This is a genomic window from Sinomonas mesophila (genome assembly GCF_001999765.1).
GTDB lineage: Bacteria > Actinomycetota > Actinomycetes > Actinomycetales > Micrococcaceae > Sinomonas > Sinomonas mesophila.
Genome location: NZ_KV908323.1, coordinates 4,585 through 62,255, shown reverse-complemented (window position 1 = coordinate 62,255; position 57,671 = coordinate 4,585). Strand labels below are relative to the sequence as shown.

The following is a 57,671-nucleotide window of genomic DNA, read 5'->3' as shown; positions in this document are numbered from 1 at the left end:
CGCTCGTGGCCATCAAGGGCCGCAGCGCTGCCGACGAGGTCCAGAAGGCGACCAAGGCGCTCAAGAAGTACAAGGGGCATTCCGCCGAGGTGCACACGGTCGGCGACGGGCTCCTGGACGAGCCGACGACGGTTGTCCGCGTCGCCGTCGGACCGGCCTAGGCTCCCCGGAGGGGGCGGCGTCAGCCGGTAGTCTAGAGGGAGGCATCCGACGCAAGGCGAGAGTGAGTGAACAGTGAGCAATGGCGAGACGCCAGCCCAGAGGATTCCCCCATTTCTGACACTCGGCTCTGCGCGCTCGGCGGTCTTCGGGGGCGCCGGTCTGGGTGCTCAACCTTCCGCGATTGATCAGGCTGGTTCCGTTTCACGTGAAACAACCAATCCGAGGGGAGTCACGGTGCTCGACGCGATGGATGACGGCAGCCCGATCGCGAGCCAGCTCGCAAACGAGGCACGGCGGCGCGAGCGTCTCCGCGACCGCGAGCTTCCCCGGCCCGAGGAGACCCGGGTGTTCACGGTCTCCAACCAGAAGGGCGGCGTGGGCAAGACGACGACAACCGTCAACATCGCCGCGGCCCTGGCCTCCGCGGGCCTCAACGTGCTCGTCATCGACATCGACCCGCAGGGCAATGCTTCTACGGCCCTGGGCATCGAGCACCACGCGGATGTCGAGAGCATCTACGACGTGCTCATCAACGACGTCGCCCTGGCTGACGTTGTGGGGCCGTGCCCCGATGTGGCCAATCTCGAGTGCGCTCCCGCGACCATCCACCTTGCGGGCGCGGAGATCGAGCTGGTCTCTCTCGTGGCCCGCGAGCAGCGTCTGCGCCGGGCCATCGAAAACTACGCAAAGAAGCGCGAGGCCGAGGGCCAGCCGCGCCTCGACTACATCTTCATCGACTGCCCGCCCAGCCTGGGGCTGCTCACGGTCAACGCGTTCTGCGCGGCGACCGAGGTCCTAATACCGATCCAGTGCGAGTACTACGCGCTCGAGGGGCTGAGCCAGCTGCTGAAGAACATCGAGATGATCCAGAAGCACCTCAACTCGGATCTGCGTGTCTCGACGATCCTCCTGACGATGTACGACGGCCGGACCAACCTCGCGGCGCAGGTCGCTGCCGAGGTACGGGAGCACTTCCCGCAGCAGGTCCTCGAGGCGGTGGTTCCCCGGTCTGTGAGGATCTCGGAGGCGCCGAGCTACCAGCAGACCGTCATGACCTACGATCCGTCGTCGACGGGCGCGCTCTCATACCTCGAGGCCGCGGCGGAGATCGCAGAGCGCTGACGGAGTCCAACCCCGGCCGTCGAAGCCACACGCATAGAGTCACAATGCCCGCGCAGCTCGCGGGTCTTAAGGGAGGATAAGCGCCATGAGCGAGAAGCGCCGAGGACTGGGGCGGGGGCTGGGCGCCCTCATCCCCAGCACTGCTCCGGCAGCAGGCAGCACCGCGACCTCGTCGCGCCCCGTGGATCTCTTCTTCCCTGACTCCGGCCAGCGCGGGACGCAGGATGCGCCGAATGCGTCCGCTGGGGAGGCGGCGGAGTCTCAGTCCACCGCGGCAGCGGTGGTCGGTGCCGGCGCCGAGGCTCCCGCCAGGCCGGCGACCGATGCCCCCGAGACTGGTGCCGTCTCCGAGGACACTCCGGTGGGCGAGGAGGAGTCCACGGGGGGCGACGCCGGGGGCCAGCCGGCACCCGCCAAGAGGAAGCCTGCTGCAGCCAAGAGCCGTTCGGCCGCCCCCGCGGTTGACGGCGACAACCTCGACCTGGTCGAGGTGCCGGGCGCTCAGTTCGCGGAGCTGAGCGTCGCCGACATCCACCCCAACCGCCGCCAGCCGCGCTCCGTCTTCGACGAGGAGGAGATGGCGGAGCTCGTCCACTCCGTGCGCGAGATTGGCGTTCTCCAGCCGATCGTCGTCCGCAAGTCAACGGAATCCGGTAGCGAGCCATACGAGCTCGTGATGGGTGAGCGCCGCTGGCGGGCTACTCGCGAGGCCGGCCTGGAGACCATCCCAGCGATCATCAGGGACACCGGAGACGACGCGCTCCTGCGCGACGCTCTGCTCGAGAACCTGCACCGCAGCCAGCTGAACCCGCTGGAAGAGGCGGCTGCCTATCAGCAGCTGCTCGAGGATTTCGGTGCGACCCACGAGGAGCTCGCGGACAGGATCGGACGGTCGCGTCCGCAGGTCTCGAACACGATCCGCCTCCTGCGGCTGCCTCCGCTCGTGCAGCGCCGCGTGGCGGCAGGCGTCATCACTGCGGGCCACGCCCGGGCGCTCCTGTCTCTCCCGGACGACGCCGCCATCGAGCGCATGGCGCAGAAGATCATCGCCGAGGGGCTGTCCGTGCGCGGCACGGAGGAGGCCGTCGCGCTGTATCAGGAGCCGCAGGAGCCGCGTCGGAACGCTCCCCGGCCCAATGCGCGGCACGAGCGACTGGATTTCCTGGCGTCGAGCCTCGCCGACCGCCTCGACACGAACGTCAAGATCACGCTTGGTGCGCGCAAGGGAAAGGTCAGCATCGAGTTCGCCTCGGTCGAGGATCTCAACCGCATCATGTCGCTCATCAGCCCCGACGAGGAGTAGATCGCTCGATTCGTGGGGTGACGCGACATCGCGCATGAGCGCATCCGGCGGGCATCGTTTCACGTGAAACGATGCCCGCATTTTTTCTTGGGCTGCGCCTTCTGGGACTGCGTCCAAACGCATCACGTCGCTTACAGACGAGCGTGAAGGCAGCGAATCTCCTTCACCGATCGCATTGATTCTCCTGGCGATGCTGAGTTCCACCGCGTCCGACCATGGAGAAACGTCTCCGCAGGAGACGTCGGCGTAAGGACGCGCATGACTTCAACCGCTCCAAGGTCCCATTCCGCCCGGAGCCGTTTGCCGTTTTTGAGTCTCTGGTCTGAGTCCACCTCTCCTGGCCCGAGTCCTTCGTTCCGGTCTCAGCCCCTCGGGTGCCGGATCCCTCGTGCGAGGCGCGGTGAGGATGGCAATCGCAGATCATGAACTGCACTTGATTGGGTCCCCTTTGCGGCACGGACCCGGAAACTCGACTCACAGCGTGTTACGCCGCCGACCGACCGTTGGCCTGGTGAACCACCGCCACTTTGCGGCGCGACCAACACCGCGTGCCGTGGAAAGGCCACAGGTGCTCGCGGTCCGGTCGAATTGCGACTCGCCTACGTGCAGGGTGGATGATTGTTCCTGATGAATGCCGCGAAGCATGGCGGCAAGGCGAGTTTCGCTGGTCCGGGAACGCCTGCTGACGCCCAGCCGCCTTGACTGCCGAGCAAAAGTCGGCTTGCAGTCAGCATTCGGGGGCGCTGATCGATCGTCTGAGCCGTGTGGGGCGGGATCTCGATCTTGCAGCTTGTGTCTTGGCGGCAAGAATCAGTCCTGAAGGGGGACTGCGGACGCCTTGGCCGGCGGCTATGGTTCTTTGTCGTTACTCGCTTCCGACATGGTCCGGATCGATTGGCGATGATGAGATTCTGGAATGGCAGGGATTTTGACTGCCGAAGTCAAAGTGGATCACTCGGCATGGCCTGGCATTGGACCTGGGACGCTGTTTCACGTGAAACAGACTCTCTTAGAATGGGCGCATGCCGGGTGCAGCCCGCAGGCGAAAGTCATGAACCACGGGAGCTGCTGAGGACATTGATTGAGCTGTGGCATTGCTTCCCTAGTGCCAGGCTCGACGCTCCCTGGTGGCAGGTCGACGTGACGACAGTGAGCCGCTGGGCATCCTGCTCCTCCGCGGCTTCTTCACCGGGGCATCCCAACCCTTCTCCAGGTTCGAGCCATCAGGCAGAGGCAGCGCGCACGACTATGGGTGTGGTGCCCCGCGCTGATCGTCCCCCACGTGGCTTCTCAGGCCCAGGCTGCCGCCATGCAGGATGGCGCAATAGGGGCGGCGAGGCCAACCCATGGCACTGGCTGAACGGTGCTTGTCCCAACGGCGCGGGCCATATGCGATGCACACGAGATTGATGGAACGACGCCACTTCTTTCAGGGACCGCGTCTCGGCCAATCGTTCGATGACACCTTCTTCGATGACAGCTTCTTCGAGGACACCTACCTGATCTCCAATCGATGACAACTCCCTTGGTGCCGGCGGGACCCCCGGCGGTAAATTGGCGGGCACACAGGCATCTGGGCACACGATGTACGATGAACGTCGCGACATCCACGCGCGGGCAGTAGTGCCATGGGCAGTGCAAATGGTTCGAAGCATGGCGGGTCTCCCGTCGCCCCTCCAGACCAGATCATTTCCGGGCCCGCATTGTGGCATGATCCTGCCTACTGTGCGGTGACCCGGAAGCGATGGGGCTGCAGCCGAATCAGCTGGCTGATCTACTGCCGCCAAAGATATGGCGGCCTGGAATTCGTGCCTCCTAGGCCTCGGCCGCCGACGCCCTGGCCCGCTGCCTCGACGGCACGGACGCCTGCAGAGTCAGTTCGTTGGCAAGAGCCCTCTGTCTCGACCAAGCCCGTTCCAGCGCTGGCCCACTGGGGGCACCCACTCCGCTCGAATGTCGTGGCGATGGTCAACTTGTTTGGGGGACACGTTCGTGCGCAACGAGCCGCTGGGCTCTTTGGTGCTCAACGAGCCGCTGGGCTCTTTGTATGAGGGGAGGAAGGGCAGATTGTAGCTGGGTGGCAGCGCCCTCCCTGCAGATGACTTGGGGGCGAGCGATGACTGCAGGATCGCAGAGGATCCGGTGGCTTCGAGTCGCGGTGTTTCACGTGAAACACGACCCGGAGAGGGTCTCCCAGAGGCCAAGGGAATGAGCGTCGCAACCAAGGGACATGTCCAAGCGCTGAACCCCATGAGGCGCTCGGTGGGCGAGTGGACTGGGGCGTAAGCCAAATTCAATGTGGGAACCCTGTGGGCCAAGTGCCCGCCACGGACGGTGCGACGATCGGCCCGAGACGACAAGTGGTGGAGAGTGATGCCTAGGTGACTTCCTGGTCCGACCCGACAGATGCAGGAAGGCTACCTCACCATGGCTGTGGGAAGGCGGCGCAAGGCGATGTCAGTGGCAGTGCCGCGCTTGTTCCTATGCGTTGGGTGGGGTCCGCCGGCCTGCCAACCCACCCCCGCGGTGGACGGATTGAATGCAGCTGCACATCCCCAGCTCCCAATGGTGCCTGTGGATAACGCTGTGTATAGATAACAGCCCGTCGCTCGCTGTCCTGTGGATAACCGTGTGGATAGAGGAAGTGCCCCGGACTTGGGCGAGCGACCCTAGGACGCTCCGGAGCGACTTCGGGCGACTGCCCATCGTGGCGCCCCGTCGGCGCACCGCCTGGGCGCCTTCGGACACCGCCCAGCATTGTGACCATCTGCGAGTTGCGTGACGAACCTAACAGTCTCCAATCACCAGATTTCGGTCAACATACGATCTGCGGAAGCTCTCGGTCTGCGCTGGATGGTGGTCAGCGGGATCTAAACATGGGTGCGAGCGGCGCTGCAGGCGCGACCCGCACCACAAATTGCGTCCTGACGGTGAGGCCCGGCCGGCCACCTGCGAGGGAAAAACTCTCAACCGGCGCCCTGACGACTGTGGGAAGAGTGTGGATAAGTCCTGTGGATACTCCTGTGGACAAAGGCTGGTCCAGGCGCCCCAAGACCGATCCTGCCCCGTCTCGCGGAGAGTCAGCGGCGGCGCGGGAAGTGGCGTTGGAGGTAACCGGACCACTGCAAGCGCCCGGCATTTGGCGACGAACATGACTCCGGCCGTACCATGCCGACGACGCCGAAGCCCTGACGGGAGGTGCATGCCCATGAGGACGATCCAGCGAGACTGTCCGGCGACCGTGCCATGCCTCGGCGCTAGATGGCTGGCGTAGGACGCGCTCTCTCATCTGGCCTGAGCGCGATTATGGCTTCCCGCATCTGGCTGCCGGTCGGACTTGATCCCCAAGGTCGAGCACTCGCGCGATTGACGAGCAACGTCCTTGAGGAGCAACGTCCGACTGACGTGCGCAGCGCCCTAGATGCCGCCGCGTCGACCCACGGGAATGCGACTCGACGCTAGGGGGAACCAGTCCCATGGCAGCCGTGTCCAGGCTTGGAGGTCCGGTTCACTAGAAGGCCGTTCGGTGCTGCCGTCGACGAGCATCATGCAGGGTTCGGCGCCCAGAGGTACGCGCTCGGACTTCCGCGGCGACTCCAATCCATGTCTTCAAGGTGGAACCCCGGAGTCCCCTCCAAGCAATGCCATGAGAACTGGAGAGTCTCTACTGTCACGGCCACTGGGCTGGCCTCCGAGAGGCGACTCACCATGGAACGGCATCTTTTCACGTGAAACACGGTCGATGGTGTTTCACGTGAAACATGTCCACTGGATCTCGCCAAGGGACCCGTCGTGGAGACCATGCCCTTCCCTTCCGACTCTTCGGGGATGCCCCCGGCGCTCTTCGAGCTCCCGGACCGACTCATGGATCATGCGCAGCGCCGCCAATTCAGCCAGCCCCGACGCGCGTTCTCGGGGTTAGCGACTAGATGGTCAGAACCCCGGTCGTCGACCGTGGGGCGGGGGTCCGGGGTCGGCATTGACGGTGCGCCAATTCCGAGCGGGCACGCGTTCTTCGGACGTAGTCGCGTTTACCGCGCGTCGACCGGCGAGGGTGGCACCGTGTGTGGGCATCGGACCAGCGGTCAAGAAAGACGAGCTAGTGAGTCGAGGTTCTGGACGCAGGAGCTTCTCTGGCCAACGAAGTGAAGCGCGTAGCCTGGGGGCCTGCCGGTCCAGGGAGCATGGACGCGCGGCGGGTAAAACATCCCGGAAGACGACGAGATGGGTTGCCGCGTCGCAGGGGGCAGGCCATTGCGACGAGAGTTCTTGCATCGTCCTGAGGCCCGACATGCCGGGTGCACGGCCGAAGCTCCCTGAGCGCTTGGCCCGAGCGTGTCGAGGAATGAGGTGTCGAGGAACTGCGTGGGACGGGCTCAATGAACTGTGGATAATCTGCCTGGGTGCTGGCTACCTGCGGGTGATAGCTCATCGCCCGGTGCAGCTTGTGGCCGCCATGCAAATCGGTCTGGAGGGCGGCTGGGCTCCAGTTGATTCTGTCCGGTCGCAACGTGGTATCAGGCTTCGAAATATGCATTTGGGGTTGGAAGAGCGTGGCCTGATCCGTTGGTTCAGGATTGTTTCCGGTGCTGCGGCGCAGCGCGGCGATGAGGCCCGCAGCATCCGACGGTCTCTGATGAAGGTCCCTTGTGGCCGATCGGGGACGCTCCGCGCCGATCCCGAGCAGAGGCGAAATTCCAACGAACCATGGGTACGGGGACGAATGCCGTCAGCTCTCTGCCGAACGTCCTCACCATTGTCCGTTCTGGCTTCGTGGGAGTTTGTCTTTCGGAATGCGAGTCCGCGAACTTCGCGCTTCCTGGGCACATGAGGGCGGATGGCGCGGGGGTTCACGGTGGTTCACGGAGGCGGGCTTCGCAGATTATGTGAAAGCCGCCGGGCCCTGTGGGAGCAGAGACGGAGCCCCCCTCGCGTTTCGAGTGACTGTGGCATCTAGTGGGAGGCGTGCGGCGGGGTCGAGAGAAATCTAGCGCACCGATGCAGTGGCGCGCCCGGTTGGCGGGCTCCTTGATATCTGGCGATTCTCAGGGTCGCTAGGGTGTCCGTGTTCGCGAAGCCGATACTGGAAATGGAGAGAAGCCAAGTTTTTCAGCCCGCAAATGTGTTTCACGTGAAACATCGGATCGGATCACGCTGCCTGGCCTCCCGGAGCAATAGCGATAGGGGTCCTCCCTCCGGGAGCCAAGATAGGCATAATGTGTTGCCTGGCGTCCGCATACCAAGTGTGCTCTGTTGCACTGCCGATTGAACAAGGCATGTCCTGGCGCCCAGGGCCCCAGCCATCACAAGGCAATTTCTGGATATATAGGAATGCACTCCAAATCACTTGCCTTCAGGGACGCTCGAATCCTGTTTCACATGAAACAACCCGAAAACGAATGCTGCGAGGCGGAGGGGAATCTGGGAGGACACAAAAGGAGGGGAGCGGCCTGAGCCGCTCCCCTCCTGCAACGAGACCGAAAGTCAGTCGCGCATGGCTACTTCGAGAGAACCTCGCTCCACTCCTTCTCGAAGTACTGCTTCGGGCGTGCGCCAATGACCGTGCCAGTGACCTTGCCCTTTTCGAACAAATAGATCGCCGGAATCGACGTGATCCCGTACTCGGCGGCAATGTTCGGGTTGTTGTCGACGTCGACCTTGACGACCTCGACCTGGTCCGCGTACTCAACCGAAATGTCATCGAGAATGGGCCCGACTTTGCGGCACGGGCCGCACCACTCGGCCCAGAAGTCCACGATGACCGGCTTCTCGGCGAGAAGCACCTTGTCAGTGAACTCGGCGTCTGTGACGTTCTTGGCGTTGCTCATCTCTGAATTCCGATCTGTAGGGTGGCTCAGGCCCGGGCAGCGAGGGCGTGCGCCTCGACGTTGGCGAGGTAGTGCTCGACGTCGAGGGCGGCAACGCAACCGGATCCGGCTGCGGTGATGGCCTGACGATAGGTGGGGTCCACGACGTCGCCAGCTGCGAAGACGCCGGGGATCGTGGTCTTGGACGTGCGGCCCTCAACGGCAATGGTGCCCTCAGAGGTGATCTCCAAGACGTCCTTGACGAGCTCGGTACGGGGATCGTTGCCGATGGCCACAAACACACCGGTGACGTCGAGGGAGGACATCGTGCCATCGAGCGTGCTGCGAAGGGTCAGGCCCGTGACCTTGTCCCCGCCGACGACGTCGGCGACCTCGGTGTTCCAGATGAAGCGGATCTTGTCGTGTGCGAGTGCGCGATCCGCCATGATCTTCGAGGCGCGAAGGGTGTCGCGGCGGTGGACCACCGTGACGGTGCGGGCGAACTTGGTGAGGAAGAGGGCCTCTTCCATCGCCGAGTCGCCGCCGCCGATGACGGCGATGTCCTGGTCCTTGAAGAAGAAGCCATCGCAGGTCGCACACCAGCTCACGCCGTGTCCGGAAAGGCGCTTCTCGTTCGGGAGGCCAAGCTCGCGGTATGCAGACCCGGTCGAGATGATGACGGCGCGGGCCTGGTAGGCGTCGCCGTTGGCGAGGGTGACCGTCTTGATCTCGCCCGTGAGGTCTGCAGACTCGACGTCCTCGAACTCGATCTGGGCACCGAACTTTGCGGCTTGCTGCTCGAGCTTGTCCATGAGCTCGGGGCCCTGGACGCCTTCGGGGAAGCCGGGGAAGTTCTCGACCTCGGTCGTGTTCATCAGCTCGCCGCCGGCGGTGACGGAACCCGCGAAGATCAACGGCTTGAGGTTGGCTCGCGCCGTGTAGATGGCGGCGGTGTAACCGGCCGGTCCCGAACCGACGATAATCACGTCGCGAATGTCTGCGGCAGTGCTCACAGGCTGTCCCTCTTCCTCGTCAATCTTTTTCGGCCGTTGAAGCCACAACGCATCGCTGCGCGGTGCTATTCCACGGCACAGTCTTGTTCAAGGGTACCGAAGGCCCGGGGAACTGATATCGAGAACGACATGAAGCGGGCCCCCGGAGAGTCCGGGGGCCCGCTCGCGGCGATGGATCCGTCGGCTACTGCACCTTGATCTCGGCGAGCCGAAGACCGAAGCCGAACTGGGTCTTGGGTGCCGACAGGCGAGGCAGCGAGTTGATCTGGACAATCACGTACTCTGCCGTGGGGGCGTTGGCCACCGGCACGGACACCTGCGGCCCAGTGAAGGACGTCGTTCCGGCGAGCGTGGCGCCGCTCAGGTTGGGCGAGCTGTTGGTGTAGACGCTGATGTTGCCGCCGGAACCGCCCGACTGCAGGAGCGTGACCTGATCGATCTCGGCGGCATCCTTGAGCTTGACCACCAGCGAGACGCTCCTGACGAAGCCGCCCCAGTCTTCTCGTGCGAACTCCATCTCGGACCAGTAGGTCGCCGTGTTGCCGTCGAAGGTCGTCGGAAGCTTGCTGTCGAACTCGTTGGCGAAGCCAAGCTCAGACGGGTTGAGGCGCGTGACCGAGTCGATGGCCGGAGGGCCGGAGGGCGCCGTGCTCGCCGACGGGCTCGACGTCGCTCCACCTGTGGCCTGCGGGGACTGCCCATTGTTCTGCTGGGACTGCGGGCCGGTGCCCTCGGGCTGGAACAGGGATCCGAGGGTCGTGAACGCGAAGATGAGCGCGGCGATGAGAACGACGGCGAGTACCCCGCCGACGAGCCACGGCACCGAGCGGGGACGCGACTCCTCGTCGTCCTCGAGGTCCTCGTCCCTGGACGATCCGGGGCCGGGAGGCAGCGGGAAGACTGAGGATGGCCGGCGTGCGGGCTGGACAGGCTCGCGGCGGTCTGCGGACCGACCGCCGGGTACCCCCGTGCGGCCTGGTGAAGGCTGGACCGGTGCGGCGGCAGTCGGCACAGGCTCGGCGGCTGCTGCTCCTTGGCCTTCGGCCGAGGGCCATGGGGTGACCTTGGGGCTCGCGGCGGCCGCGGCCGCCCCCGCAGCAGCGGCGCTGTCGCCATGGCCACCCGACCACGTTTGGTCGGCCCCGGAAGACCCACCCGCGGCGCGGCGCGCGGGTTGGGCTTGGGTCGGCTGGCCCGGGTACGCGGGCTGGGCCTGGGTCGGCTGGCCCGGGTACGCGGGCTGGGCCTGGGTCGGCTGGCCTGGGTACGCGGGCTGGGCTTGGGTCGGCTGGCCTGGGTACGCAGGTTGAGCCTGGGTCGCTCGGCCCTGGGCTGCGCTCTGCCCGGGACCGCCGCCGGCGGAGCGGGGCGGCGCCGGGGGCTGCGGGGGAATGGCTCCGCCTGCACCCGAACCGGGCCCGTGCGCGGCGGCCGCCGCGGCGCCAGCCGCCGCGCCGCCAGCCGTTCCAGCCGCACCGGCGGCACCCGCTCCCCGGCGCGAATCGCCGTCGTCATGCCGGTACTCGTCGTAGCGGATGTAGTCACGCGGGTGGCCGGCGTCGACGTGACCGTCATAGGTCTCGGGCTCGCGCGAGCGCTCCTCGCCGAAGATCTCGCTGCCGAGCGTGTCGGTGAAGAACGGCTCAATGTAGGGCGTCTCCTGCGGGACGATGAGGTCGAGCAGGTCGGTCGGCGTGGTGTGGTTCGTAATGAGGTAGGTCGAGCCGTGGCTGGAGCCGAGGTCGAGCACCTGCACTGCGCCGTGGCGCTCTCCCATCGCGACCTCGCGGGCGCTCTGAACCAGCTGGTCCGCGTTGGACGGCCCGGAGACGAGGATGCTCACGGGGCGGTTCAGCACTTGGTCCACGCCATCGAGGACCAGATCGCCGTCCTGGGACGCCACGATCGAGGACGTGACTTTGTACCGCCCCCCGAGCACGGTGCCGACGTCGATGGACTGGGACACGGAAACCTCCTGGTCGCTGGCCCGGGCGGGCCTCCGGCCGCGCCCTGTGCTGCTAGTGATCCTAGCGGAAAGGGCTGGGCGGGCCCTGAGGAACAGGCCCGTCAGCCCTCGGGGAAGTGCGGATTCTGCCCCGGCGGGCCCTGGAAGGTGCGCCGGCCGGGCAGCCTCTCGGGCCGCGTGTTCGAGGGGCGGGCCCGGTACATGCTCGGGTCGAACTGCCCGGAGATCCGGGGGATGATGCCCGTGTCGTCCGAGAGGGTGTTGATCGGCGCAGTCATCGGGGCTACGGGTTCCTTCGCGCCGGCGGCAGGCGCGGCTGCCTTCCCGGTGGCGGCAGCACCGGCGTCGTGCGCGGGCGACGGCGCGGCCGCACCGCGCGCGCCGAGCCGGCCGAGGAGGGGCCGCGCCAGGTCGCGAACCTCGGTCACGCGGAACGCGCGCAGGAGCACGATGTAGACGAGGAGCATCGGCACGCCGATGACGGCCACGGCCACGAGCGCGGCCCCGCTCGAGGTCCAGATGAAGCCCTCGGGGTTGTAGCCGCCGAGGAGCGCGACCGCGGCGGCCCCGACGAGCGCCGAGCCCGCCGCGGCGTACCCCATCCGGATGTAGGAGCGGGCAACGTGCGCGCCGTCGAGGTGGCCGAGCAGGCGCCGGAGGTAGTGGCTGCTGATGACGACGGAGAGGATGTTGCCCACGGTGTAGAGGGCGGCGATCGCGAAGATCACGTACCTCGGCGGCAGGTACTGGATGCCGAACGCGCCGGCCACGTTGAGAGCGGCGAGCCACAGCTGGATCCTGAAGGGCGTGCGGGCGTCCTCGTTCGCGTAGAAGACACGCGCCATCATGAAGTTCGCGCTCATGAACGGTGTGCTCAGCGCAAGGATGCTGAGCGTCTGGGCCAGCATTACGCCGTCGGACGCCTTGCCGCCCGAGAAGAACATGCCCAGCGGCGCGGCGAGGGCGAAGAGCGCAAGGGCGCTGAACACGGTCGCGACCGCCATCGTCCGCAGGCCGTGGGACAGCGCCTCCCGGACGCCAGCGCGGTCGTGGGCCTGGGAGGCCTGCGTCATGCGGTTGAACAGGACCGTCGCGAGGGACAGCGCGATGATCGAGTGCGGCAGGAGGTACAGCTGCGAGGCGATCTCGAGGACGGTGTTGCCGGGGATCCGCTGCCACAGCGGGTCGCCGGCTTCGCGCAGCCGCTCGCGCTCCGCGCCCGGGAGAGATGCGACCTTCATGACGTAGAGGAAGGTCAGCTGCCCCACGGCCGCCGTCGCGAGCGTCCACGCGCCGAGCCTGGCCGCGTGCCCGAGGCCCACGCCACGCCACCCGAACCTGGGCCGCAGCCCGAGCCGCAGCTGCCTGACGGGCACGAGCAGGAGGGCCGTCTGGACCACGACGCCGAGCGTCGAGAACCCGGCCACGAGCACCGTGTGCATGGGGTTCCACGAGTCGAGGCTGTGCGGGTTCACCGCGTTCGTGCCGAAGATCCACGCAAACAGGCCGAGGCCCGCGATGGCCACGACGTTGTTGATGATCGGGGCCCACATCGCGGGCCCGAAGGCCCCGTGGGCGTTGAGCACCTGAGTCAGGAGGGCGTAGAGCCCATAGAAGAAGATCTGCGGGAGGCACCAGAACGCGAACACCGTCGCGAGGGCCAGTTGCTGCTCGCTGTACCCGGACGTCGTCAGCTGCATGACGAGCGGCGCGGCGAGGGTCACGGCGGCCGTGAGGCCGAGCATGACGAGCACCCCCAGGGTCAGGAGCCGCGAGATGTAGTCAGCGCCGCCGTCGGGCGCCCCGCTCGCCTTGATGATCTGCGGGACGAGGACGGCGTTGAACACGCCGCCGGCGACGAGCAGGAAGATGAGGTTCGGCAGGTTGTTGGCGTTGACGAAGGTGTCCGCGACCGTCGATCCGAGGCCCAAGGCGAGGATGAGCATCCACGAGCGCACGAACCCCAGCGCCCTCGAGATGAGCGTGCCGGCGGCCATGATCGCGCTCGAGCGGGCCTCGGATGCGGGGGCGGGCGTGGACGCCATGGTCAGCGCCTCACGAGAGCAGGTGCTCCGGAAGGACCTCGCGGGCCAGGTCCGCGATCCGGCGCTCGTTCGGGAAGGACAGCCGCCGTGTGAGCTCGGAGATGGGGATCCACGCGACGTCGACGGCCTCGTGGTCCGGGTCGTTCTCGATCGTGAGCTCGCCGGCGACCGCGCGGAGAAGGTAGTGGTGCACCGTCTTGTGGACGCGGTGCCCCGTGACCGTGAACCAGTAGTCGATGCTCCCGAGCGGGGCGAGGATCTCGCCGTGGATCCCCGTCTCCTCGCTGATCTCGCGGATCGCGGCGTGCTCGTTCGACTCGCGGCCCTCGGGGTGGCCCTTGGGCAGGCACCACTCGAGGCGGCCGCCGCGGTTGAGGCGCGCGATGATCGCAACGGGCAGGTTCGGGTCCGAGGTGTCGACGACGACGCCGCCGGCCGAGACCTCCTCGACCGTCGGGAGGGAGGAGGGGTAGCCGTGCCCGACCGGCGCGATGTGCGGCCCGATCGCCGAGGGCAGGGGCGCACTCCTCCTCTTCTGAGGATCGCTCGGCAACGGGATGACCATGCACTCCACTCTAGCCAACGCTTCCGTCCTGAGGGCCGACGCCGGGACTGTGGAGGGCGGGCGCGCCGGGATCTGCAAAGATTTAAGGACTATGGCAGCAGATGAGACGGCACCCCAGGGGACCCAGCAGGCAGCGGTGCAGCTCGAGGTCGACCCGGTGGTACTCGAGCTCGGGGCGCGCTTCGCGGACGCCGGATTCGAGCTCTCCCTCGTGGGCGGGCCCGTGCGGGACCTCTTCCTCGGCCGCATCTCCCCGGACCTGGACTTCACGACCGACGCTACGCCGGACCAGACGGTCTCGGTGGTCCGCGGCTGGGCCGACGCGCACTGGGACATCGGCCGCGAGTTCGGCACCATCGGCCTGCGCCGGGGCCGGCACCAGATCGAGGTGACCACGTACCGGGCCGAGGCGTACGACCCAGACTCGCGCAAGCCCGTCGTCGCCTTCGGCCGGAACCTCGTGGACGACCTCGAGCGTCGCGACTTCAGCATGAACGCCATGGCGCTGCGCCTGCCCTCGCTCGAGCTCGTCGACCCCTTCGGCGGAGTCCGCGATCTCCACGCCGGAATCCTCCGCACGCCAGGTGCGCCCGAGCTCTCCTTCTCCGACGACCCGCTGCGCATGATGCGCGCGGCGCGCTTCGCCTCCCAGCTCGGCGTCGACGTCGCCCCCGAGGTCAGGTCGGCGATGACGGCGATGGCTGGGCGAATCGAGATCATCTCGGCCGAGCGGGTGCGCGACGAGCTCGTCAAGCTCATCAACGGTGCGGCGCCGCGGGCCGGCATCGACCTCCTCGTCGAGACGGGGCTCGCCGAGCGCGTCCTGCCCGAGGTCCCCGCGCTCCGGCTCGAGGCCGACGAGCACCACCGCCACAAGGACGTCTACCACCACTCGCTCACGGTCCTCGAGCAGGCCGTGTCCCTCGAGACGGACGCCGACGGCCCCGTGCCCGGCCCGGACTTCGTGCTGCGGTTCGCCGCGCTCATGCACGACGTCGGGAAGCCGGCGACGCGCCGCTTCGAACCGGGCGGCGCGGTGAGCTTCCGGCACCACGACGTCGTGGGGGCCAAGCTCGTGAAGAAGCGCATGAAGGCGCTGCGCTTCGACAACGACTCGATCGCCGCCGTCGCGCGGCTCGTCGAGCTCCACATGCGCTTCTACGGCTACGGCGAGGCCGGGTGGACCGACTCCGCCGTGCGCCGCTACGTGACCGACGCCGGGCCGCTGCTCGAGCGCCTCCACCGGCTCACGCGCTCCGACGTCACGACCCGCAACCAACGCAAGGCCGAGCGCCTCGCCTTCGCCTACGACGACCTCGAGCAGCGCATCGCCGAGCTCGCCGAGCGGGAGGAGCTCGCGGCGATCCGCCCGGACCTCGACGGCGAGCAGATCATGGCCCTTCTCGGGATCCGGCCCGGCCCCGTCGTGGGCCGCGCCTACCGCTTCCTGCTCGAGGAGCGCATGGAGCACGGCCCGCTCGGCGAGGAGGAGGCACGACGCCGGCTGCTCGCCTGGTGGGCGGAGCAGCCAGACGCTGCGGGCCAGCAGGAGAACGTGAAGAACACCAAGGACGGGGACAGCGAATGAGCGGCATGGGGCTTCCGGGCGCCGAGGACTACGGGTTCACGCGCCTCTGGCTCCTGCGCCACGGCGAGACCGAGTGGTCTCGCAGCGGCCAGTACACGGGCCTCACGGACCTCACGCTCACCCCTGCCGGCGAGGACCAGGCGCGTGCCGCGCGGGCGACGCTCGACGGCGTCGACTTCGGTCTCGTGCTGACCTCGCCGCTGCAGCGGGCCCGGCGCACGGCTGAGCTCGTCGGGTTCCCCGACGCCGAGGTCGAGCCGAACGCCGTCGAATGGGACTACGGCGACTACGAGGGCATCAAGTCCGCCGACATCCGGCTCAAGAACCCGGGCTACCTCATCTGGACCCACGGCGTCCCGAACGGCGAGGCGATTGCTGCGGTCGGGGAGCGCGCGGACCGGATCGTCGAGCGCGTGCGGGCCTCGGGGGTCGCGAACGCCCTCGTCGTGGCGCACGGGCACTTCTGCCGTATCCTCGCCGCACGCTGGCTCGACCTCGACCCCGTGGAGGGCCGGCACTTCATCCTCGGCACGGCCAAGGCCTGCCGGCTCGGATGGGACAAGAAGACGCCGGCCATCGAGGCCTGGGGACTCTGAGCTGCGCCGACATGCGGGATATGGAATTTCCTCGCCTGCGCTTGCGCATTATCCGAAATGTGCATTAGCTTTGACGTGCGCCTCCGCTCGGGGGCGAAAAGCTAGCAGCAAAAGGAGGCTGGGACGATGATGATCACCGCGTACATCACCCGTGGTCGGATCGGCACTGACCGTCGCGAGCTGGCTGCTGGCATTCTCGGCGCATAAGGCGCCTCGGCTAGCCGCCGCGCGCTTCCCTTCACCACGCCCGCCTGGATGATTCCGGGCACTCCCGTGGGCGCCCTGCGCCGCCGGGGAAAGGCGTTGCCGCTAAACAGGGAACCGCGATCTTCCCCGACGACCAGTCCCGGCGGGGTCGAATTCGCGGCCGCTTTCACGTGCCGTGCTGCGACGGATTCTGACCCTTCCGGTATTTCCGCAGGTGTTCTTTTGTCGAGGATGCGAATGCCGTCCTGATTTCTGCACACATTTCCGCTGAATTCTGCCTGTCTGAATTCAGCATGCCCGCTGTCGGCCACCCCCAGGAGCCTTCCGTGCCTTCCACTCAGCATCCCGTCTCCGCCGCCCCGACCCGCGCGGGAGCGGCGGCCGCAGGCGTGCGGCGCGTCATCGCCGTCGTACGCCGCTGCCTCTCACGCCTGCCCCAGCCGGACGACGAGCGGATCGCGCAGCACCGCGACACCGTCTACCGCCGGGTGCAGCGCCTGCCGCTCGCGTAGCCCCGGCACATCGGCTGCGCGAAGTCTGGTCAGCGCCCCCGAGTGTGTGAAGAATGTCCTTCACACACTCGGGGGAGAGGAACTCAGTCATGCGCACGAAGATCGTCGCTGCCTTCGCGGCCCTGGCAACGGCGCTCGGGCTCGCCGTCTCGGCGGGTCCCGCCGCCGCCAGCACAGGGGGGACGCCGGACGGCGACCTGCACCCGAACGTGGGGCTCATCCTGTTCTATGACGCGTCTGGGGGCAGGTTCCGCTGCTCCGCGACGCTCGTGACGCCGACCGTGCTCCTCACGGCCGCGCACTGCACGGACGGCACCGTGGGCAAGACCATGGTCACGTTCGAGTCGGTCATCGCCGAGGAGCCGCCCTCTGGCCTCCCGGCCGCCTCCGACTCCTCGGTCGGGTTCACGGCCCGGGACCTGAAGGGCTACTCCTACGGCACGGCACACACGCACCCGCAGTACTCGGGCTTCACGGACATGGAGAACTGGAACGACGTCGGCGTCGTCGTGCTCGAGAAGGCCGTCTCGCTCCCACCCGGGCAGGTCGCGCCCGCGGGGACGCTCGGCGCGATCCCGACGAGCGAGCTGCGCAGCACGATCTTCCGCGCCGTCGGCTACGGCACCGAGGTGCGCAAGGCCGAGGAGGGCCCGCAGAACCCGCAGCCCATGACCTACCCGCTCATGCGCCGCTACGTCGACATGCCGGGGCAGAAGCTCACCCCGCAGATCCTGCAGACCAACGGCAACGAGAACGACACGTTCGGCACCGGCGGGACGTGCTTCGGCGACTCCGGCGGGCCGCTCTACCTCGGGGACAGGATCGTGGGCGTGACGAGCTTCGGCTACACCTCCACCTGCCGTTACCTCGACGGCTACCAGCGCGTGGACATCCCGGTGGTCCAGGACTGGCTCAGGACGTTCCACGTCCCGGTCTGACGTTCCCGTGCGATGGCGAGCAGGGCCCCGGCTTCCCGCCGGGGCCGTGCCCATCTCCGGGGCGCCGGTAAGCTCGGGGCCATGGAGTCGACGCAGGACGGCAGGGCCCCCCAGCACCACGCAGTGATCTCGCCGACCCGCAACGATCCCCTCCTGCGCACCCTCTCGGAGTCCGTCGGCGGCCCGCTCGGGGACCACGCCGCCCCGGGGGTCGTGGGCAGTGGTCTCTGGACCCCCGAGCGCGTGCTCATCGTCCTGACGACGCTCGCGGCCGTGCTCGGCGTCGTCCTCAAGGGCTATTGCCGCGTCAACGGGTGGACCACTCCGCAGCACTTCTACGCGACGTGCTACTCCGACCTGCCCACGCTCTTCGGGGAGCGCGGCCTCGCCGAGGGCGTGCTGCCGTTCTTCACCCAGGACGCCCTCTTCGAGTACCCCGTGGTCATGGGGCTCATCGCCGGGGCGACCGCCCTCCTCGTGCCGGGCAGCGGCGTCAGCCAGGCCCGGGCGACGGCGTACTTCGACATCAACGCCGTGCTCGTCGCGATCATGTGGCTCGTCGCCGTGGTGGCGACGGCGCGCTCGAACCGCCGCCGCCCGTGGGACGCCGCGATGCTCGCCATCGCGCCCGGCGCGATCCTCTCGGGCTTCATCAACTGGGACATGTGGGCCGTGGCGCTCCTGGCCCTCGGCATGCTCGCCTTCGCGCGGAACCGGCCCGTGTGGGCCGGCGTGTTCATCGGCCTCGGCACGGCGACCAAGCTGTACCCGATCGTCGTGTTCGGCGCCGTCCTGGTCCTCGCCGTCCGCACCGGCAGGTATCGACCCCTCCTGCTCACGCTCGCCGGCGCCGCGGGCTCGTGGCTCGCGGTCAACGTGCCGATCATGCTCATGAATCCCGCGGGCTGGGCGTACTTCCTCGAGTTCACCCGCGAACGCCCGGCCGGGTTCTCCTCGATCTACTTCGCGTGGAACCTCATGGCCGAGCGGCTGCACTGGATCCTGCTCGACGCCCCGGGGATCAACGCGATGGCCACCGGGTCGTTCGCGCTCGCCTGCGCCGCCGTCGCCGTCGTCGGCCTCCACGCGCCCCGCCGGCCGCGGCTCGCGCAGCTTGCGTTCCTCATCGTCGCGGCGTTCGTGCTGACCAATAAGGTCTACTCGCCGCAGTTCGTCGTATGGCTCATCCCGCTCCTCGCGCTCGCCCGGCCGCGCTGGCGCGACTTCCTCCTCTGGATGGCCGTCGAGGCCGCGCACTGGGCGGCTGTGTGGATGTACCTCGGGCAATGGACGAGTGGCGGCTCGCCGCAGAACAACATCGACTCGCCGTACTACATCGCGGCGATCATCGCCCACATGGGCATGCTCGGGTACCTGTGCGTGCGCGTCGTGATGGACATCTACAACCCGTCCTCGGATCCCATCCGGCGCAGCCGCCAGGATGACCCGCAGGGCGGGGCGTTCGACGGCGCACCCGACGCGGTCACGCTGCGCACCCTGCGCTCGGCGTTCGACCGGATCACGGGGCGGAGTGTCCAGCCGACAGCCGATCGTACCGACGTGGCTCGGGTATCGACGCTCGGCACAATGGACGGGTGACCTCCCGCCAGTTTCCGGAGCCCTTCGACCTCGCCCGCATCGGCGCCGGGCTGGCCTTCGCCGGTTCGCTCGGGGAGCTCGAGGCGGCCCTGAGCCGGCAGGCCGGAAGCCCTGCCGGGCCCGCCGCCGTCGTCCAGGCCCCGCCCGGGACTGGCAAGACGACGCTCGTCCCGCCGCTCGTGGCCAATCTCTTTCTGGGTGGGCCTGAAGACGGGCGCGCGGTTGGCGCGCACGACGGCGGCGCCCCGCCGCGCGTCGTCGTCACCCAGCCGCGGCGCGTCGCCGTCCGGGCGGCGGCCAAGCGCCTCGCAGCGCTCGACGGCTCCGCCCTGGGCGAGCGCGTCGGCTTCACGGTGCGGGGCGGGCGCAAGGCTGGGCCCGCGACCCTCGTCGAGTTCGTCACGCCCGGGATCCTCCTGCGCCGCCTCCTCGCTGACCCGGCGCTCGAGGGCACGGCCGCCGTCGTGCTCGACGAGGTCCACGAGCGCGGCCTCGAGACCGACCTCGCCCTCGGCATGCTCGCCGAGGTGCGCCAGCTGCGCGGCGACCTCACGCTCGTAGCGATGTCCGCTACCCTGGAGGCGCCGCGCTTCGCGGCCCTGCTCGCGGACGACGGCGGGGCCCCGGCGCCCGTCGTCGACTCGCCCTCGGTGCTCCACGAGCTCGAGGTGGGGTGGGTCCCGGCGGGCGCGCCCCGGCTCGACGAGCGCGGCGTAGCGAGGGCCTTCCTCGATCATGTCGCGGACACCGCGGCGGCCGAGCACGGCGCCGCCCTCGCCGCCGGGCGGGACGTGGATGCGCTCGTCTTCCTGCCGGGGGCGCGGGAAGTGCGGCAGGTCGCCGAGCGCCTGCGCGGGCGTGTGGCGGCGGAGGTCCTCGAGCTGCACGGCCAGGCCCCGACCCCCGAGCAGGATCGCGCCGTCTCCGGCCGCGGCCCGGGGGACCCGCCGCGCATCGTGGTCTCCACGGCCCTCGCCGAGTCCTCGCTCACCGTCCCCGGGGTCCGGCTCGTGGTCGACTCGGGCCTGGCCCGCGAGCCGCGGCGCGACGCCGGCCGGGGAATGACCGGCCTCGTCACGGTCTCGTGCTCGCGGGCCTCGGCTGAGCAGCGCGCGGGCCGCGCCGCCCGCCAGGGCCCGGGCCGCGTCGTGCGCTGCTACGACGAGCGCGCCTTCGCGGCCGCGCCGGCCCAGTCGACGCCGGAGATCGCCGCGGCGGACCTCACGTCCGCGGCCCTCGTACTCGCGTGCTGGGGCGCCCCGGGCGGTGCCGGGCTCCCGCTCCCGGACGCGCCGCCGCGGGCCGCGCTCGACGACGCCGTCGCAGCCCTCGCGGCGATCGGCGCCGTCGACGACAGCGGCCACGCGACGGACCTCGGCCGCGCCCTCGCCCGGATCCCCGCCGATCCGCGGCTCGGGCGGGCGCTGCTCGAGGGGGCCGGGCTCGTCGGGGCCCGGGCGGCGGCCGAGGCCGTCGCGCTCGTGGAGGGGGACTCACGGGCGCCCGGGGCGGACCTCAGCCGGCTCCTCACGGATCTGCGCTCCGGCAGGGATCCCGGCGCCCGGCGCTGGGCCGAGGAGGTGCGCCGCCTCGAGCGCCTCGCGGCCCACCCCACCCCAGAACGCGGGGTCAGATCTCAAGGACGCGGGGTCACCTCTCTAGGACGCGGGGTCACGTCTCAGGGCAGTGACCCCGCATCGCAGGGACATGACCCTGCATCGTGGGGAGGTGACCCCGCGTGGGGGGTGGGGGCCGTCGTCGCTCTTGCCTTCCCCGGCTCCGTCGCGCGGCGCGTGCCCGGGGACCGCGAGCAGTACCTCCTGGCCTCCGGCACGCGCGCCGGCCTGCCGGCCGGGAGCGGACTCGCCGGGCACGAGTGGCTCGCCATCGCGGAGGCCTCGCGGACCGAGGGCCGCGACGCGGCGGGGACGGGCGCCGTCATCCGCGCCGCCGCCCCCATCACCCAGGACCTCGCCGAGCGCGCCGCCGATCACCTGCTCACGGACCGCGTCGAGGCGCGCTTCGAGAACGGACGCGTCGCCGCCCGCCGCGAGCGGCGCCTCGGCGCCATCCGGCTCGCCTCGACCCCGGTGCGGCCGCAGCGCGAGGAGGGGCACGCCGCCGTCGTGCGCGCCCTCGCGGCGGAGGGGCTCGGCGTGATCGGCTGGTCCGACACGGCGGACGCGCTGCGCCGCCGGCTCGCGCTCGTGCGGCGCGAGCTCGGTGAGCCATGGCCCGACGTGTCCGAGCCCGCGCTCCTCGCCAGGCTCGACGCGTGGCTCGCCCCCGAGGTGGATGCCCTGGCCGAGGGCGCATCCGTGCGCGGGATCGACCTCGCCGAGCCCCTGCGCCGTCTCCTGCCCTGGCCCGACGCCGCGCGCTTCGACGAGCTCGCGCCCGAGCGGTTCGACGTGCCGAGCGGCTCGCGCGTGCGGATCGAGTACCCTGCGGTCGATGCTGGCGACGGCGCGCAGCCGGTGGTCGCTGTCAAGCTCCAGGAGTGCTTCGGCTGGGCCGAGACGCCGCGGCTCGTCGACGGCCGGGTGCCCGTGATCTTCCACCTCCTCTCGCCGGCCGGGCGGCCGCTCGCTGTGACGGGCGACCTCGCATCATTCTGGTCGGGCCCGTACGCGCAGGTGCGGGCCGAGATGCGCGGCCGCTACCCCAAGCACCCCTGGCCCGAGGACCCGTGGACCGCGGTGGCGACGGCTAGGACGAAGCGTCGGATGTAGCGGTCCAGGTGACCCCGCATCGTTGGGAGGTGACCCCGCAACGTTGGGGCGGGCGGGCGCCTAGACTTGGCCGGTGGCCCACCTCGACCTCTCCGGCATCGACTACTTCCTCTCCGACGGCACGCAGCTGCTCAACGGCGTGACCTTCAAGGTCCCCGACGGGTCCAAGACCGCACTCATCGGGCCGAACGGCACGGGCAAGACGACCCTGTTCAAGATCATCGCCGGAGACCTCGCCCCGGACGAGGGGACCGTGGGCCGCTCGGGCGCGATGGGCGTCATGCGGCAGTTCATCGGGCATATCCGGGACGATTCGACGGTGCGGGACCTGCTCCTGGGAGCCGCGCCGTCCGACGTCGCGGCGGCGGGCCGGGCGCTCGACGACGCCGAGCTCGCCATGATGGAGGACGACGGCGAGGCCACCCAGATGCGCTACGCCCACGCGATCGCCGAGTGGGGCGACGCGGGCGGGTACGAGTGGGAGACCGTGTGGGACGAGGTCACGATGGCCGCGCTCGGGGTGCCGTACGAGCGCGCGCAGCACCGTGCGGCGTCGTCCCTCTCCGGCGGCGAGCAGAAGCGGCTCGTGCTCGAGGCCCTCTTCGCGGGCCCCGACGAGCTCCTGCTCCTCGACGAGCCGGACAACTACCTCGACGTGCCCGGCAAGCGCTGGCTCGAGGCCCAGCTCGCCGAGTCCCGCAAGACGGTCTTCTTCATCAGCCACGACCGCGAGCTGCTCAACAACGCCGCCGAGCGCATCGTCACGCTCGAGCCGGGCATCAACGGCGCGAGCGCGTGGATCCACGGCGGCGGCTTCGGCTCCTACGTCGACGCCCGCGCCGAGCGGAACGCGCGCTTCGAGGAGCTGCGCAAGCGCTGGGACGAGGAGCACGCGAAGCTCAAGGAGCTCGTGACGATGTACAAGACCAAGGCCGCCTTCCGCTCCGACATGGCCAACCGGTACCACGCGGCGCAGACCCGGCTCGAGAAGTTCCTCGCCGCCGGCCCGCCCGAGGCCCTGCCGCTCGAGCAGAACGTGCGCATGCGACTGCGCGGCGGGCGCACCGCGAAGCGGGCCGTCGTCGCGGAGAGGCTGGGCCTCACGGGGCTCATGAAGCCGTTCGACGCCGAGATCTGGTTCGGGGACCGGGTCGCCGTGCTCGGCTCGAACGGCTCGGGCAAGAGCCACTTTCTGCGGCTGCTCGCCCTCGGGGGAACGGACCCCGAGCGGGAGCCCCTGCCGGTCTCCGACGTCGTCATCGCCCCGGTCCCGCACGAGGGGACCGTGAAGCTCGGCGCCAGGATCCGGCCTGGCTACTTCGCCCAGACGCACTCGCGGCCGGACCTCGCGGGCCGGACGCTCCTGGAGATCCTGCACCGCGGCGACGAGCACCGCTCGGGCCTCGCGCGTGAGGCCGCGGCCGGGGCGCTCGACGGCTATGGGCTCGCCGGCCAGTCCGAGCAGAAGTACGATTCGCTCTCGGGCGGCCAGCAGGCCCGCTTCCAGATCCTCCTGCTCCAGCTCTCCGGGGCCACGCTCCTGCTCCTCGACGAGCCCACCGACAACCTCGACCTCCACTCGGGCGAGGCGCTCGAGCGGGCCATCGACGCGTTCGAGGGGACCGTGCTCGCGGTGACCCATGACCGCTGGTTCGCGAAGTCCTTCGACCGGTTCCTCGTCTTCGGCTCCGACGGCACCGTGCGCGAGGCGTCCGAGCCGGTGTGGGACGAGGGCCGGGTCGAGCGGGCGCGGTAGGCGCGCAGCTGGGAGCGTACGAAACTGCACAACTCAGGCCGGAATGGCGGCCGGAGGGGCCACATGAGGGCCAGGGTTGTGCAGTTTCGTACAGGATCGGGCTCCGGCGAAGGCGCTCGGACTCCTACGCAACGGCCGGGAGCCCGAGCGCCGAGGCCAGTGCCGACCCCGCGGCGAGGACCGGGTCGATGACCGGCACCCCGAGCGTCCGGCGGAGATGCGGGGCGATCCCGATGCTCGAGAGCGCGGCCGAGCCGAGCAGGATGACATCCGCCCCGGCGTCGCGCAGATGCGCGGCCTCGGCGACGGCGCCGAACGCGCCGGTGGGGGTGTGGAACCCGGCCGGGTCGGCGACGCCGGCCGGGCCGGCCGTGACGCTGGGCCGCGGCCAGATCGCGTCGGTGACGGCCTCGGGGATGGCCCTCTCGAGGCCGAGGACGCCCGTCGTCCCGCCCATAGCGAGCGCCGCGGCGGCCCCGGCCGCGCCGGCCCCGACGACCGGCACGCGCACGGCGCGTCGGGCCTGGCTCAGGCCGGGATCGGCCGTGCAGGAGATGAGCACGGCGTCGACCTGGCCCTCGAGCTCCCGGGCCATCGCGACGACCTTGGGTGCCGCCTCGGCGAACGACGCCGCGTCATGGACACCGCGGGGCTGGTCCGGGATGCACCGGGTCACGACGTGGAAGCCGTAGGCGCGCTCGAGCGCGCGGCCGTGGGCGTGCTGGAGCCTCGGATCGGATGTGGTCAGCGCGCGGATGACGGCGATTCTCATGATTCCCCCATCGGTGGTTCGGGTGCGGCGGGGCCCATGGGTGCGGCCCTCGGTCCCGACGCTACGCCGACGAGATTTCACCGCCGTGACGGCGCAGTAACGAACCCACGCGGCGCCGCGCGCTTAGGCTGTGCCCCATGGGGAAGCCACGCGCGCTTGCGCTCGTCCTGTCCGCCGCGCTGCTCGCCGGCGCCCTCGCCGCGTGCGACGACGGCCGGAAGGCCGCTGCCCAGCAGGCCGTCGGGCAGCTCGCCTCCGCGCTGTCCGCGCTCGACGTCGGCGGCGTGCCGATGCGGGGCACGGAACCATCCGCCGCGCAGGCCCAGGTCGAGGCCGCCGTCGAGGGGCTCGACGGGGCGAAGCCGGCCGTCGTCGCCGTCGAGCCGACGATCGACGGCGACCGGGCCGACGTCGTCCTCGACTACCGCTGGACGCTCTCGGGGCAGGAGTGGACCTACTCGACGACGGCGAGCCTCGCCCGCGAGGGCGACCGCTGGCTCGCCGAGTGGCGGGCGGACGTGCTCGCGCCGCAGCTCGCCGCGGAGGAGGTGCTCGTGCTCGAGGCGACCGCGCCCGAGCGGGCCGAGATCCTCGGCGCCGAAGACGCGAAGCTCGTGACCTCGCGGCCAGTCCTGCGCGTGGGGATCGACAAGACCAAGGTGGCCGCGGAGGGGCAGGAGGCGGCGGCGAAGGCCCTCGCCGAGCTCGTCGGCATCGACCCCGCGGTGTTCGCGCAGCAGGTCGCCGCCTCGGGGGAGCGGGCCTTCGCAGAGGCGATCGTGCTGCGCGACGAGCCCGCGCGCAGCCCGACCGACGAGCAGATCGCCGCCGTCCCGGGCGCCGTGACGGTCAAGGACACCCTCCCGCTCGCCCCGAGCCGGACCTTCGCTCGCCCCGTCCTCGGCAGCGTCGGGCAGGCGACCGCGGAGCAGGTCGAGGCCTCCGAGGGCGCGCTCCAGGCCGGCGACGAGACCGGGATCGGCGGCCTGCAGGCCCAGTACGACGCGCAGCTGCGCGGCAAGGACGGCCTCGCCGTCTACGCCCAGCCCGCTGAACTCACCGCCGAGGCCCTGCGCGCGGACCCCTCGGTGCGGCGCACGCTCTTCTCCGCGGACCCGGTGCCCGGGACGCCCCTCAAGACCACCCTCGACCCTGGGCTCCAACAGCTCGCCGAGGACACGCTCGCCGGGGTCGGGCGGGCGTCGGCCCTCGTCGCGCTCCGCCCGTCCGACGGCGCCGTGCTGGCCGCCGCGTCCGGCCCAGGCAGCAACGGCTACAACACGGCGATGCTCGGCCAGTACGCGCCGGGCTCGATCTTCAAGACGGTCGACTCGCTCGCGATCGTCCGCGCGGGCGGATCCGCCGAGACCCGCGTGCAGTGCCCGGAGACCCTCACCGTGGACGGCCGGACGTTCTCCAACGCGCCCGGCTACCCGGCGTCGTCCCTCGGGGACATCACGCTGCGCGACGCGTACGCGCACTCGTGCAACACGGCCTTCATCGGCCAGCGCGGCGCGGTCTCGCAGGGCCAGCTCGAGGCGGCGGCGACCGCGCTCGGCGTCGCCGTCGACCACCCGGGCCTCGGTGCGGCCGCGTTCCTCGGCTCCGTGCCGGGGACGGCGGACGGCACCGAGCACGCCGCGTCCATGATCGGCCAAGGGAGGATCCTGTACTCACCGCTCGCGGCGGCGATCATGGCGGGCTCGGTCGCGAAGGGCTCGCCGGTCTCGGCGCGGCTCGTGGTCGATCTGCCGGCGTCGGCCCCGGCGAGCCCGGCGGCGACGGGGGACTCGGCGTCCCCGACGGCGGCACCGAGCCCGACGGCGTCGCCCGCACCCGGGGTGACCGCCGCCGAGGCGGGCGTCCTGCAGGGCCTCATGCGCGCCGTCGTCACGAGCGGCCACGCGGGCTTCCTCGCCGCCATCCCCGGCGCGCCTGTCGGGGCGAAGACCGGCACCGCCGAGTTCGGCGCCGACACCCCGCCCAAGACGCATGCGTGGATCATCGGGACCCAGGGCGACCTCGCCGTCGCGGTGTTCGTCGAGGAGGGCGGCTTCGGCGCGGAGGTGTCGGGGCCGCTGCTGACGGCGTTCCTGACGGCGGCGGGGTGACCCCGGGTCGCAGGGAGGTGACCTCGCATCGTTGGGAGGTGACCCCGGGTCGCAGGGAGGTGACCTCGCATCGTTGGGAGGTGACCCCGGGTGTCAGAGGAGGAAGATCGGAAGAGTCCCGGGATGGTGCGCGTGCACGATCACGAGGAACACCACGAGGTCGAACAGCAGGTGCACCGCGACGACGTAGGCGAGCGAGCGCGTGATCGAGAACGTGAACGCCTGCAGGAGCGCAAACGGAATGGTCAGCGCGGGCCCCCACTCGCGGTATCCGAGCTCCCAGAGGAACGCCACGAACGCGACCGCCTGCAGCAGGTTCGCGAGCCAGTCCGGGAAGTGCCGGCGCAGGAGCACGTAGACCGTGCAGACGAAGAACAGCTCGTCCCAGATGCCCACGGCGTTGACGCCCACGAAGAGCCTGGCGATCTCGTCCGGCGCGGCGACGGCCGGCCAGTTCCGGTAGGCGCCCGAGGTGATGAAGTAGAAGGGCAGGATGAGCCACGCAAGAGCCACCACGAGCACGAGGTACGCCCACTGCGCGCGGGTCCACGCGTGGTCCCCGCGCCATGGGAAGCCGATGGCCCGCTCGCGGAACACGTGGCGGGAGACGATGTACGGCACGGCGACGGCGAGCGACAGGACGATGCCCATGAGCGCCATGTTCGGGTAGGAGATGTCCGCCTCGACCGAGATCGTCGAGACGATCACGAGCCCGGTTGCGATGAGCGCGAGGCTCCGCGCGAGCGCCCGGTCAGTCAGCGCCGCGAGGGCCAGGCCGGCGGCCATGACCGCGTAGCCCGGCAGCGGCGCCCGCAGGGCGTAGAGCAGGACGGCGGAGCCCGTCACGAGTGCGGCTGCCGCCACGGCCGTCGGGCGGACCCGCGGCGGCGCCTCGGTCCCCTGAGCCGTGCCCTTCACCATGGCCACAGACTATGCCACGGTCCCGACGACCGTGATCATTCGATCATCATCTGCTTTCGTTTGATACGCTGGAATCCATGGAGACCGACGAGAGGCACCGCCTCATCGCAGCGATAGTGCGCGCGCGCCGCACCGTCGGCGTCGCCGAGCTCGCCTCGGAGACCGGCGTCTCCGAGGTCACGGTCCGCCGCGACCTCGGCGTGCTGGAGGAGCGCGGCGTCCTGCGCCGGCGGCACGGCGGGGCCGAGAGCCTCCTGGGCCGCGGCGAGGACCCGGGCTTCGGGCAGCGGCGCATCGAGAACGCCGAGGGCAAGGCCCGCGTCGCCGCCGCGGCCGCCGCGCTCATCCAGGACGGCGAGAGCCTCATCCTCGACTCGGGCACGACGGCGGTCGAGCTCGCCCGCGGCCTCGCTGGCCGCCGCGCGACCGTCATGCCCCTCTCGCTCCAGGCCGCGACGGCCCTCGCGGACGCCGCGGGCATCGAACTCGTCCTGCCCGGTGGGTCGATCCGCCGCGGAGAGCAGGCCTTCGCGGGCCCCACGGCGGAGGCGGGGGTGCGAGCGCTGCGTGTGGACACCGCCGTCGTGGTCCCCTGCGGGCTCACGCTCGCGGACGGGCTCACGGCCTACGACCTCGCGGACGCGAGCATCAAGCGGGCCGCCGCCGAGGTCGCGGCCCGGACCATCGTCCTGTGCGACGAGGGCAAATGGGGCCGCGTGGCGCTGGCCCGCGTGGGAGCATTGGGCATGGCCAGCGTCCTCGTGACCGACCATGCGTGCACCCCCGAGGAAACCGAGTACTTGACCACCCACGGCATCGAGGTCGTCACCGCATGAATCCCGAGAACACCACGCCGTCCGCGCCCACCACGCACAGGAAGCCCCCAAGCTCCCGCGCCGTGCGCGCCGCCGCCCTCGCGGTCTTCGCGATCTTCGGCACGAACGGCTTCGTGTTCGCGAGTTGGGCCGCGCGCATCCCCTCCGTGACGGACATCCTGGGTCTCTCGACCGGGCAGATGGGCGCCCTCCTGCTCATGATCGCCGTCGGCTCGCTCATCGCGATGCCGCTCACGGGCACCGTCGCGGACCGAATCGGCCTCAACCGCACCGTGCGGCTCGGCGGGATCCTGGCCGCAGCCGCCGGCACCGCTGTGGCCGTGGGCCTGCTCATGGCCTCCGTGCCCGTCGTCGCCGTGGCCCTCGCCGTGTTCGGCGCGGGCATCGCCCTCTGGGACGTGGCGCAGAACATCGCCGGGGCCGACGTCGAGCACCGCCTCGGGCGCACGATCATGCCCCGGTTCCACGCGGCCTTCTCAGGCGGAGCGTTCGCCGGCGCGATGCTCGGGGCGGGCCTCTCCGCCGCGGACGTCTCGCTGCCGATGCACCTGTTCGCGATCGTCGTCGTCGTGCTCGCGGTGATCCTCGTCGTGCCCCGCTACTTCCTCGCGCACGACGCCGGCCACCCGGCCCCCGCGGGCGAGGCGGCGGGTGGCGCCGCGGCAGGAACAGCGGCCGCCGAGCAGCCCGGGAAGGCCCGCGGCGGCGCCCTCGCCGCGTGGCGGCACCCGCGCACGCTGCTCATCGGCGTCGTGGTCCTCGGCGCGACGCTCACGGAGGGCGCGGGCAACGACTGGATCTCGAAGGGCGTCGTCGACGGACTCGGTGCGAGCGAGGCCGCGGGCGCCTCGCTCTTTGCGGTGTTCGTGGGCGCCATGACGGTCGCCCGCTGGTTCGGCGGCGGCGTGATCGACCGGATCGGACGGGTCGCGGCCCTGCGGATCAGCATGGTCTCGGCGCTCATGGGCCTCACGGCATATTCCCTTGCGGGCACCTACTGGCTCTCCGCCGTCGGCGCAGTGCTGTGGGGCCTCGGCGCGGCGCTCGCGTTCCCCATGGGCATGTCAGCCGCGGCGGACGATCCCCGGCACGCCGCCAACCGCGTCGCCGTCGTCTCGACCATCGGGTACATCGCGTTCCTCGCTGGCCCGCCGTTCCTCGGCTACCTCGGCGACCACGTGGGGCTGCGCCCTGCGCTGCTCGCGATCCTCGTTCCCATCGCCCTGGCCCTCGTCCTCGCGGGGGTCACCCGCAAGGAGCCCGCCCCTGTCGCCGGCGTCGCTGCCGGCGGGGCCGGTGAAGGCGCGGCGGCCGAATCCGTGGGCCGCCCGGAGGCCGGCGCGTAGGGCTGGCCGGCCCGTGGCGCGCCCGGAGGGCGGCGCGTAGGGTTGCCCGCATGATGAGCGAGCCCGTCAGGGTCCGCCGGCGCCTCCGCCCGCCGGGCCGGCCGCCGTTCCATGCCGTCGAGGGCATGGACAGGGCGCTCGTGCGCAGGATTGCGAGCCTGCCGCGCGGCCCGTGGGACAGGGCTCTCGTGTGGCTCACGCGGGCGGCGACGAAGTCCAAGCTGTGGATGGCCGTGGCCGCGCTGCTTGCCACCCGTAAGGGCCCGCCCCGCCGTGCGGCCGCCCATGGCCTGCTCGCCGTGGCAGTCGCCTCGGCGGTCGTGAACATCGTCTTCAAGACGATCCTCCCGCGCGCCCGGCCCGAGCCGCACCACCTCCCGGTCCACCGCTTCCTGCACCCGCAGCCCACGAGCTCGTCCCTCCCGAGCGGCCACTCGGCGTCGGCCGCGGCCTTCGCCACCGGCGTCGGCATCGTCAGCCCGCCCCTCGGGGCGGCGCTCGCCCCCGTGGCCGCCGGGGTCGCGTACTCCCGCGTGCACACGGGCGCGCACTGGCCGAGCGACGTCGTCCTCGGCTCGGCCATGGGGGTGGGTGCGGCCTTCGTGACGCGCTCGTGGTGGCCCCGCCAGGAGGCCCCGCCGCCGCGCACCCTGACCGCGGCCACCGCTCCCGCGCTCGACGGCGGCCGGGGACTCGCCGTCGTCGTCAACCCGCTCAGCGGGGAGGTGGAGCAGGACGTCCTTGCCGCCCTGCGCGTGCTCTTCCCGCACGCGCTTGTGCACGAGCTCGAGCCGGACGACGACGTCGCCCGCGCGGCCCGGGATCTCGCCGCGACGGCGGGCATCCGCGCCCTCGCGGTGTGGGGCGGGGACGGGACCGTGGGCACCGTTGCCGGGGTATGTGCTGAGGCGGGCCTGCCGCTCGCGGTGCTGCCTGGCGGGACGTTCAACCACTTCGCGCGGGACGCTGGCGCGCTCGAGCCCGCGGAGGTTGCCGAGGCCGTGTCCGCCGGCCGCGCGGTGCGCAGCGACCTCGGCAGGGTGCGCGCCGAGCGCGGCGCCGCGGACGCGCCCCAGGTCCAGGAACTCGTCATGCTCAACACGGCGAGCGTGGGCCTCTACCCGGACCTCGTGCGGCGCCGGGACCACTACCTGCACCGCGTCCCGATCCTGCGCAAGCGCGGCGCCGCGGCCGTCGCCGCCCTGCGGACCTTCGTTGGCGGCGTGCCCACCCGGCTCACGGTCGACGGCGTCCCGCACCGCCTCTGGACCCTCTACGTGGGCCGCGGCCGCTATTGGCCCAGGGACCTCGCCCCCCTCGAGCGGCCCCTTCTCGACGACGCCGTGCTCGACGTCCGGTCGGTCAACGACGACGGGCGCTTTGCCCGCCTGCGCCTCGCCGCGGCCCTCGTGACGGGCACGACGGCGAGCTGCCGCGTCGTGCGCATGGGCGACCGAGAGGGCGAGGCGGCGCGGCTCGACGTCCGCGCGGACGACGGTGCACTGACCCTTGCGATCGACGGCGAGGTGCTGCCGGGCGTCCGCCGCGCCGAGCTGTGGGTCGAGCCGGGCGCGCTCACGGTCTACTCGCCGCTCGCCCCAGACGGGGAGTAGCCCTCGGAGTAGTCCTGGGGGAGGAACGTCCCCGGCGAGGTTCATCCTCCCGGGCGTCGCGCCCGCAGGTCGGCCGCCCCTAGCGTGGAGGTGTCAGCCAGCGCGGTGCACGAGCCGCCGGCTGGACCAACGACATCAACCCCAGGGGGACCCATGATCCAGGCGACAGACCTGGCCAAGGTGTATGGCGAGAAGACGGCCGTGGCAGGCGTGACCTTCACGGTCGAGCCCGGCCGCGTGACGGGCTTCCTCGGGCCGAACGGCGCCGGGAAGTCCACGACGATGCGCATGATCATGGGGCTCGACGCCCCGACGCGCGGCACCGTGACCGTCAACGGCGAGCCCTACGCGAGGCACCGCGCGCCACTGCGCGAGATCGGCGCACTGCTCGAGGCACGCGCCGTGCACCCCGGCCGCTCAGCCTTCCAGCACCTGCACGCCCTCGCCGCGACCCACGGCATCCCGAGCTCCCGCGTCGGCGAGGTCATCGACATGACCGGCCTGGGCGCCGTCGCCCGCAAGAAAGTCAAGGGCTTCTCGCTCGGCATGGGGCAGCGGCTCGGGATCGCCGCCGCCCTCCTCGGCGACCCTCAGGTCGTCGTGCTCGACGAGCCCGTCAACGGCCTCGACCCCGAGGGCGTCGTGTGGGTGCGCAACCTCGTCACATACCTGGCCAGCGAGGGGCGCACGGTGTTCCTCTCGAGCCACCTCATGAGCGAGATGGCCCAGACCGCGGACCATCTCATCGTGATCGGCCGCGGCCGGATCATCGCGGACGCCCCCATCAGGGACATCCTCGACGGGCAGGGCCGCGCCCGCTCCCGCGTCCGGACCGACAGCCCCGCCGAGCTCATCGCCCTCCTCGCCCGCGAGGGCGTGAGCATCGCGGCGCAGGAGGACGGCCACCTCGAGGTCACGGGGCTCGAGCCGCGCGAGATCGCCCGCGCCGCGCTCGGCGCCGGGATCCTCGTCTACGAGCTCACGCCGCTGCAGGCGTCCCTCGAGGAGGCCTACCTCCAGCTCACGCGGGACGACGTCGAGTACGAGTCCCACCCGGCCCAGGCCGGCGGCGGCGCCGCGCCTGGAGTCCCGGCCACTGCAGGCCCGGCCACCCTCAGGGAAGTGATCCGATGAGCACCCTCACCAGCAGCGCCCCCGCCAGCTCCGCCAACCACGTCCCCGGCCCGAGCTTCCTCCGCGTGCTCAACGCCGAGGCCATCAAGACCCGAACACTCCTCTCGACCACGATCCTCCTGCTCTGCGCGGTCGCCCTCATGGCCGGCTTCGCCGCGCTCCAGGCGTGGGGCACGGGCGAGTTCACGCGCGCCGCGGCCACCGACCCCGAGGCGGCCGCCGCGCTCGCCCAGCAGGGCGGCGACATCGCCCTCACGATCCCGACCGCCGCCGTCTCCTTCACCCAGCTCATCATCGGCGCCCTCGCCGTGCTCGCCATGAGCTCGGAGTTCACGACCGGAATGGCCCGCGCGACGTTCTCCGCCGTGCCCCAGCGGCTGCCGGTGCTCGCCGCGAAGCTGCTCCTCGTCGTCGTCCTCGCGTTCGTGGTCACGTACTCCGGGGCGATGCTCGGCGGGCTCGCGGCCCAGCCGATCGTGCAGGAGTACGATCTGGCCCTTGACCTCGCGTCGCAGGACGTCCAGCGCTCGATCCTGCTCAACGGCGTCTACGTCGCGGCGGTCGCGGCCATGGGGCTCGGCCTCGGGACGCTCCTGCGGAATTCCGCGGGCGCGATCGTCACCCTCGTCGCGGGGCTGTTCGTGTTGCCGATCATCTTCCAGCTCATCCCGGGTGAGTTCTTCGAGGAGGCCCGGAAGTACCTGCCCACCAATGCGGCCTCGGCCATGGTCCAGTGGGGCGTCGATCCCGTCGCCGGCAGCCAGCTGCTCGAGCCGTGGCAGGGCGCCCTCATCCTGGCCGGCTATGTCGCCGCCCTCGTCGTCGGCGCGGCGGCGAGCCTCAAGGCCAGGGACGTCTGAGCGCACGACGATGGAGCGCATGGGCTCCCCGGCGGCACAGCACGCACCCGCGGCCCCGGCCGTGCCGGCCCTCGCGGTCCCGGCACGGCCGGGGCGCGTGCGCCGCTACCTCGCGGAGCACCCCGCGCTGGTGGACTGGATCGTCGTCGCGAGCGCGCTCTTCCTCTCGGTGCCGCTCTTCGTCGAGTACGCCCTGCACCGGTTCTGGTGGTTCGGGGCCCTCCTGATCCTCCAGCAGCTGCTCCTCGTGTTCCGGCGCCGCGCCCCGTGGGCGGTGCTGGCCGCGGCGGTCGCGATCGAGGCGGCGCTCCTGTTCTCCTCGCCGCACAGCTCGATCACGAGCGTCTCCGTCCTCTTCGCGCTCTACGCGCTCGCGACCGCCGTCCCCGCCGCCGCGGCCATCCCCGGGGTCCTCGCCGCGGCCCTGCCGGCCTGGATCTACTACGCGTTCGTCTACAGGCCGGACGGCGAGTACGTCCCCGACAACGGCCGCTACGTCGGGCTCGTCGCGGCCGCCTCGGTCGCGCTCATGTACGTCCTCGCCGCGGGCCTCGGCATGTGGGTGCGCGGCAACCGCCTGCACCAGGCGGACGTGCGGGCGTGGGCTCTGCGTCGCGCCGAGCTCGCCTCCGTGCAGGAGCGGAACCGGATCGCGCGGGAGATGCACGACGTCGTCGCGCACTCCCTGACCGTCATGGTCGCCCTGAGTGACGGCGCCGCGACGGTTGTCGCGAAGGACCCGGAGCGCGCCCAGGAGGTCCTCGGCGAGCTGTCCCGCACGGGCAGGGCCGCCCTCGCGGACATGCGGCGCGTGCTCGGCGTCCTGCGCGAGGACGCGGGCGGGGCGAGCCGCGCGCCCTCGCCCGGGACGGGCTCGCTGCAGTCGCTCGTCGCGGGCTTCCGCACCGCAGGGCTCCCCGCCGTCCTGACGCTGCTCGGCGGGCCGCTGCCCGAGGACGCGTCCTTCCAGCTCGCCGTCTACCGGATCGTCCAGGAGTCGCTCACGAACGCGCTGCGGTACGGGCGCGGCGTCGGCCGGGCGGACGTCGTCGTCGCCCGCGAGGACGGGAGGGTGCGGATCCACGTCGAGCACGACGGCACCGTCCCGCCGGAGGGGGCGCGGCCGCAGCTCGGCACGGGGCGGGGCATCGCGGGCATGCGCGAGCGGGCCGCGATCTACGGCGGGACACTCAGCGCCGGCCCGCGCCCTGGGGGAGGATGGGCCGTGGAGGCCACGCTGCTCTGGGCGGAGCCGAACGGTGACTGAGGGGGACTCATGGGGGGATCCGGGACAGGGGACAGCGCGACCGAGGCCAAAGACGGCGCGCTGCGGCTCCTGCTCGTCGACGACCAGCCGCTCCTGAGGATGGGCTTCCGGCTCGTGCTCGAGTCGGAGGAGGGGATCGAGGTAGTGGGCGAGGCCGGGGACGGGGCCGCGGCGGTCCGGCTCACCGCGGAGCTCGCGCCCGACGTCGTGCTCATGGACGTGCGCATGCCCGTCATGGACGGGATCGAGGCGACCCGGCGGATCGCCGCGGACGGCGAGGCCCGCGTGATCATCCTGACGACCTTCGACCTCGACGAGTATGCCTTTGCGGGGCTGCAGGCCGGGGCGTCCGCGTTCCTGCTCAAGGACGTGGCCCCCGCCGAGCTCGTGACCGCCGTGCGCGTCGTGGCGAGCGGCGACGCCGTCGTGAGTCCCCGCGTGACCCAGCGCCTCCTCGAGACCTACGTGCGCGGGGAGGCAGTAGCGGAGGCTGAGGGGAGCGGCGCCGGGCGGCCCCGTCCCGCCGCCGCGCCCGAGCCCGACCCGCTCCTGCAGGAGCTGACCCCGCGCGAGCTCGAGGTGCTCCGGACCATCTGCGAGGGGCTCAGCAATGCCGAGATCGCCCGGCGGCTCTACCTCTCCGAGGCGACGGTCAAGAGCCACGTCCGGCGGATCCTGACGAAGCTGCACCTGCGGGACCGCGTCCAGGCCGTCGTCTACGGCTACGAGACGGGCCTCGTGGTCCCGAGCAACCCGGACTACTGAGCCGGCCTCTGCTTCGGAACCTCGGCCGCGCCGTGGCCGCGCCCCTATCGGTTTGTCGGGGGATCGGAGCAGAATGGCCGCATGCGGCCCTTCCTGCTCCTGGCCTCGCGCGAGCACGACATCGTGGCCGACGACGAGTACCGCGCCTTCTGCGAGTACTCGGGCCTCGGACCCGAGCAGCTGCACCGCGTCCGCGCCGAGGCAGGCCCCCTGCCGGAGATCCGCCTCGATGACTACTCGGGCGTGATGCTCGGCGGGAGCCCGTTCACGGCGTCGGACCCGGAGGAGTCCAAGGACGAGGTCCAGCGGCGCGTCGAGGGGGAGATCTCCGCGCTCCTGGACGTGATTGTCGCCGAGGACTTCCCGTTCCTGGGCGCGTGCTACGGCGTCGGGCTCCTCGGCGCGCACCGGGGCGCCGTCGTCGACCGGCACTTCGGCGAGGCCGTGGGGCCTGTCAAGGTGCGCCTGAGCGCCGCGGGCCTCGCGGACCCGCTGTGCGCCGGCCTGGACCCGGTCTTCGACGCGTACGTCGGGCACAAGGAGGCCATTCGGACACTCCCGAGGGACGCGGCGCTGCTCGCGGGCTCGGACACGTGCCCCGTGCAGATGTTCCGGTTCGGCCGCAACCTCTACGCGACGCAGTTCCATCCCGAGCTCGACCTCACCGGCATCGAGCGGCGCATCGAGGCCTACCGGCATTCGGGGTACTTCCCGCCTGACGAGGCCGAGGCCGTCAAGGAGCGCGCTTTCGGGGCCCTCGTGACCGAGCCGCAGAAGCTCCTGCGGAACTTCTGCCGGCTCTACGCGCGCGGCTGAGGGCGGCCCGGGCCGGTTGAGCGGAGCCGAAACCCCCGCTGGCTAGAGTGAACCCATGCCTACCGCCGCGCACCGCCACGCCCAGGACCTCGGCCGCTTCGTCATGGCCTCGCCGTCGAGCTTCCACGCCGCGGCGGAGGGCGCCCGGCGGCTCGGGGAGGCCGGTTTCGAGGTGCTCTCCGAGACCGAGGAGTGGCCGACCGGCCCGGGAGGCTACGCCGTCGTGCGCGACGGCGCGCTCATCGCGTGGTCCGTGCCCGACGGCGCCGGGCCGCGCACGCCGTTCCGCATCCTCGGCGCGCACACCGACTCGCCGTCGTTCAAGCTCAAGCCCAAGCCCACGACGGGCCGGCACGGCTGGCTCCAGGCCGGCGTCGAGGTCTACGGCGGGCCGATGCTGAACTCGTGGCTCGACCGGGAGCTGCGGCTCGCCGGCCGCCTCGTGACGCACGACGGCGGGCAGCACCTCGTGGCGACCGGCCCCCTCCTGCGCTTCCCGCAGCTCGCGATCCACCTCGACCGGACCGTCAATGACGGGCTCACGCTGGGTAAGCAGCAGCACATGAACCCGGTCTGGGGGCTCGGCGAACCGTCGTCGGCCGACCTCCTCGGGCTCCTCGCCAAGGCCGCAGGGGTGGACGCCGCGAGCGTGGGCGGGTTCGACGTCGTCGCGGCGGACGCCCAGGAGCCCGCCGTCTTCGGAGCGCACGAGGAGCTCTTCGCCTCCGGCCGACTCGACAACCTCTCCTCGGTCCACGCGGGCCTCGTCGCCCTGCAGCGGGCCCACGAGCACCCGTCAGCCGGAGGCGACTCGATCGCCGTCCTGGCGGCCTTCGACCACGAGGAGGTCGGCTCGGCGTCGCGCTCGGGCGCCTCGGGGCCGTTCCTCGAGGACGTCCTCGCGCGCATCGGCGACGGGCTCGGCGCGGCGGCGACCGACCGGCGTCGTGCGCTGGCGGGCTCGTGGCACCTCTCCGCGGACGCCGGCCACGCCCTCCACCCCAACTATGCCGAGCGGCACGACCCGGCCAACCACCCCGTGCTCAACGGCGGGCCGCTGCTGAAGATCAATGCGAACCAGCGGTACGCGACGGACGCGCCGGGCGCGGCGCTCTTCGCCGCGCTGTGCACCGAGGCCGAGGTGCCGTACCAGGAGTTCGTCTCCAACAACGACCTGCCGTGCGGCTCGACGATCGGCCCGCTCACGGCGACGCGGCTGGGCATCCGGACGGTCGACGTCGGCATCCCGCTCCTGTCGATGCACTCCGCGCGGGAGCTCGCGGGCCTGCAGGACCCGTGGCGGCTCGCGCTCGTCGCCGAGCGCTTCTTCCGCCACTAGCGGGCGACGGCGCCCGGCGGCGAGGGCACGGAGCGCGTCTGGGCTGCCTCGTCGCGGGCGGTCTCGAGCAGTGCGGCCTGGAAGGCGATCTCCGCTGCCGGGCGGACCCGGTCGTGCCGGTGTGCGAGCAGGATCCTCCGCGAGGGGGCCGTCCGGCCGAGGGAGAGGATGCTAACTCCGGGGTGCTTGTTCACGACGGCGGTACGGGGCGCCAGGGCGACCCCGAGACCCACGCTCACCATGGCCTGCGCCTCCTGGTAGTCGTTGGCCTGGAAGGCGATGCGCGGGACGAATCCGGCTGACTGCGCGCTTCGTTCCAGGACCTCGACGACGGGGTGCTCGTCGGCGCGCACGATCCACTCTTCCTTGGACAGATCTGCCATCTGCACCTGGCGGCGTCGCGCGAGCCTGTGCTCCTTGCCGACAATGAGCACCGTCTCGTCCTCGAACACCGTCGTGAGGGCAAAGCTCTCGGGACTGATCCTGTTCCATTCGTAGTCCCACAGGAGCGACATGCCGACCTGGCCGTTCTCGAGCATCTCCACGAGCTCTCCGAACCGGCTGCTGCGGACGTGCAGCTCGATGGCCGGGTACTGCTTCTTGAAGCGGCTGATCACGAGCGGCAGGAACGACCCGCCCAGAGTGGGGAAGGTGCCGACGGTCAACGTCCCCCGCCGCAGGCCTGCGATCTCTGCCAAGTCGGCCTCGGCAGCGGCGAGCTGTCGCAGGATGCGACGTGTGTGCGCCGCGAGGACGTGGCCTGCCTCGGTAGGGACCATGCCCCTCGGCTGCCGCTGGAGCAGCGGCTGGCCGATCTCCTCTTCAAGACGCCGCAGCTGCTGGGAGACGCCGGAGGGCGAGTAGACGTGCTTCTCCGCTGCCGCCGTGATCGAGCCGAGCTCGACGACGTCGAGCAGCAGCTCGAGCCTGCGGACGTTGAGCATTTCCGTTCCCTCTCTGAAGACCTACTTCAACATCATGAAGTCTATGTGACATCGGCTGCACACACTGCGCGTCAGGGGACCACATGGATCGTTGGTGACGACGTCGACCGGGGTTCCGCACGGCTGAAGCCGACCACGATTGAAGTAGAAGTGCACAGGGCTTCAGATATCTGTGATGGTAATTCACTCTTCCCAGGGCAACACTGAATGCAGCCGGACGGCGCCGAAACGCCTCCCCGGGACAGGCTTCAGGAGAAGAACCAAGATGCACAAGATCCCTGCGACATGGATGCGCGGAGGCACCAGCAAGTGCTGGGTGTTCGAGTGGGACAGCCTCGAGGTGCCGGGCAAGGACATCGACGAGGTCCTGCTCCGCCTCTTCGGCAGCCCGGACAACCGGCAGATCGACGGCGTGGGCGGGGGGACCTCCACGACGAGTAAGGCTGTCATCCTCGCGCCGTCCTCGTCCGACGACGCGGACGTCGACTACACGTTCGCCCAGGTCGGCATCGACGAGCAGCGTGTGGACTGGGGCAGCAACTGCGGCAACTGCTCCGCCGTCGTGGCCCCCTATGCCATCGCCCGGGGCTGGGTCCCCGCGGGCACGGAGTCCACCTCGGTGAGGACTCTGAACACCAACACCGGGCAGCTGATCCTCCAGAAGGTGCCCACGCCGGGAGGCCGCCTGCCGGAGAACGGCACCCAGATGATCCCCGGCGTCCCCTTCCCAGGCCTGCCCGTGGGCATGGGCTTCCTCGATCCCGCCGGGCGGACCACCGGCAGGCTGTTCCCCACGGGGGAGCACGTCGACAAGCTGGCCTTCGACGGCCGGCAGGTGCAGGCGACGCTCATCGACGCCGGTGCGCCCGTCGTCATCCTCGACGCCGCGGACCTCGGCCTGACCGGCCAGGAGACGGCCGCCGAGATCGACAGCCGGCTCGAGCTGCTCGTCCACCTGGACGACGTGCGGCGGGATGCAGCGGTCCTCATGGGCCTGGCACCGACCCGTGCCGAGGCCGAGCGTGCGGTCCCCAAGCTGGCGATCGTCGCCCGGTCCGCGGACGGCAGCGGAGCAGACCTCGCCGTCCGCATGCTGTCGATGGGCCGGCTCCATCCCGCGCTGGCGATCACCGGCAGCGTCGCCCTCACCATGGCGGCCCAGCACGAAGGGACCCTCGTTCGGAACCTCATCACGGGGGACCCTTCGTCGGGGCTGACCATGCAGACGCCCGCAGGCCTGATCGAGACGTGGGCCGAGGACCGCGACGGAGTTCCCGTCGTGGGTGCACTGCGCAGCGCGCGGCGCATTGCCGACGCAGAACTCCTGCTCCCGGCGGCATGGTAGCCGCCACACTTAAACCGTGTCCGGTTCGCCGCGAAGTCAGCGGCCGGACCCAACCGAAGGACCCGCTGTGACGATGAAGTCATCCCTGGAACCTCCGGGGCAGATCCCCGGAGACGTAGCCCCCGAGCCGGCAGAGCCGCCTGCGCCGTCGCGCCGCACCGTGATCACCGCGGTCGCCTCATTCGCGGCGCTCGGCGCCGTCACGGCGGTCTTCGGCGGCCGGCTCCTGAATCCGCCGTCGAGCACCGAGGACGGGGACTTCAGCGGCGAGACCCTTGAGTTCCTGATCCCCCTGGCCTCGGGAGGCGGCACCGACACGTGGGCCCGGTTCATCGGCACCGAGCTGGTCAGCCGTGTCCCCGGGCGGCCGGGCTTTGCTCCGGTCAACGAACCGGGTGGAGAGGGCATCTCGGGCACCAACCGCTTTGCCCGCTCCGCACGCGAGGATGGCACCGAGCTGCTCGTCGGAACCGCATCGACGGTCGTCCCGTGGGTGCTGGGCCGCTCCGCCGTGCGGTATTCGTTCGATGACCTTCAGCCCATCGTCGTCAACGGCACCGGCGGCGTGATCTACGCCCGTACCGAAGCCGGAGTCCGGGGCCTCGAAGACCTGGTCGGCCGATCGGCGCCCTTGGAATTCGGCGGAATCAGCGCGACAGGTCTGGACATCACCACGCTCGTCGCCTTCGACCTCCTGGAGGCTGACGTCACCTCGACCTTCGGCTTCGAGGGCAGGGGACCAGTGAACCTGGCCCTGCAGCGGGGCGAGATCGACATCGACTACCAGACGACGTCGTCGTACGGCCCTGCCGTCGCGGGGATCGCCAAGGAGGGCAAGGCCACGGTGCTCATGTCCTTCGGACAGCTCGACGACGCGGGCCAGGTCGTCCGTGACCCCAACTTCCCTGACGTCCCGACCGTCCCCGAGGCCTACGAACAGCTCCACGGCGCACAGCCGGCCGGGGAGAAGTACGAGGCCTACAAGACCCTCTTGGGCCTCACGTACACCTACCAGAAGAGCCTCTGGGTGCCGAAGGGCGCACCGGCCAGGGCCGTGGACCTGCTGCGCAGCTCGTGCGCGCAGCTCGGGGCCGACAAGGGCTTCCAGGAGAAGGCGGCGAAGGTGCTCGGCGGCTACCCGCTCGTGGCCGACCCAGGAATGCCAGCCCGCGTCCGGGACGCGTACAGCGTCAGCAGCTCCGTCCGGGCCTACATCTCCGAGCTGCTCGCAGCCAAGTACAACATCCACGTGGAATAGGACTCCCATGCTCGACTCCGCCATGGCAGCGCTGGCATCACTCGCTGATCCGTCCCTGCTCCTGATGCTCCTGATCGGCACCGTCGCCGGTCTCGTCATGGGCCTCATCCCTGGGCTCGGCGGCACCGGCGCCGTCGCCATCCTCCTGCCCATCACCTTCGGCATGGAGCCGGCCCAGGCCCTTGCCCTGCTCATCGGCGCCCTCGCCGTCGTCCATACCTCCGACACGGTCTCCGCCGTGCTCCTGGGCGCGCCGGGTTCCGCCTCGGCGAGCGTGACGATGCTGGACGGGTATTCCATGGCCAAGAAGGGCCAGGCGGCCAGAGCCATGACCCTGGCCTTCCTCTCCTCCATGGCAGGCGGGATCATCGGCGCTGTCGGCCTGACCCTGGCCATTCCGCTCGCACGCCCCCTCGTGCTCTCCTTCGCGAGCCCCGAGCTGTTCATGCTGACCGTCCTCGGCGTCGCCCTCGCTGCCGTCCTCTCGCGGGGCAACATCATCAAGGGCGTTTCGGCAGGCCTCCTGGGCCTTGTCCTGGGCATGGTCGGGACCTCGCCCACGACCGCGGAAGAACGTTTCACGTTCGGCAGCCTCTTCCTGGGGGACGGGCTCTCGCTCGTCGCCGTCGCGCTCGGCGTCTTCGGACTGGCCGAGATCGCCTCCCGCGCCAGCCAGCGGAAGGGCCAGCACTCCAACATCACGCTCGGCGGCGGATGGCTGCGTGGCATCAGGGAGTGGGCCTCGCACTGGACCCAGGTGATCCGGGGCGCGCTCATCGGCATCTGGGCCGGCGTCCTCCCGGGAGTGGGTGCCACGGCAGGCACGTGGCTCGCCTATGGGCAGGCGGTCGCGACGGCCAAGGACAAGCGGCAGTTCGGCAAGGGTGATCCCCGCGGCATCGTCGGTCCCGAGAGCGCCAACAACTCCGTCGAAGCCGGGGACCTGATCCCCACGCTCCTGTTCGGAATCCCCGGCGGCGTCCCCTCCGCCATGCTCCTGGGCATGCTGCTGACCTACGGCATCCAGCCGGGGCCCTCCATCATCACCGACCACTTGGACCTGATGTACCTCATCGTGTGGTCCTTCGCCATCGCGAGCGTCCTGGGCGCACTCTTCTGCTTCCTGAGTGTCAAGCCGCTGGCGCGGCTGACGAAGGTCCCCTTCGCCGCCCTCGCCGCCGGGCTCGTCGCGATCATGCTCCTGGGCTCCTTCCAGGAGGGCGGCCAGCTGGGCGACCTCTGGGTCATGATCATCCTGGGCGCCTTCGGGTGGCTGCTGAAGACGACGGGCTTCCCGCGCGCGCCGTTCCTCATCGGCTTCGTCCTCGCCATCCCGCTCGAGCGCTATTACTTCCTGACCGACAGCCTCTACGACGGGCTCGGCTGGATGGCCCGCCCCGGCGTGCTCGTCTTCCTCGCGATCCTCGTCCTGCCCATCCTCTGGGCCCTTGTGAAGTGGATCAGGGCCCGCCGTCGCACCAATCTGGACGATGGCCACCGCGATGAGCGGCCGGAGGACGACGAGAGCGAGCTGAAGAACTCTACGTGGTCCCTCGCTGCCGCAGGGGTGTTCGTGGTGGCCTTCGCGGCCGCGCTCATCGCCTCCACCGGCTTCTCCCCAGAGGCCCGGCTGGTCCCCCAGCTCGTCGGCGCCGCCGGCCTGATCTTCTCGGGCATCCTCCTCGGAATCGAAGTCCGGACGGCACTGAAGGCGAGAGCGGCGCGACGTACGAGCCCCGGGTGGACCCCCGATGCCGGCTTCGCCCTGAAGACGTTCCTCTGGATGACGGGCTTCCTGGCCCTGACGGCGGGATTCGGATACCTCATCGCGGTGCTCGTCTTCATCCCCGCCTTCCTGCTTGTCGTCGCCAGGGCCCGGACCAAGGTCGCCGTCGCCTACACGCTCGTGCTGTACGTCGCGCTCCTGGCCCTCCCATCCCTGCTGCCCATCGACCTGCCGCAAGGCTGGCTGCAGACCATCATCTGAGACCGCAGCCCGCGGATCCCGACAGACTGGAGGAGAACCCCCACATGACTATCCTCGTGGCCTACGCTCCCGCCCCCGAGGGGCGGGAGGCGCTGAAGGCAGGGATCGCCGAAGCCCTGCTGCGCAAGACCGACCTGCTCATCGTGAACGTGAGCCGAGGGCACCACGAGCTTGAGCCGGAAGAGCTCAAGGAGGTGGAGGCCCGGCTCGCCGAGAACGGTCTCGCTCTCACCGTGGAGTCCTCGGTGCTCGCGGACCCCGGAGACGCCGTCGTGCAGATCGCCCAGGACAGGGGTGCCACCATGATCGTCGTCGGGCTCCGACACCGCTCCATGGTGGGCAAGCTCATCCTCGGCAGCACCGTCCAGCGCATCCTCCTCGAGGCGACCTGCCCGGTGCTCTCGGTGAGGACCGACGGCCTCTAGGGCCGCCTGCCAGGACCGCCGGGCAGGACCGGTGGCGCGCCGACCCCTCCCGCATCCCTTCGCAACAGGAAGCCCGACGGCCGGGCGCGGGAGCCGGGCCGGCTGCATGCCAGAAGCGGGGCGCCGCGAGAAGCGCCCCGCTTCTTGGTGCCCGCTTCCCCCGAGGTCCCGGCCTAGGCGGCGACGCCGATCACGAGGTTGACCGTGCTTGCGAGCACGAGGGTGGAGAACACGTAGGCGAGGAGGCTGTGCTTGAGGGCCTCGGCGCGGACGGCGGCGTCCGTGATGGCGGTGTCTGAGACCTGGAACGTCATGCCGAGGCTGAACGCCATGTAGGCGATATCGGTGTAGCTCGGCGGCGCCTCTTGGTTGAAACCGATGCCCCCTTCGGGTTCCGTGTAGTAGAGCTCGGTGTAGCGCAGCGTAAAGAGCGTATGGACCAGGAGCCAAGACGCGGAGACGACCAGGAGCGCGACGAGAGCGAGGACAACCCGCTCGGCCTTGTCCTCGCCGCTCGCCGAGATCATGACAAGGATGACGGCGATGATCGCCGCCGCGTTCGCGCACAGGATGAGGAACTCGCGAGTGCGCCGGCTCGGGTCCTCCTCGAGGGCGTGGGCGCGCGTCTGACCGACATCCATGGGGGCGATGCGGGACCACACCCAGACGTCGTAGACGAGGGCGGCCACGCCCCAGCCGACGGCGGGGGCGTACCACCACGACGCCGCAAGGCCGGTGGCGGCGAACCCGGCCGCGCCGAGGGCCGCCATCACGGTCAGGCGGGTGCGGGCCGTGCGCGCACGGGCGGAGGGGGCTGCCTGCTCCGGGCTCATGGGGCTATCCTCCTCCACAGCTGCGCGCAGCGGCGCGTTGTCCACATGCGCGTCCCGACGGTGCCGCGCGTCCGGTAAGATAGTGCAGTCTGTGTTCCAAGCCGGTCCTTCGGGTCGGCGGGGAGCGCGGGCACACGCACTGAACCTCCTGTTGCGGAGAGACCGCAACCGCTTAGCCCGAAGGAGGTGGGTTCACGTATGCGTCCTTACGAACTGATGGTTCTCATTGACCCGGAGGTCGACGAGCGCACTGTCCAGCCGTCGCTGGAGAAGTTCCTCAATGTGATCACCACCGACGGTGGAACCGTCGACAAGGTGGACATCTGGGGCCGTCGCCGCCTCGCCTACGACATCAAGAAGAAGAACGAGGCGATCTACGCCGTCGTCAACTTCACCTCGGAGCCGGCCACGGCCCAGGAGCTTGACCGTCAGCTCAACCTCAACGAGACGATCCTCCGCACGAAGATCATCCGCCCCGAGGACCAGAAGGTTTCCGCCAAGTAGTCTTGGCGTGATTCCCTCGCAATCCAGTACAACGCTGTTCAGTACGCAGGCACGGAACCAGGAGGAAGCATGGCAGGCGAGACGACCATCACGGTCATCGGCAATCTGACGAACGATCCCGAACTTCGGTTCACGCCGTCGGGTTCGGCCGTCGCCAACTTCACCGTGGCCTCCACGCCGCGCACCTTCGACCGCCAGACCAACGAGTGGAAGGACGGGGAGACCCTGTTCCTCCGCGCATCGATCTGGCGCGAGGCCGCCGAGAACGTCGCCGAGTCCCTGACCAAGGGCATGCGCGTGATCGTCTCGGGCCGGCTGAAGAGCCGTTCGTACGAAACCAAGGAAGGCGAGAAGCGCACCGTCATCGAACTCGAGGTCGACGAGATCGGCCCGAGCCTGCGCTACGCCTCTGCCAAGGTCAACCGCACCCAGCGCTCCGGCGGCCAGGGTGGCGGGAACTTCGGCGGCGGGGGCAACTTCGGTGGTGGCGGCGGCCAGTTCGGCGGCGGCAACGCCGGCGGGAGCTGGGGAGGCGGCCAGGGTTCCCAGAACCAGGGCGGCGGCTCCGGCGGCTGGCAGCAGGGCGGCGGCGCCCAGCAGCAGGATGACCCGTGGGCGACCCCGGGCGTCAGCAGCTCCGGAGGCTGGGGCAACGGCTCCGACTCCGAACCGCCGTTCTGAGCCGATCGACTTCTACTCATCAACACACCATCCCGTGGCACCGCCCACGGGCTCCACGACTCTAAGGAGCTCCACGATGGCCAAGGCTGAAATCCGCAAGCCGAAACCAAAGTCCAACCCCTTGAAGGCCGCTGACATCACTGTCATCGACTACAAGGACGTCGCCCTGCTGCGCAAGTTCATCTCGGACCGCGGCAAGATCCGCGCCCGTCGGGTGACCGGCGTGTCCGTCCAGGAGCAGCGCAAGATCGCCCAGGCGATCAAGAACGCCCGCGAGGTCGCTCTGCTGCCCTACTCCGGCGCTGGCCGCGGCTGAGAAGGGAAGCGATAGATCATGGCAAAGCTCATCCTGACTCACGAGGTGTCCGGTCTCGGCACCGCCGGTGACGTTGTCGAGGTCAAGAACGGCTACGCGCGCAACTACCTGCTGCCGCGCGGCTTCGCGCTCACCTGGACCAAGGGTGGCGAGAAGCAGGTCGAGCAGATCCGCTCCGCCCGCGAGGCGCGCGAGCACAAGACGCTCGAGGCCGCCCAGGCCCAGGCCGCTTCCCTCGCCCAGGCGCCCGTGCGCCTCGAGGTGAAGGCCGGCAAGGAGGGTCGCCTCTTCGGCACCGTCCGCGCCGAGGCCGTTGCCGGTGCTGTCGAGGCCGCCGGCCTCGGCGCCATCGACAAGCGCAAGGTCATCCTGCCGGGTCACATCAAGACCACCGGCAAGTACGAGGTCACCGTGCGCCTGCACGACGAGGTCTCCGCGGTCGTGACCCTCGAGGTCGTCGCCGCGAAGTAGTCCCGCCGGGCCCCTCAGGGCCGTTGGACACGAGGACCCCCTCCGCAAGGAGGGGGTCCTCTTCCGTTTCCCGCCCCGCCTCCGCCCCCGCCGGCCGGGTGGGAATACGACGCGGGCCGCTTCCGTTGAGGCGATAGATGCAAATGCATATACCCTCCCCAGGGAGGGGCCGGGAACAGAGCGAGGGAACCATGGAAGCCACCAGCATCGTCGTCATCTCCGCGGGCCTCGGGGTGCCGTCCTCCAGCCGGCTGCTCGCGGACCAGCTCGCCGCGGCCGCTGAGCGCCGCGCCCGGGAGGCGGGCCTGGAGCCGCTCGTGACCGTCTACGAGCTGCGCGACCTCGCCGTGGACATCGCCAACAACGTCGTCACCGGGTACGCGGCGCCGCGGCTGGCGGAGGCGATCGACGCCGTCGAGCGCGCCGACGCGATCATCGCCGTGAGCCCTGTCTTCAGCGCCTCCTACAGTGGCCTCTTCAAGTCCTTCATCGACGTCCTGGACCCGAAGTCCCTCCAGGGCAAGCCGGTCCTCCTCGGCGCGACCGGCGGCTCCGAGCGCCACAGCATGGTGGTGGACGTCGCGATGCGCCCGCTCTTCGCCTACCTGCGCACCCGGATCGTCCCGACGGCGGTGTTTGCCGCGCCCATGGACTGGGGCCGGGACGGGGCGGAGGGCGCCAATGGCGGCCTCTCGGCCCGGATCGAGCGGGCAGCTGCGGAGCTCGCGGCCGAGCTCGCCCCCGCCCCGGCGCACGCGGGCGCGGACGAGGGGTCGGGCGCGGGCGCGCACGCGGGGTCGGGCGAGCGTTCGGGCGAGGGGACCCGCCGCCCCGCCCTCGCCACCCGCCCCGCCGTCGCCACCCGCCCCGAGGACAAGTCCTTCGAGGACATCCTCGCGGATCTGACCGGGAGCCGCTGACGGTCCGGCCGCCGCTCCCGCGTACGATGGCGGGCATGGACGACCCCGCGGAGGACTTCGCATCGCCGGCACCGGTCTTCGACGGCCACAATGACCTGCCCTGGGCTCTGCGGCAGGACTTCGGCTACGACATCGCCGCCGCCGCGCTCGATGCGCCGCAGCCCCGCCTCCACACCGACATCCCGCGGCTCAAGGCCGGGCGCGTGGGGGCCCAGTTCTGGTCCGTCTTCGTGCCCTCGACGCTGAGCCCCGAGCACTCCGTGGTCGCCACCCTGGAGCAGATCGACTGCGTCCACCGTCTCGCGTCCACCCACCCGGACGTGTTCGAGCTCGCCGAGACGGCCGCCGACGTCCGGGCGAGCGCGTCACGCGGCCGGATCGCGTCCCTCCTCGGCATGGAGGGCGGCCACAGCATCGCGGGCTCCCTCGGGACGCTGCGCGCGATGCGCCAGCTCGGCGTGCGCTACCTGACGCTCACCCACAATGACGACATCTCGTGGGCCTGCTCGGCCACGGGCGCGGCGCGTGAGGCGGGCGAGGACTTCGGGCTCACCGCGTTCGGCCGCGAGGTCGTGGCGGAGATGAACAGGATCGGCATGATCGTGGACCTCTCCCACGTCTCCGAGCGAACGATGCATGATGCCCTCGACGCGACCTCAGCGCCCGTGCTCTTCTCGCACTCTTCGGCCCGCGCCGTCTGCGGTCACCCGCGCAACGTCCCCGACGGCGTCCTCGAGCGGCTGCCCGACAACGGCGGCGTGCTCATGGTGACATTCGTGCCCAAGTTCCTCTCCGAGGCCTGCCGCGCCTATGCCTGGGACCTGCGCGAGAAGCGCCGCGAGCTGGGCCTGCCGGTCGGCTTCCACGACACCGCCCCCGACGAGGACCCCCATGCGGCCTCGGAGTTCGCGGCCTGGCAGGCCGCCCACCCCGCGCCCGCGGCGACGGTCGACGACGTCGTGCGCCACCTTGAGCACGCCCGCGAGGTTGTCGGGCCGCGCCACCTCGGGCTCGGCGGCGACTTCGACGGCACCCCGGACCTCCCCGTCGGCATGGACGGCGTGGCCGGCTACGCGCCCCTCCTCGAGTCCCTCGCCGACCGCGGCTGGTCACGAGCGGACCTGGACGCGCTCTCGTGGGCCAACGCCATGCGCGTCCTCGAGGCGGCCGACTCCTAGAGCAGCGCGACGAACGCGCGCGCATCCTCGATGCTGATGTCGGAGTGCCGGCACAGCATCTGCGCGGCGTCCTCGGTGTCTCCGATGTGCGCGAGCTCCTTGATCTCGGAGTAGATCTGGTCGTTGAGCATGTTGCTGGCGACCTCGAGCGTCTGCCGCCCGTTGCTCACGATCGCGCGGTAGCGGTACGGGAAGCGCTGGGGGCGGCCCTCGCCGGAATCGGCCGTGGCCTTGGCCGGGGGCTCCGTCGCCTTCGTGGGGTGTACGGCGTTCTCGGGGCCGTTCTCGGGGCGCACGACGGCGGGCGGCTGCTCGGGCGTCCGGGGCACCTCGGGAGCTCGGCCCGCCACCGGGGCGTCCGCGGCGTCGCGGTGGGAGCGGGCGTCGGGGCCTGCGGTCTGGGTGGGCTCCATGGGGGCGGGCTCGGTCCCCCCAGTCTGGGGGCGCGTGGGCTCCTGGGGGGCGGATCCCGTGGGGGCGGGCTCCTCGCCGGCCGGCCGGCCGGGGGCGGGCTTCTCGGACACGGGCTTTCCGGGCCTCCCGGGCTCGGCAGACGTCGGCGGGGCCGCGGGCGCGGCCTGCCCGCCGCGGTACGGCTGGGGATAGCGGTCCAGGAGGAGCACGGCGTTGCGCGCCTCGACAAGGCGCACGTGGGTCGCCTCTCGGTAGGCGGCGATGGCCTGGACCGTCTGGCCTCTCGCGATGAGCGAGTAGATGGAGCGGTGCTGGGCCTCAGTGAGGCGGGCCGCGGCCGCCGCGGCGGCCTCGGGGCCGTCCGAGAGGGCGTCGCCGAGGGACGCGCGGCTGCGGCGGACCCCGGCGCGGATCACGAGGACGGCGGCGGCGACCACGAGGAGGATGGCCAGGGGCGGCAGGAGGTTTTCCATGGGAGGCGGGCTTCTCAGGGTTGCGGGACGGGCACTTCAAGCCTAGTCCCTGACCCCCTCGAGAGCCGCCTATATGCCACGGAGAACATGGGCCTCGAGGAGCATGGACCAGAAACGTGACGAACACCACATATTTTCCCGGCGCGTGGCTGAAAACACATATGTGAGCAGAACTCCGCCCGTCTGCGCTGTGGATTGCCGCTGTGGACAAAAAACTTTGATCCACACGCTGTCGATGGAGTTTTCCCACGTCAAAGGCCACTTATGCGAGCCATCGAGAAGTTATCCACACTTATCCACAGGGGATGCGAACAACGAAGGGCCGCTCTTCCACACCTTTTCCACAGGGGTGGTGAAAACGCGGCTTCACGGCTGTCGGTGAGCACCGTTAACGTTGCTGGCAACCCCTCCGGAGCGCCCGCGCGTGCAGCGGCACTCTGGGCCAAAGCTAATGACCGAGGTGTTCCGGTGTCCGCATCATCCGTCGAATCCCCGCCGGCCTACCGCGACGCGGACGCGGCGCGGACCCCACCCCAGGACATCGCGGCGGAGCAGTCCGTGCTCGGCGGCATGATGCTCTCCAAGGACGCCATCGCGGACGTCGTCGAGGTCGTGCGCGGCGTCGACTTCTACCGCCCCGCCCACGAGGCCATCTACGAGGCGATTATCGACCTCTACGGCCGCGGCGAGCCGGCTGACGCCGTGACGGTCTCGGACGAGCTGACCAAGCGCGGCGAGATCAACCGCGTCGGCGGGCCGGCGTACCTCCACGAGCTCATCCAGTCCGTCCCCACGGCCGCCAACGCCGGCTACTACGCCGAGATCGTGGCCGAGCGCGCCGTCCTGCGCAGGCTCGTCGGGGCGGGCACCAAGATCGTCCAACTCGGCTACGGGCAGGACGGCGAGGTCGAGGACCTCGTGAACCAGGCCCAGGCCGAGGTCTACGCCGTGGCAGAGCGCCGCACCTCCGAGGACTACGTCCCGCTCTCGCAGGTCATGGAGTCCGCGATGGACGAGATCGAGGCGGCCGGGCACCGCGGCGGCGGGATGACCGGTGTCCCGACGGGCTTCTACGAGCTCGACGAGCTCACCCACGGCCTGCACCCGGGCCAGATGATCGTCATCGCCGCGCGTCCCGCCGTCGGCAAGTCGACCTTCGCGCTCGACTTCGCCCGCTCGGCCGCGATCAAGCACAAGATGGCCACCGTCTTCTTCTCCCTCGAGATGGGGCGCAACGAGATCGCGATGCGCCTCATGAGCGCGGAGGCCTCGATCCAGCTCCAAGACCTCCGCCGCGGGACGCTGCGCGACGAGCAGTGGTCCAAGATCGCCTCGGTCCTCGGCCCGCTCAACGAGTCGCCCCTGTTCATCGACGACTCGCCCAACATGTCGCTCATGGAGATCCGGGCCAAGTGCCGCCGGCTCAAGCAGCAGCACGACCTCAAGCTCGTCGTCCTCGACTACCTCCAGCTCATGACGAGCGGCAAGAAGGTCGAGAGCCGGCAGCAGGAGGTCTCGGAGTTCTCTCGCGCCCTCAAGCTCCTCGCCAAGGAGCTCCAGGTACCGGTCATCGCCCTGTCGCAGCTCAACCGCGGCTCTGAGCAACGCCAGGACAAGCGCCCCATGGTCTCGGACCTCCGCGAGTCGGGTTCGATCGAGCAGGACGCCGACATGGTGATCCTGCTCCACCGCGAGGACGTCTACAACAAGGAGTCCCCGCGCGCTGGCGAGGCGGACATCCTCGTGGCCAAGCATCGCAACGGCCCGACCAAGGACATCGTCGTGGCGTTCCAGGGCCACTACTCGCGTTTCGCCAACATGGCGGCCGACGCTGGCGGAGAGGGCGGCGGGTTCTAGGACCGCCTCAGTCGAGGCAGAGGCAGAAGGGGTGCCCGGCCGGGTCAAGGAACACCCGGAAGGTCGTCCCGGGCTGATGCTCGTGCTTCCTGGCCCCGAGGTCCAGGACGGCCTCCTCGCCCGCGTCGAGGTCGTCGACGCTGACGTCGAGGTGCATCTGCTGGGGTACCTCCTGCCCCGGCCATTCCGGCGCGTGGTAGCCCTGCACGCCCTGGAACGCGAGGGCCTGGCCGGACTCGGCGCGGATCTGGGCCCACTCGGCCGAGGATTCCTCCACGGTCCAGCCCAGCAGCGCCGAGTAGAAGGCTGCGAGGGCTGGCGCATCGGGGCAGTCGATGACGGTGATGGGCGAGCGTGCGATGGCCATGGGCACACGCTAGCGGGGGAAGCGGGCGGATGGGGTCCCTTGGCTCAGCCGAGTTGGAGGCGCATGAGCACGCGGGGGAAGCCCGCGGAGACCGAGCCTGTGTCCGCGGCCTTCCAGAACCCGGCCCGCTCGAACATGGCCCGGGTGCCGACATAGGCCATCGTGAGGTCGACGCGCTCGCCCCGGTTGTCCACGGGGTAGCCCTCGACGGCGGGGGCGCCGCGGGAACGGGCGAACTCGACGGCCCCGTCGACGAGGGCCTGGGCGATGCCCTTCTTGCGATAGCCGGCCCGGACCCGGAGGCACCAGATGCTCCACACGGGCAGATCGTCGAGATGCGGGATCTTGGTTGAGTGCTCGAAGGGGTGGAGCTCGGAGCGGGGCGCGACGCCGGCCCAGCCGCACACCTCGCCATCGAGGTAGGCCAGGACGCCGGGCGGCAGGTCCCGCCCGCACAGCTTCCGGACGTACTCGCCGCGTTCGCGGCCCACGAGGGAGCGGTTCAGACGCGAGTCGACCCGGTGGCTCAGGCACCAGCAGACGTTCGAGTCTGGGTTCTTCGGCCCGAGCACCGTCGCGACGTCGTCGAACCGCTCGGCCGTGGCGGGCAGGACCTCGATCGGCATGTTCAGTGCACCACCGTATAACGCGCGCACGCGAAGTCGCGGTTCCGGGCGACGTCCTCGAGCCGGAGCTCGAGGCGGCGCGGCAGCAAGGGCGCGCCGGAGCCGAGAGCGACCGGGGCGTACTGGACCCAGATCTCGTCGAGCAGGCCCGAGTCGGCGAACTGTCCCGCGAGGCCCCCGCCACCCACGACCCACAGGTTGCGCCCACCCGCCGCCTGGATCATCTCACCGTGCACCTCGGCGACGGGGGCCGACGTGACCCGGATGTCGCCGTCGACGGTCGGGACCCCGCCGTGGGTGAACACCCAGGTCGGCTGCCGGTAGGGCCAGCGGCCGTCCTCGAGGGCCTCGGGGTGGTCGAGGATCCAGCGGTAGGTGTTGGCCCCCATGGCAATCGCCCCGACCTCGGCGATGAACGCGTTGTAGTTCATTGGCCCCCGGCCATCGATGTCGCGGGTCAATAGCCACGACAGCGAGTGCTCGGGGTCGGCGATGAACCCATCGATGCTGGAGGCGGTGTAGAACTGAGTGGCCATGGGCGCCAGTATGCCCCGCTCCTGTGGCGGGCACCACGGCGCCGCGTGCATCGGAAGCAGCGCGGGCCGGTCGGCCCGCACGAACACACCCCTGCCGAGGACAAGGCCGAGGCCCTTGAGGTTGACGCCGAGGCGCACGGTCATGGCGCCTGAGGCGTCTGGCGGACGACGGCGGGAGCGGCCGTCGCGTGCTGCCTCCCGCCGTCGGGGTTTAGCCGCGTGGATGCAGCGCGGCAAGGGCATGGTCATGTTCAGCCGTCGGGTCTGCGGCGGTGACACCTAGGGTCACGGGGCTCGCACGAGTCGGGTCAGAAGGGTGGGGGTGGGTCGGTGTGGGGGTAGGTGATGTGCTTGCGGCCGGAGGGCGCGGTCCATTCGAGGGTGCCCGGAGGGGGACTGTCTGGTGTCTTGGGCGGTGGGGTGCCTGGGCTGTTAGAGGAGTCCTGCCCGCTCTTGTGCTCTGTTCCTTGTTTGCTGCCGATCTGGCGGACTTTCCAGTAGCCGAGGGTCTTCTGGCGGTGGTGTTCGCGGCAGAGGAGGGCGAGGTTTCCGATGTCGGTCTCACCGCCCTGGGACCATGCGTGGGTATGGTCGGCCTCGGTGGCGGGGCCTGGCTTGTCGCAGGCGGGGAAGGTGCAGGTTGCGTCGCGGATGGTGAGGAAGCGGCGCATGGCGGCGGTGGGGGCGTAGCGGGTGCGCTCGATGGCCAGCGGGGCCCCGGTGAGGGGGTGGACGACGAGCCGGGTCCAGAACTTCGTCTGCGCGGCGAGCCGCCGGGCGGCCTCGGAGTCGATGAGCCCGTAGCCGAGGATCTCCCCGGGGGTGTCACTGGTGCCGGCGAGGGTCGCAGCGGGGACGGTGACCACGAGTTCGGTCCGCACGCCCGCGATCGGGCCCCCGGCCGAGCTGGTCCCGGTGGCGAGGAGGAGGTCGGTGAGGGCGTCGGCGCGCAGCTGGTTGACCGTGCGGGCCTCGTCGGGGGTTTGGAGGGAGCGGGCGATCGCGGTCAGTCGGGTGTCGATGAGGGCGCCGGTCTCGAGCGGGATGAGGGCGGTGAGGTGGGCCATGCCGTCCCCGCAGGGGGTGATGTCCACGCGGCGGTCGGCGAGGGCCTTGGCCTTGCGCACGGCCAGGGGCGTGTCGGCGTAGTCCTCGGCGAGGCGGTGCAGCCGCCGGCCGAGGGCGCCGGGGGTGGGGGTCAGGTCGGGGTCCTCGGGGGCGGCGATTCCCGCGGCGGCGGTGGCGAACTCCTCGAGGCGGGCGGCCGGGATGGGGATGGCTGCGTCGAGGATGACCGCGGCCCGGCGCCGGGTGAGCCGGCCGGCGCGCATGGCGGCCAGGACGGGGGCCATGGAGGGGTGGGTCGGGGCGAGGGCCTCCTCGACCATGGCCCGGGTGGTGCGCTGGGCGAGCTTGAGGCCCGCGGCGGCCTCGGCGGCGGCCACGGCGGGGGCGTCCAGCCGGTCCACGGGGGCCTCGCTGGAGGAGCCCTCGGCGCGGGCGAGCGCGGCGAGGAGGAAGATCCTGTTGGCGTCGAGGCGGGCCTGGTCGGCCCCGTTGGCCTCGAGGGCGTCCAGGACCTCCGCGGCGCGCTCGAGCCGGATCTGCGCCATCGCCGCCTCAGGCGAGGGCGGCTCCCCGGACGGGTCAGCCCCGGGATCGGCCGCGGGCACGGACGCTGGATCGGATGCTGACCTCGGCCCGGCATCGGACTCGGGATCAGGCGCGGGAGCGGCTCCAGGACCTGACGTGGAGTCGGGCGCGGTTGCGGCTGCCTCGGTTGCCTGCCCGCAGGTGCAGCCGCAGCGGCAGCCGCCGTCCGCCGTCGTCCTGGGCATGCCCGGGAGCGGGTCGAACTGTGCCGGGTCGAACCGCGGAGCCTCGATCCACCGCACGTCGGGGGAACAGAGGTAGGCGAACTCCTCCGGGCTCATCGGGTCCACGACCCCGAGCTCCTCGGGGCTCAGGTCAACGCAGTCGGCTTCCAGATACCCCCAGTCCTCGGGCTCGGCCACGTCGAGCTCCCACCTAGGGGCAGGCCGTGATGGATGGGGGGCGCCACCGGTCTCGCCGGTGACCTCTTCATCGAATCCATGTTCCCCTGCCATGGACCGATGATCGCATGCACCTCCGACAATTCTCTGCGGAGGCCAGAGAGCGGGGCGCCGCCGCCGCCCCAGCCGTGTGACCTGTGTGGCTAGAGCCGCTTTCCGGCGTCGAGGGACGCGGCCATGAACTCGGCGACGACCTTCTGCGAGATGGCGACGTCGAGCACGAACACGCCGTCCTCGCCCGTGGCGAGCCACTCCTCGAGTGCGGCGAGGTCGGCGAGGGTGCGGGCCTTGGCCCCGTGCGCGCCAAGGGCCCGGCCGAGAGCGGCGAAGTCGACCTCGCCGATGAGCATCGCCGTCGGGTCCAGGCCCTTGGAGGCGTACTGGTGCAGTTCGGCGCCGTAGGCGGAGTCGTTGAGCACGAGGATGACGCCCCGCCGGGTCGCGCGCAGGAACGTCTCGAGGTCGGCAAGGCCCATGAGCCCGCCGCCGTCGCCGGTGACGAGCACAGTGGTCCGGTCCGGGCGGGCGGTGGAGACCCCGGCGGCCGAGCCGAAGCCGAGCCCGATGGACTGGAACGCGGTGCCGACGAGGACCATGGCCCGGGGATCGGGCACGGAGAGGTACATCGGCGCCCAGCCGATGAAGTGCCCGCCGTCCATCACCACGGAGCGCTCCGCGGGCAGGATGCGCTCGAGGGCGGCGACGACGGCGCGCGGGTTGAGCCGGCCGTCGGGGCCGAACTCGGCCGGGTCCTCGACGGGGTCGGCGGAGCGGAACGCCTCCCCGGCCACCTCGGGAACCGCGGCCCGCCACGTCCCGGCCTGGTCGGCGGCGGGGATGCGTCCGGCGAGTCCCTGCAGGGCAGGGGCGAGGTCGGCGTGGAGGTAGTCGGTGACCTGGGGGTGGGCGAGGTCGGCCTCGGGCTCGTTGTCGATCCGGATGACGCGGGTGCCCTCGGCGAAGAGGGTCCCGTAGCGCCACTGGAAGGCGTTCAGGGACGCGCCGGCGACGAGGACGACGTCGGCCTGCCGGGCGAGCTCGAGCCGGTGGGTGCGGGTGAACCCGCCGGCCACGCCCAGGTCCCACGGGGAGTCGACGACGCCGACGGCCATGACCGAGGTCATGTACAGGGCGCCGAGCCGGTCGCCGAGCTCCTTGAGTGGGGCGGCGGCGTCGGCCAGGACGACCCCGCGCCCGGCGAGCACGAGCGGCCGCTGGGCCGAGGCCAGCAGCTCGGCGACCCGGTCGAGCTCGGCGGGGTCGGCGTGCCAGACGGGCTTGATGGGCAGCGGCTCGAGAGGCACCTGCCCCGCGGGCCCGGCCAATGGCGAGTTCCCGACGTCGTAGGGGATCGCGAGCACGACCGGCTGGACGGTCTGGGCGGCGAGGTCGAAGGCGCGGTGCGCCATGGCCGTGGCGTTCTCCGGGGTCGCGACGAGGGTCGTCACGCCGACGGCGGCGGCCGCGCCGGCCTGGTCGATGTCGAACGGGCGGGGCCCGGTCGTGGGGGCATCGCCGACCACCAGGACGAGCGGGATGCGGGCCAGTCTCGCCTCGGCCAGGGCCGTGTAGGTGTTCGTGAATCCCGCGCCATACGTCGTCGTCGCCGCCGCGATCCGGCCGGTGGCGCGGTGCCACGCGTCGGCCATCGTCACGGTCGCGGCCTCGTGCCGGGCAGAGGTGAACGGGAAGCCCGCGTAGGTCAAGTGGCTGATCATGTGGGCGTTGCCGTTGCCCATCAGGCCGAACAGGTGGCCTGCGCGCTCGGCGATGACCTGAGCGACAGCCGTGGAGACAGTGACAGGGGAGGAGACAGTGACAGCGGGGGAGACAGAGGTCGTCGAGACGGTCGTGGTCATGAGGGGCCCTTCAGTGCTGTGGGGCGAGGAGGGAGGCCGCGGTGCGGGCGGTGCTGAGGACGCGGTCGTTGGCCTCGGGGGTGCCGAGCGAGATGCGCAGGCCCTCGCCCGGGAAGGCCCGGACGGAGAGGGCGCTGTCCTCGAAGAGCCGGGCGAGGCGCTCCGTGTCGGCGCCCGCGGCCAGCCAGAGGAAGTTGGCCTCGGACGGCAGGACCGGCAGGCCGGCGTCGAGCATCCCCGCGAAGACGCGGCGGCGCTCGGCGACGAGGGCATCGATGCGCTCGCGCAGCTCGTCCTCGGCCTCGAGGGAGGCGATGCCCGCCGCCTGGGCCAGCGCCGTGACGGCAAAGGGGACCGCGACCTTCCCCAGGGTCTCGATCAGCTGGCGGGGACCGACGGCGTACCCGAGGCGCAGGCCGGCCAGCCCGTACGCCTTGGAGAAGGTGTGAAGGACGGCGACGTTGGGGTACCTGCGGAACAGCTCCATGCCAATGGCGGTGTCCGGGTGCCGGTTGAAGTGCACGTAGGCCTCGTCGATGACGACGAGGACATGCGAGGGTACCTTCTCCAGGAAGTCGTCGACGGCGGAGGCCGTGAGCACCGTCCCCGTGGGGTTGTTGGGGTTGCAGAGGAAGACGACCCGGGTCCGGGGCGTGATCGCGGCGGCCATCGCGGCCAGGTCGTGGCCGCCGTCGGCCGTGAGGGGGACCGGCTGCGGGACTGCCCCGGCCACCGTGGACAGGATCGGGTACGCCTCGAAGGAGCGCCACGCGAACATCACGCCGTCCCCCGGGTCGGTGGCCGCGTGGATGAGCTGCGAGGCCACCTCGACCGACCCCGCCCCGAGCCCGATGTTCTCGACGCCGACGCCCCACCGGAGCGCGAGGGCCTCCTTGAGCTGCTCCGCCGCGATGGCGGGGTAGCGGTGGAGG

General features: G+C 70.8%; 47 protein-coding genes (1 of these 47 running past the window's edge). 31 read left to right on the top strand and 16 right to left on the bottom strand.

Annotated elements, in window-relative coordinates; all coding sequences use genetic code 11:
* The 3 genes from rsmG to BV907_RS02170 all read left to right on the top strand — a co-directional run.
* A protein-coding gene (rsmG, locus tag BV907_RS02180) for a 16S rRNA (guanine(527)-N(7))-methyltransferase RsmG (protein ID WP_175637332.1) crosses the window boundary here: on the top strand, positions 1 to 161 show its end. The gene continues 547 nt to the left of window position 1, outside the view; only the last 161 of its 708 coding nucleotides appear in the window; its start codon lies off the left edge, out of view; its stop codon occupies positions 159 to 161.
* Positions 162 to 408: 247 nt separating this feature from the next.
* Positions 409 to 1,284, top strand: coding sequence for a ParA family protein (locus BV907_RS02175; protein WP_139346586.1), 876 nt, complete (start codon positions 409 to 411; stop codon positions 1,282 to 1,284).
* An 85-nt stretch (positions 1,285 to 1,369) separates the two neighbouring features.
* Positions 1,370 to 2,587, top strand: a complete 1,218-nt coding sequence (locus BV907_RS02170; RefSeq protein WP_077488020.1) for a ParB/RepB/Spo0J family partition protein — start codon at positions 1,370 to 1,372, stop codon at positions 2,585 to 2,587.
* 5,498 nt (positions 2,588 to 8,085) lie between these two features.
* On the opposite strand, the gene trxA is transcribed toward BV907_RS02170, so the two are convergent.
* The 5 genes from trxA to BV907_RS02145 form a co-directional block, all read right to left on the bottom strand.
* On the bottom strand, positions 8,086 to 8,415 hold the full coding sequence (trxA, locus tag BV907_RS02165; protein WP_077488019.1) for a thioredoxin: 330 nt from the start codon (positions 8,413 to 8,415) through the stop codon (positions 8,086 to 8,088).
* Between the two features lie 26 nt (positions 8,416 to 8,441).
* Entirely contained in the window at positions 8,442 to 9,407 is a 966-nt protein-coding gene (gene trxB, locus BV907_RS02160) for a thioredoxin-disulfide reductase (protein ID WP_077488018.1), read from the bottom strand.
* 184 nt (positions 9,408 to 9,591) lie between these two features.
* The gene (locus BV907_RS18650; RefSeq protein WP_077488017.1) at positions 9,592 to 11,373 is read right to left on the bottom strand and encodes a hypothetical protein; all 1,782 of its coding nucleotides are present in this window, start codon (positions 11,371 to 11,373) and stop codon (positions 9,592 to 9,594) included.
* Positions 11,374 to 11,474: 101 nt separating this feature from the next.
* Positions 11,475 to 13,418: a murein biosynthesis integral membrane protein MurJ gene (gene murJ, locus BV907_RS02150; protein WP_139346563.1), complete on the bottom strand. Its 1,944-nt coding sequence runs from the start codon at positions 13,416 to 13,418 to the stop codon at positions 11,475 to 11,477.
* A 10-nt stretch (positions 13,419 to 13,428) separates the two neighbouring features.
* The gene (locus BV907_RS02145; RefSeq protein ID WP_077488370.1) at positions 13,429 to 13,935 is read right to left on the bottom strand and encodes an NUDIX hydrolase; all 507 of its coding nucleotides are present in this window, start codon (positions 13,933 to 13,935) and stop codon (positions 13,429 to 13,431) included.
* 139 nt (positions 13,936 to 14,074) lie between these two features.
* On the opposite strand from BV907_RS02145, the gene BV907_RS02140 reads away from it, so the two are divergent.
* From BV907_RS02140 to BV907_RS02110, 7 genes are all read left to right on the top strand, one after another.
* Positions 14,075 to 15,571, top strand: a complete 1,497-nt coding sequence (locus BV907_RS02140; protein ID WP_077488016.1) for a CCA tRNA nucleotidyltransferase — start codon at positions 14,075 to 14,077, stop codon at positions 15,569 to 15,571.
* Complete coding sequence (locus BV907_RS02135; protein WP_077488015.1) at positions 15,568 to 16,167, top strand: histidine phosphatase family protein; 600 nt, start codon at positions 15,568 to 15,570, stop codon at positions 16,165 to 16,167. Before BV907_RS02140 ends, BV907_RS02135 begins: the two co-directional genes overlap by 4 nt.
* 533 nt (positions 16,168 to 16,700) lie before the next feature.
* Positions 16,701 to 16,886, top strand: coding sequence for a hypothetical protein (locus BV907_RS02130; protein ID WP_077488014.1), 186 nt, complete (start codon positions 16,701 to 16,703; stop codon positions 16,884 to 16,886).
* 89 nt (positions 16,887 to 16,975) lie between these two features.
* A complete protein-coding gene (locus BV907_RS02125) occupies positions 16,976 to 17,824 on the top strand; it encodes a trypsin-like serine protease (protein ID WP_077488013.1) in 849 nt (282 codons plus the stop codon).
* 81 nt (positions 17,825 to 17,905) lie between these two features.
* Positions 17,906 to 19,423: a glycosyltransferase family 87 protein gene (locus tag BV907_RS02120; RefSeq protein WP_175637331.1), complete on the top strand. Its 1,518-nt coding sequence runs from the start codon at positions 17,906 to 17,908 to the stop codon at positions 19,421 to 19,423.
* Positions 19,396 to 22,155 (top strand): ATP-dependent helicase HrpB, encoded by a 2,760-nt coding sequence (gene hrpB / locus BV907_RS02115; RefSeq protein ID WP_139346562.1) that lies wholly within the window; start codon positions 19,396 to 19,398, stop codon positions 22,153 to 22,155. Before BV907_RS02120 ends, hrpB begins: the two co-directional genes overlap by 28 nt.
* Before the next feature lie 73 nt (positions 22,156 to 22,228).
* Positions 22,229 to 23,911: an ABC-F family ATP-binding cassette domain-containing protein gene (locus tag BV907_RS02110; protein WP_077488011.1), complete on the top strand. Its 1,683-nt coding sequence runs from the start codon at positions 22,229 to 22,231 to the stop codon at positions 23,909 to 23,911.
* 124 nt (positions 23,912 to 24,035) lie between these two features.
* On the opposite strand, the gene BV907_RS02105 is transcribed toward BV907_RS02110, so the two are convergent.
* Positions 24,036 to 24,683 (bottom strand): aspartate/glutamate racemase family protein, encoded by a 648-nt coding sequence (locus BV907_RS02105; RefSeq protein WP_077488010.1) that lies wholly within the window; start codon positions 24,681 to 24,683, stop codon positions 24,036 to 24,038.
* 137 nt (positions 24,684 to 24,820) lie between these two features.
* Between BV907_RS02105 and BV907_RS02100 the strand changes: the two genes are divergently transcribed.
* Positions 24,821 to 26,794, top strand: coding sequence for a penicillin-binding transpeptidase domain-containing protein (locus BV907_RS02100; RefSeq protein WP_077488009.1), 1,974 nt, complete (start codon positions 24,821 to 24,823; stop codon positions 26,792 to 26,794).
* A gap of 93 nt (positions 26,795 to 26,887) precedes the next feature.
* Here the strand turns inward: BV907_RS02100 and BV907_RS02095 are convergent, their stop codons facing one another.
* Positions 26,888 to 27,715, bottom strand: coding sequence for a CPBP family glutamic-type intramembrane protease (locus BV907_RS02095; RefSeq protein ID WP_077488008.1), 828 nt, complete (start codon positions 27,713 to 27,715; stop codon positions 26,888 to 26,890).
* Positions 27,716 to 27,792: 77 nt separating this feature from the next.
* Between BV907_RS02095 and BV907_RS02090 the strand changes: the two genes are divergently transcribed.
* From BV907_RS02090 to BV907_RS02050, 9 genes are all read left to right on the top strand, one after another.
* Positions 27,793 to 28,551, top strand: coding sequence for a DeoR/GlpR family DNA-binding transcription regulator (locus BV907_RS02090; protein WP_077488007.1), 759 nt, complete (start codon positions 27,793 to 27,795; stop codon positions 28,549 to 28,551).
* Entirely contained in the window at positions 28,548 to 29,897 is a 1,350-nt protein-coding gene (locus BV907_RS02085) for an MFS transporter (RefSeq protein WP_077488006.1), read from the top strand. Before BV907_RS02090 ends, BV907_RS02085 begins: the two co-directional genes overlap by 4 nt.
* Before the next feature lie 50 nt (positions 29,898 to 29,947).
* Complete coding sequence (locus BV907_RS02080; protein WP_245827747.1) at positions 29,948 to 31,510, top strand: bifunctional phosphatase PAP2/diacylglycerol kinase family protein; 1,563 nt, start codon at positions 29,948 to 29,950, stop codon at positions 31,508 to 31,510.
* A 153-nt stretch (positions 31,511 to 31,663) separates the two neighbouring features.
* On the top strand, positions 31,664 to 32,644 hold the full coding sequence (locus BV907_RS02075) for an ABC transporter ATP-binding protein (protein ID WP_077488005.1): 981 nt from the start codon (positions 31,664 to 31,666) through the stop codon (positions 32,642 to 32,644).
* Positions 32,641 to 33,504 carry an ABC transporter gene (locus BV907_RS02070; protein ID WP_077488004.1) on the top strand — a complete coding sequence of 288 codons (864 nt, stop codon included), beginning with the start codon at positions 32,641 to 32,643 and terminating at the stop codon, positions 33,502 to 33,504. The genes BV907_RS02075 and BV907_RS02070 overlap by 4 nt, the downstream gene beginning before the upstream one ends.
* Before the next feature lie 19 nt (positions 33,505 to 33,523).
* Positions 33,524 to 34,771, top strand: coding sequence for a sensor histidine kinase (locus tag BV907_RS02065; RefSeq protein ID WP_077488003.1), 1,248 nt, complete (start codon positions 33,524 to 33,526; stop codon positions 34,769 to 34,771).
* Positions 34,772 to 34,780: 9 nt separating this feature from the next.
* Positions 34,781 to 35,536 carry a response regulator gene (locus tag BV907_RS02060; protein ID WP_077488002.1) on the top strand — a complete coding sequence of 252 codons (756 nt, stop codon included), beginning with the start codon at positions 34,781 to 34,783 and terminating at the stop codon, positions 35,534 to 35,536.
* Positions 35,537 to 35,617: 81 nt separating this feature from the next.
* Complete coding sequence (locus BV907_RS02055; RefSeq protein ID WP_077488001.1) at positions 35,618 to 36,352, top strand: glutamine amidotransferase; 735 nt, start codon at positions 35,618 to 35,620, stop codon at positions 36,350 to 36,352.
* Between the two features lie 55 nt (positions 36,353 to 36,407).
* A complete protein-coding gene (locus BV907_RS02050; protein WP_077488000.1) occupies positions 36,408 to 37,691 on the top strand; it encodes a M18 family aminopeptidase in 1,284 nt (427 codons plus the stop codon).
* Here the strand turns inward: BV907_RS02050 and BV907_RS02045 are convergent.
* Positions 37,688 to 38,635, bottom strand: coding sequence for a LysR family transcriptional regulator (locus tag BV907_RS02045; protein WP_077487999.1), 948 nt, complete (start codon positions 38,633 to 38,635; stop codon positions 37,688 to 37,690). The genes BV907_RS02050 and BV907_RS02045 overlap by 4 nt on opposite strands.
* Before the next feature lie 265 nt (positions 38,636 to 38,900).
* On the opposite strand from BV907_RS02045, the gene BV907_RS02040 reads away from it, so the two are divergent.
* The 4 genes from BV907_RS02040 to BV907_RS02025 all read left to right on the top strand — a co-directional run bounded on the left by BV907_RS02040 (position 38,901) and on the right by BV907_RS02025 (position 43,650).
* Positions 38,901 to 39,980, top strand: coding sequence for a PrpF domain-containing protein (locus BV907_RS02040; RefSeq protein WP_077487998.1), 1,080 nt, complete (start codon positions 38,901 to 38,903; stop codon positions 39,978 to 39,980).
* Between the two features lie 73 nt (positions 39,981 to 40,053).
* Positions 40,054 to 41,238 carry a type 2 periplasmic-binding domain-containing protein gene (locus BV907_RS02035; RefSeq protein ID WP_077488365.1) on the top strand — a complete coding sequence of 395 codons (1,185 nt, stop codon included), beginning with the start codon at positions 40,054 to 40,056 and terminating at the stop codon, positions 41,236 to 41,238.
* A gap of 7 nt (positions 41,239 to 41,245) precedes the next feature.
* Positions 41,246 to 43,225, top strand: coding sequence for a tripartite tricarboxylate transporter permease (locus BV907_RS02030; RefSeq protein WP_077487997.1), 1,980 nt, complete (start codon positions 41,246 to 41,248; stop codon positions 43,223 to 43,225).
* A 44-nt stretch (positions 43,226 to 43,269) separates the two neighbouring features.
* Positions 43,270 to 43,650, top strand: a complete 381-nt coding sequence (locus BV907_RS02025) for a universal stress protein (protein ID WP_077487996.1) — start codon at positions 43,270 to 43,272, stop codon at positions 43,648 to 43,650.
* Positions 43,651 to 43,823: 173 nt separating this feature from the next.
* On the opposite strand, the gene BV907_RS02020 is transcribed toward BV907_RS02025, so the two are convergent.
* Positions 43,824 to 44,483: a DUF1345 domain-containing protein gene (locus tag BV907_RS02020; protein ID WP_245827746.1), complete on the bottom strand. Its 660-nt coding sequence runs from the start codon at positions 44,481 to 44,483 to the stop codon at positions 43,824 to 43,826.
* 198 nt (positions 44,484 to 44,681) lie between these two features.
* Here BV907_RS02020 and rpsF point away from each other — a divergent pair, with 198 nt between their 5' ends.
* From rpsF to BV907_RS01990, 6 genes are all read left to right on the top strand, one after another.
* Entirely contained in the window at positions 44,682 to 44,987 is a 306-nt protein-coding gene (gene rpsF, locus BV907_RS02015; RefSeq protein ID WP_077487995.1) for a 30S ribosomal protein S6, read from the top strand.
* 69 nt (positions 44,988 to 45,056) lie between these two features.
* Complete coding sequence (locus tag BV907_RS02010) at positions 45,057 to 45,668, top strand: single-stranded DNA-binding protein (RefSeq protein ID WP_077487994.1); 612 nt, start codon at positions 45,057 to 45,059, stop codon at positions 45,666 to 45,668.
* 76 nt (positions 45,669 to 45,744) lie between these two features.
* The gene (gene rpsR, locus BV907_RS02005; RefSeq protein WP_026820365.1) at positions 45,745 to 45,984 is read left to right on the top strand and encodes a 30S ribosomal protein S18; all 240 of its coding nucleotides are present in this window, start codon (positions 45,745 to 45,747) and stop codon (positions 45,982 to 45,984) included.
* An 18-nt stretch (positions 45,985 to 46,002) separates the two neighbouring features.
* Positions 46,003 to 46,455, top strand: coding sequence for a 50S ribosomal protein L9 (gene rplI / locus BV907_RS02000; protein ID WP_077487993.1), 453 nt, complete (start codon positions 46,003 to 46,005; stop codon positions 46,453 to 46,455).
* A gap of 191 nt (positions 46,456 to 46,646) precedes the next feature.
* On the top strand, positions 46,647 to 47,375 hold the full coding sequence (locus BV907_RS01995; RefSeq protein ID WP_077487992.1) for a CE1759 family FMN reductase: 729 nt from the start codon (positions 46,647 to 46,649) through the stop codon (positions 47,373 to 47,375).
* 35 nt (positions 47,376 to 47,410) lie between these two features.
* On the top strand, positions 47,411 to 48,553 hold the full coding sequence (locus BV907_RS01990; protein WP_139346561.1) for a dipeptidase: 1,143 nt from the start codon (positions 47,411 to 47,413) through the stop codon (positions 48,551 to 48,553).
* Here the strand turns inward: BV907_RS01990 and BV907_RS19735 are convergent.
* The gene (locus BV907_RS19735; RefSeq protein WP_077487990.1) at positions 48,550 to 49,440 is read right to left on the bottom strand and encodes a hypothetical protein; all 891 of its coding nucleotides are present in this window, start codon (positions 49,438 to 49,440) and stop codon (positions 48,550 to 48,552) included. The genes BV907_RS01990 and BV907_RS19735 overlap by 4 nt on opposite strands.
* A 468-nt stretch (positions 49,441 to 49,908) precedes the next feature.
* Here BV907_RS19735 and dnaB point away from each other — a divergent pair, with 468 nt between their 5' ends.
* Positions 49,909 to 51,297 carry a replicative DNA helicase gene (gene dnaB, locus BV907_RS01980; RefSeq protein ID WP_077487989.1) on the top strand — a complete coding sequence of 463 codons (1,389 nt, stop codon included), beginning with the start codon at positions 49,909 to 49,911 and terminating at the stop codon, positions 51,295 to 51,297.
* A 7-nt stretch (positions 51,298 to 51,304) separates the two neighbouring features.
* Here dnaB and BV907_RS01975 read toward each other — a convergent pair whose 3' ends face one another.
* From BV907_RS01975 to BV907_RS01950, 6 genes are all read right to left on the bottom strand, one after another.
* A complete protein-coding gene (locus BV907_RS01975; RefSeq protein WP_077488362.1) occupies positions 51,305 to 51,664 on the bottom strand; it encodes a VOC family protein in 360 nt (119 codons plus the stop codon).
* Between the two features lie 44 nt (positions 51,665 to 51,708).
* Positions 51,709 to 52,290, bottom strand: a complete 582-nt coding sequence (locus tag BV907_RS01970) for a GNAT family N-acetyltransferase (RefSeq protein WP_077487988.1) — start codon at positions 52,288 to 52,290, stop codon at positions 51,709 to 51,711.
* Positions 52,291 to 52,292: 2 nt separating this feature from the next.
* Positions 52,293 to 52,970: a dihydrofolate reductase family protein gene (locus BV907_RS01965; RefSeq protein ID WP_342745494.1), complete on the bottom strand. Its 678-nt coding sequence runs from the start codon at positions 52,968 to 52,970 to the stop codon at positions 52,293 to 52,295.
* A 164-nt stretch (positions 52,971 to 53,134) separates the two neighbouring features.
* Positions 53,135 to 54,841 carry an HNH endonuclease signature motif containing protein gene (locus tag BV907_RS01960; protein ID WP_175637329.1) on the bottom strand — a complete coding sequence of 569 codons (1,707 nt, stop codon included), beginning with the start codon at positions 54,839 to 54,841 and terminating at the stop codon, positions 53,135 to 53,137.
* A 182-nt stretch (positions 54,842 to 55,023) separates the two neighbouring features.
* Positions 55,024 to 56,739: a thiamine pyrophosphate-binding protein gene (locus BV907_RS01955; RefSeq protein WP_077487986.1), complete on the bottom strand. Its 1,716-nt coding sequence runs from the start codon at positions 56,737 to 56,739 to the stop codon at positions 55,024 to 55,026.
* Positions 56,740 to 56,749: 10 nt separating this feature from the next.
* A partial coding sequence (locus tag BV907_RS01950) for a histidinol-phosphate transaminase (RefSeq protein ID WP_245827745.1) occupies positions 56,750 to 57,671 on the bottom strand: 922 nt, incomplete at its 5' end.

Excerpts from the sequence above, each read along its gene's own strand:
- BV907_RS02175 (WP_139346586.1), top strand. The coding sequence starts at position 409 with ATGGATGACGGCAGCCCGATCGCGAGCCAGCTCGCAAACGAGGCACGG.
- BV907_RS02170 (WP_077488020.1), top strand. The coding sequence starts at position 1,370 with ATGAGCGAGAAGCGCCGAGGACTGGGGCGGGGGCTGGGCGCCCTCATC.
- trxA (WP_077488019.1), bottom strand. The coding sequence starts at position 8,415 with ATGAGCAACGCCAAGAACGTCACAGACGCCGAGTTCACTGACAAGGTG.
- murJ (WP_139346563.1), bottom strand. The coding sequence starts at position 13,418 with ATGGCGTCCACGCCCGCCCCCGCATCCGAGGCCCGCTCGAGCGCGATC.
- BV907_RS02140 (WP_077488016.1), top strand. The coding sequence starts at position 14,075 with ATGGCAGCAGATGAGACGGCACCCCAGGGGACCCAGCAGGCAGCGGTG.
- BV907_RS02135 (WP_077488015.1), top strand. The coding sequence starts at position 15,568 with ATGAGCGGCATGGGGCTTCCGGGCGCCGAGGACTACGGGTTCACGCGC.
- BV907_RS02125 (WP_077488013.1), top strand. The coding sequence starts at position 16,976 with ATGCGCACGAAGATCGTCGCTGCCTTCGCGGCCCTGGCAACGGCGCTC.
- BV907_RS02120 (WP_175637331.1), top strand. The coding sequence starts at position 17,906 with ATGGAGTCGACGCAGGACGGCAGGGCCCCCCAGCACCACGCAGTGATC.
- BV907_RS02105 (WP_077488010.1), bottom strand. The coding sequence starts at position 24,683 with ATGAGAATCGCCGTCATCCGCGCGCTGACCACATCCGATCCGAGGCTC.
- BV907_RS02100 (WP_077488009.1), top strand. The coding sequence starts at position 24,821 with ATGGGGAAGCCACGCGCGCTTGCGCTCGTCCTGTCCGCCGCGCTGCTC.
- BV907_RS02095 (WP_077488008.1), bottom strand. The coding sequence starts at position 27,715 with ATGGTGAAGGGCACGGCTCAGGGGACCGAGGCGCCGCCGCGGGTCCGC.
- BV907_RS02090 (WP_077488007.1), top strand. The coding sequence starts at position 27,793 with ATGGAGACCGACGAGAGGCACCGCCTCATCGCAGCGATAGTGCGCGCG.
- BV907_RS02085 (WP_077488006.1), top strand. The coding sequence starts at position 28,548 with ATGAATCCCGAGAACACCACGCCGTCCGCGCCCACCACGCACAGGAAG.
- BV907_RS02080 (WP_245827747.1), top strand. The coding sequence starts at position 29,948 with ATGATGAGCGAGCCCGTCAGGGTCCGCCGGCGCCTCCGCCCGCCGGGC.
- BV907_RS02075 (WP_077488005.1), top strand. The coding sequence starts at position 31,664 with ATGATCCAGGCGACAGACCTGGCCAAGGTGTATGGCGAGAAGACGGCC.
- BV907_RS02070 (WP_077488004.1), top strand. The coding sequence starts at position 32,641 with ATGAGCACCCTCACCAGCAGCGCCCCCGCCAGCTCCGCCAACCACGTC.
- BV907_RS02065 (WP_077488003.1), top strand. The coding sequence starts at position 33,524 with ATGGGCTCCCCGGCGGCACAGCACGCACCCGCGGCCCCGGCCGTGCCG.
- BV907_RS02060 (WP_077488002.1), top strand. The coding sequence starts at position 34,781 with ATGGGGGGATCCGGGACAGGGGACAGCGCGACCGAGGCCAAAGACGGC.
- BV907_RS02055 (WP_077488001.1), top strand. The coding sequence starts at position 35,618 with ATGCGGCCCTTCCTGCTCCTGGCCTCGCGCGAGCACGACATCGTGGCC.
- BV907_RS02050 (WP_077488000.1), top strand. The coding sequence starts at position 36,408 with ATGCCTACCGCCGCGCACCGCCACGCCCAGGACCTCGGCCGCTTCGTC.
- BV907_RS02045 (WP_077487999.1), bottom strand. The coding sequence starts at position 38,635 with ATGCTCAACGTCCGCAGGCTCGAGCTGCTGCTCGACGTCGTCGAGCTC.
- BV907_RS02040 (WP_077487998.1), top strand. The coding sequence starts at position 38,901 with ATGCACAAGATCCCTGCGACATGGATGCGCGGAGGCACCAGCAAGTGC.
- BV907_RS02035 (WP_077488365.1), top strand. The coding sequence starts at position 40,054 with ATGAAGTCATCCCTGGAACCTCCGGGGCAGATCCCCGGAGACGTAGCC.
- BV907_RS02030 (WP_077487997.1), top strand. The coding sequence starts at position 41,246 with ATGCTCGACTCCGCCATGGCAGCGCTGGCATCACTCGCTGATCCGTCC.
- BV907_RS02025 (WP_077487996.1), top strand. The coding sequence starts at position 43,270 with ATGACTATCCTCGTGGCCTACGCTCCCGCCCCCGAGGGGCGGGAGGCG.
- BV907_RS02020 (WP_245827746.1), bottom strand. The coding sequence starts at position 44,483 with ATGAGCCCGGAGCAGGCAGCCCCCTCCGCCCGTGCGCGCACGGCCCGC.
- rpsF (WP_077487995.1), top strand. The coding sequence starts at position 44,682 with ATGCGTCCTTACGAACTGATGGTTCTCATTGACCCGGAGGTCGACGAG.
- BV907_RS02010 (WP_077487994.1), top strand. The coding sequence starts at position 45,057 with ATGGCAGGCGAGACGACCATCACGGTCATCGGCAATCTGACGAACGAT.
- rpsR (WP_026820365.1), top strand. The coding sequence starts at position 45,745 with ATGGCCAAGGCTGAAATCCGCAAGCCGAAACCAAAGTCCAACCCCTTG.
- rplI (WP_077487993.1), top strand. The coding sequence starts at position 46,003 with ATGGCAAAGCTCATCCTGACTCACGAGGTGTCCGGTCTCGGCACCGCC.
- BV907_RS01995 (WP_077487992.1), top strand. The coding sequence starts at position 46,647 with ATGGAAGCCACCAGCATCGTCGTCATCTCCGCGGGCCTCGGGGTGCCG.
- BV907_RS01990 (WP_139346561.1), top strand. The coding sequence starts at position 47,411 with ATGGACGACCCCGCGGAGGACTTCGCATCGCCGGCACCGGTCTTCGAC.
- BV907_RS19735 (WP_077487990.1), bottom strand. The coding sequence starts at position 49,440 with ATGGAAAACCTCCTGCCGCCCCTGGCCATCCTCCTCGTGGTCGCCGCC.
- BV907_RS01975 (WP_077488362.1), bottom strand. The coding sequence starts at position 51,664 with ATGGCCATCGCACGCTCGCCCATCACCGTCATCGACTGCCCCGATGCG.
- BV907_RS01970 (WP_077487988.1), bottom strand. The coding sequence starts at position 52,290 with ATGCCGATCGAGGTCCTGCCCGCCACGGCCGAGCGGTTCGACGACGTC.
- BV907_RS01965 (WP_342745494.1), bottom strand. The coding sequence starts at position 52,970 with ATGACCGTGCGCCTCGGCGTCAACCTCAAGGGCCTCGGCCTTGTCCTC.
- BV907_RS01955 (WP_077487986.1), bottom strand. The coding sequence starts at position 56,739 with ATGACCACGACCGTCTCGACGACCTCTGTCTCCCCCGCTGTCACTGTC.